The organism is Limnohabitans sp. TEGF004, from assembly GCF_027924965.1.
GTDB lineage: Bacteria > Pseudomonadota > Gammaproteobacteria > Burkholderiales > Burkholderiaceae_C > Limnohabitans.
In genome coordinates this window covers 113,454-166,056 of sequence record NZ_AP027056.1, presented here as the reverse complement: position 1 = coordinate 166,056, position 52,603 = coordinate 113,454, and the positions used below count along the sequence as shown (strand labels likewise).

General features: G+C 55.6%; 66 protein-coding genes and 1 tRNA gene (2 of these 67 only partly in view). 19 read left to right on the top strand and 48 right to left on the bottom strand.

What is annotated here, in order from left to right; genetic code table 11:
• From LINBF2_RS00890 to LINBF2_RS00870, 5 genes are all read left to right on the top strand, one after another.
• A protein-coding gene (locus tag LINBF2_RS00890; RefSeq protein ID WP_281889685.1) for a DUF3108 domain-containing protein crosses the window boundary here: on the top strand, positions 1-724 show its 3' portion. It extends 389 nt beyond the left edge of the window; the window shows 724 of its 1,113 coding nt (coding positions 390-1,113); its start codon lies beyond the left edge, outside the window; the stop codon is at positions 722-724.
• A 59-nt stretch (positions 725-783) separates the two neighbouring features.
• The gene (locus LINBF2_RS00885) at positions 784-1,065 is read left to right on the top strand and encodes a DUF3567 domain-containing protein (protein ID WP_104796754.1); all 282 of its coding nucleotides are present in this window, start codon (positions 784-786) and stop codon (positions 1,063-1,065) included.
• Between the two features lie 72 nt (positions 1,066-1,137).
• Complete coding sequence (gene purU, locus LINBF2_RS00880) at positions 1,138-1,983, top strand: formyltetrahydrofolate deformylase (protein ID WP_281889684.1); 846 nt, start codon at positions 1,138-1,140, stop codon at positions 1,981-1,983.
• A 15-nt stretch (positions 1,984-1,998) separates the two neighbouring features.
• Entirely contained in the window at positions 1,999-2,877 is an 879-nt protein-coding gene (locus LINBF2_RS00875; RefSeq protein ID WP_104796756.1) for a LysR substrate-binding domain-containing protein, read from the top strand.
• A 68-nt stretch (positions 2,878-2,945) separates the two neighbouring features.
• Positions 2,946-4,448: an FAD-linked oxidase C-terminal domain-containing protein gene (locus LINBF2_RS00870; RefSeq protein ID WP_104796757.1), complete on the top strand. Its 1,503-nt coding sequence runs from the start codon at positions 2,946-2,948 to the stop codon at positions 4,446-4,448.
• On the opposite strand, the gene LINBF2_RS00865 is transcribed toward LINBF2_RS00870, so the two are convergent.
• Entirely contained in the window at positions 4,420-5,028 is a 609-nt protein-coding gene (locus tag LINBF2_RS00865; protein WP_281889683.1) for a GNAT family protein, read from the bottom strand. The two genes, LINBF2_RS00870 and LINBF2_RS00865, sit on opposite strands and share 29 nt — an antisense overlap.
• A gap of 22 nt (positions 5,029-5,050) precedes the next feature.
• A complete protein-coding gene (locus LINBF2_RS00860; RefSeq protein ID WP_281889682.1) occupies positions 5,051-5,764 on the bottom strand; it encodes a YggS family pyridoxal phosphate-dependent enzyme in 714 nt (237 codons plus the stop codon).
• A 45-nt stretch (positions 5,765-5,809) separates the two neighbouring features.
• Here LINBF2_RS00860 and LINBF2_RS00855 point away from each other — a divergent pair, with 45 nt between their 5' ends.
• Together LINBF2_RS00855 and LINBF2_RS00850 are read left to right on the top strand one after the other, a co-directional pair.
• The gene (locus LINBF2_RS00855) at positions 5,810-6,817 is read left to right on the top strand and encodes a type IV pilus twitching motility protein PilT (RefSeq protein WP_281891255.1); all 1,008 of its coding nucleotides are present in this window, start codon (positions 5,810-5,812) and stop codon (positions 6,815-6,817) included.
• An 86-nt stretch (positions 6,818-6,903) separates the two neighbouring features.
• Entirely contained in the window at positions 6,904-7,818 is a 915-nt protein-coding gene (locus LINBF2_RS00850; RefSeq protein ID WP_281889681.1) for an NAD(P)-dependent oxidoreductase, read from the top strand.
• A 57-nt stretch (positions 7,819-7,875) separates the two neighbouring features.
• On the opposite strand, the gene LINBF2_RS00845 is transcribed toward LINBF2_RS00850, so the two are convergent.
• From LINBF2_RS00845 to LINBF2_RS00835, 3 genes are read right to left on the bottom strand one after another with little or no spacing between them, the layout of a single operon-like run.
• Positions 7,876-8,568, bottom strand: a complete 693-nt coding sequence (locus LINBF2_RS00845) for a BON domain-containing protein (RefSeq protein ID WP_281889680.1) — start codon at positions 8,566-8,568, stop codon at positions 7,876-7,878.
• Entirely contained in the window at positions 8,565-9,164 is a 600-nt protein-coding gene (locus LINBF2_RS00840; RefSeq protein ID WP_104796761.1) for a phosphoheptose isomerase, read from the bottom strand. Before LINBF2_RS00840 ends, LINBF2_RS00845 begins: the two co-directional genes overlap by 4 nt.
• Before the next feature lie 16 nt (positions 9,165-9,180).
• Entirely contained in the window at positions 9,181-9,579 is a 399-nt protein-coding gene (locus LINBF2_RS00835) for a YraN family protein (protein WP_281889679.1), read from the bottom strand.
• A 12-nt stretch (positions 9,580-9,591) separates the two neighbouring features.
• Here LINBF2_RS00835 and rsmI point away from each other — a divergent pair, with 12 nt between their 5' ends.
• Positions 9,592-10,509, top strand: coding sequence for a 16S rRNA (cytidine(1402)-2'-O)-methyltransferase (gene rsmI / locus LINBF2_RS00830; protein ID WP_281889678.1), 918 nt, complete (start codon positions 9,592-9,594; stop codon positions 10,507-10,509).
• A gap of 4 nt (positions 10,510-10,513) precedes the next feature.
• On the opposite strand, the gene LINBF2_RS00825 is transcribed toward rsmI, so the two are convergent.
• A tRNA-Arg gene (locus LINBF2_RS00825) sits at positions 10,514-10,589 on the bottom strand.
• Positions 10,590-10,665: 76 nt separating this feature from the next.
• Here LINBF2_RS00825 and LINBF2_RS00820 point away from each other — a divergent pair.
• On the top strand, positions 10,666-11,172 hold the full coding sequence (locus LINBF2_RS00820) for a c-type cytochrome (protein WP_281889677.1): 507 nt from the start codon (positions 10,666-10,668) through the stop codon (positions 11,170-11,172).
• Positions 11,173-11,216: 44 nt separating this feature from the next.
• On the opposite strand, the gene LINBF2_RS00815 is transcribed toward LINBF2_RS00820, so the two are convergent.
• The 12 genes from LINBF2_RS00815 to LINBF2_RS00760 form a co-directional block, all read right to left on the bottom strand.
• The gene (locus tag LINBF2_RS00815; protein WP_281889676.1) at positions 11,217-11,756 is read right to left on the bottom strand and encodes a DUF2946 family protein; all 540 of its coding nucleotides are present in this window, start codon (positions 11,754-11,756) and stop codon (positions 11,217-11,219) included.
• Positions 11,749-12,729 (bottom strand): alpha/beta fold hydrolase, encoded by a 981-nt coding sequence (locus LINBF2_RS00810; protein WP_104796771.1) that lies wholly within the window; start codon positions 12,727-12,729, stop codon positions 11,749-11,751. The genes LINBF2_RS00815 and LINBF2_RS00810 overlap by 8 nt, the downstream gene beginning before the upstream one ends.
• Complete coding sequence (locus tag LINBF2_RS00805; RefSeq protein WP_104796772.1) at positions 12,726-13,175, bottom strand: nuclear transport factor 2 family protein; 450 nt, start codon at positions 13,173-13,175, stop codon at positions 12,726-12,728. The genes LINBF2_RS00810 and LINBF2_RS00805 overlap by 4 nt, the downstream gene beginning before the upstream one ends.
• Before the next feature lie 87 nt (positions 13,176-13,262).
• Positions 13,263-13,679, bottom strand: coding sequence for a F0F1 ATP synthase subunit epsilon (locus LINBF2_RS00800; RefSeq protein ID WP_104796773.1), 417 nt, complete (start codon positions 13,677-13,679; stop codon positions 13,263-13,265).
• Between the two features lie 8 nt (positions 13,680-13,687).
• Positions 13,688-15,091, bottom strand: a complete 1,404-nt coding sequence (gene atpD, locus LINBF2_RS00795) for a F0F1 ATP synthase subunit beta (RefSeq protein WP_104797138.1) — start codon at positions 15,089-15,091, stop codon at positions 13,688-13,690.
• A gap of 21 nt (positions 15,092-15,112) precedes the next feature.
• The gene (gene atpG, locus LINBF2_RS00790) at positions 15,113-15,979 is read right to left on the bottom strand and encodes a F0F1 ATP synthase subunit gamma (protein ID WP_104796774.1); all 867 of its coding nucleotides are present in this window, start codon (positions 15,977-15,979) and stop codon (positions 15,113-15,115) included.
• A gap of 26 nt (positions 15,980-16,005) precedes the next feature.
• The gene (atpA, locus tag LINBF2_RS00785; RefSeq protein WP_281889672.1) at positions 16,006-17,544 is read right to left on the bottom strand and encodes a F0F1 ATP synthase subunit alpha; all 1,539 of its coding nucleotides are present in this window, start codon (positions 17,542-17,544) and stop codon (positions 16,006-16,008) included.
• Positions 17,545-17,580: 36 nt separating this feature from the next.
• Positions 17,581-18,111, bottom strand: coding sequence for a F0F1 ATP synthase subunit delta (locus LINBF2_RS00780; RefSeq protein ID WP_281889670.1), 531 nt, complete (start codon positions 18,109-18,111; stop codon positions 17,581-17,583).
• 9 nt (positions 18,112-18,120) lie between these two features.
• Entirely contained in the window at positions 18,121-18,591 is a 471-nt protein-coding gene (locus tag LINBF2_RS00775; RefSeq protein WP_104796777.1) for a F0F1 ATP synthase subunit B, read from the bottom strand.
• A gap of 30 nt (positions 18,592-18,621) precedes the next feature.
• Positions 18,622-18,870: a F0F1 ATP synthase subunit C gene (gene atpE, locus LINBF2_RS00770; protein ID WP_100147432.1), complete on the bottom strand. Its 249-nt coding sequence runs from the start codon at positions 18,868-18,870 to the stop codon at positions 18,622-18,624.
• 61 nt (positions 18,871-18,931) lie between these two features.
• Positions 18,932-19,789 (bottom strand): F0F1 ATP synthase subunit A, encoded by an 858-nt coding sequence (gene atpB / locus LINBF2_RS00765; protein ID WP_104796778.1) that lies wholly within the window; start codon positions 19,787-19,789, stop codon positions 18,932-18,934.
• 14 nt (positions 19,790-19,803) lie between these two features.
• Entirely contained in the window at positions 19,804-20,226 is a 423-nt protein-coding gene (locus LINBF2_RS00760) for an ATP synthase subunit I (RefSeq protein WP_348773711.1), read from the bottom strand.
• Between the two features lie 163 nt (positions 20,227-20,389).
• Here LINBF2_RS00760 and LINBF2_RS00755 point away from each other — a divergent pair, with 163 nt between their 5' ends.
• The 3 genes from LINBF2_RS00755 to lipA are packed head-to-tail and all read left to right on the top strand — an operon-like array spanning position 20,390 to position 22,387.
• The gene (locus LINBF2_RS00755) at positions 20,390-20,683 is read left to right on the top strand and encodes a DUF493 family protein (protein ID WP_104796780.1); all 294 of its coding nucleotides are present in this window, start codon (positions 20,390-20,392) and stop codon (positions 20,681-20,683) included.
• 44 nt (positions 20,684-20,727) lie between these two features.
• Positions 20,728-21,357, top strand: coding sequence for a lipoyl(octanoyl) transferase LipB (gene lipB, locus LINBF2_RS00750; protein WP_281891254.1), 630 nt, complete (start codon positions 20,728-20,730; stop codon positions 21,355-21,357).
• A 31-nt stretch (positions 21,358-21,388) separates the two neighbouring features.
• Complete coding sequence (lipA, locus tag LINBF2_RS00745) at positions 21,389-22,387, top strand: lipoyl synthase (protein WP_281889666.1); 999 nt, start codon at positions 21,389-21,391, stop codon at positions 22,385-22,387.
• Here the strand turns inward: lipA and ptsP are convergent.
• From ptsP to LINBF2_RS00715, 6 genes are all read right to left on the bottom strand, one after another.
• Entirely contained in the window at positions 22,384-24,144 is a 1,761-nt protein-coding gene (ptsP, locus tag LINBF2_RS00740) for a phosphoenolpyruvate--protein phosphotransferase (RefSeq protein ID WP_281889664.1), read from the bottom strand. The genes lipA and ptsP overlap by 4 nt on opposite strands.
• Positions 24,145-24,150: 6 nt before the next feature.
• Positions 24,151-24,420: an HPr family phosphocarrier protein gene (locus LINBF2_RS00735; RefSeq protein ID WP_281889662.1), complete on the bottom strand. Its 270-nt coding sequence runs from the start codon at positions 24,418-24,420 to the stop codon at positions 24,151-24,153.
• Positions 24,389-24,835, bottom strand: coding sequence for a PTS fructose transporter subunit IIA (locus tag LINBF2_RS00730; protein WP_104796784.1), 447 nt, complete (start codon positions 24,833-24,835; stop codon positions 24,389-24,391). Before LINBF2_RS00730 ends, LINBF2_RS00735 begins: the two co-directional genes overlap by 32 nt.
• A 28-nt stretch (positions 24,836-24,863) precedes the next feature.
• Positions 24,864-26,102, bottom strand: a complete 1,239-nt coding sequence (locus LINBF2_RS00725; protein WP_104796785.1) for an MFS transporter — start codon at positions 26,100-26,102, stop codon at positions 24,864-24,866.
• Positions 26,099-26,623 (bottom strand): hypothetical protein, encoded by a 525-nt coding sequence (locus tag LINBF2_RS00720; RefSeq protein WP_281889658.1) that lies wholly within the window; start codon positions 26,621-26,623, stop codon positions 26,099-26,101. The genes LINBF2_RS00725 and LINBF2_RS00720 overlap by 4 nt, the downstream gene beginning before the upstream one ends.
• Before the next feature lie 116 nt (positions 26,624-26,739).
• Complete coding sequence (locus LINBF2_RS00715) at positions 26,740-27,192, bottom strand: cytochrome c (RefSeq protein ID WP_104796787.1); 453 nt, start codon at positions 27,190-27,192, stop codon at positions 26,740-26,742.
• Between LINBF2_RS00715 and LINBF2_RS00710 the strand changes: the two genes are divergently transcribed.
• Positions 27,180-27,971 carry a cytochrome b/b6 domain-containing protein gene (locus tag LINBF2_RS00710; protein WP_281889656.1) on the top strand — a complete coding sequence of 264 codons (792 nt, stop codon included), beginning with the start codon at positions 27,180-27,182 and terminating at the stop codon, positions 27,969-27,971. The genes LINBF2_RS00715 and LINBF2_RS00710 overlap by 13 nt on opposite strands.
• A gap of 60 nt (positions 27,972-28,031) precedes the next feature.
• Here LINBF2_RS00710 and LINBF2_RS00705 read toward each other — a convergent pair whose 3' ends face one another.
• The 21 genes from LINBF2_RS00705 to LINBF2_RS00605 form a co-directional block, all read right to left on the bottom strand.
• Positions 28,032-28,538 carry a peroxiredoxin gene (locus LINBF2_RS00705; protein WP_104796789.1) on the bottom strand — a complete coding sequence of 169 codons (507 nt, stop codon included), beginning with the start codon at positions 28,536-28,538 and terminating at the stop codon, positions 28,032-28,034.
• Positions 28,539-28,629: 91 nt separating this feature from the next.
• Positions 28,630-28,899 (bottom strand): 30S ribosomal protein S17, encoded by a 270-nt coding sequence (rpsQ, locus tag LINBF2_RS00700; RefSeq protein WP_104796790.1) that lies wholly within the window; start codon positions 28,897-28,899, stop codon positions 28,630-28,632.
• A gap of 9 nt (positions 28,900-28,908) precedes the next feature.
• A complete protein-coding gene (gene rpmC, locus LINBF2_RS00695) occupies positions 28,909-29,103 on the bottom strand; it encodes a 50S ribosomal protein L29 (protein WP_100147416.1) in 195 nt (64 codons plus the stop codon).
• A 17-nt stretch (positions 29,104-29,120) separates the two neighbouring features.
• Complete coding sequence (gene rplP, locus LINBF2_RS00690; protein ID WP_100133884.1) at positions 29,121-29,537, bottom strand: 50S ribosomal protein L16; 417 nt, start codon at positions 29,535-29,537, stop codon at positions 29,121-29,123.
• Positions 29,538-29,539: 2 nt separating this feature from the next.
• Entirely contained in the window at positions 29,540-30,424 is an 885-nt protein-coding gene (gene rpsC / locus LINBF2_RS00685) for a 30S ribosomal protein S3 (RefSeq protein WP_281889651.1), read from the bottom strand.
• Between the two features lie 15 nt (positions 30,425-30,439).
• Positions 30,440-30,769, bottom strand: a complete 330-nt coding sequence (rplV, locus tag LINBF2_RS00680; RefSeq protein WP_100133886.1) for a 50S ribosomal protein L22 — start codon at positions 30,767-30,769, stop codon at positions 30,440-30,442.
• 9 nt (positions 30,770-30,778) lie between these two features.
• Positions 30,779-31,057, bottom strand: a complete 279-nt coding sequence (gene rpsS / locus LINBF2_RS00675; protein ID WP_104796792.1) for a 30S ribosomal protein S19 — start codon at positions 31,055-31,057, stop codon at positions 30,779-30,781.
• A 10-nt stretch (positions 31,058-31,067) separates the two neighbouring features.
• Positions 31,068-31,892 (bottom strand): 50S ribosomal protein L2, encoded by an 825-nt coding sequence (gene rplB, locus LINBF2_RS00670; protein WP_104796793.1) that lies wholly within the window; start codon positions 31,890-31,892, stop codon positions 31,068-31,070.
• 2 nt (positions 31,893-31,894) lie between these two features.
• Positions 31,895-32,221 (bottom strand): 50S ribosomal protein L23, encoded by a 327-nt coding sequence (gene rplW, locus LINBF2_RS00665; RefSeq protein ID WP_104796794.1) that lies wholly within the window; start codon positions 32,219-32,221, stop codon positions 31,895-31,897.
• Entirely contained in the window at positions 32,218-32,838 is a 621-nt protein-coding gene (gene rplD / locus LINBF2_RS00660; protein WP_104796795.1) for a 50S ribosomal protein L4, read from the bottom strand. The genes rplW and rplD overlap by 4 nt, the downstream gene beginning before the upstream one ends.
• Positions 32,838-33,503: a 50S ribosomal protein L3 gene (gene rplC / locus LINBF2_RS00655; RefSeq protein ID WP_281889648.1), complete on the bottom strand. Its 666-nt coding sequence runs from the start codon at positions 33,501-33,503 to the stop codon at positions 32,838-32,840. Before rplC ends, rplD begins: the two co-directional genes overlap by 1 nt.
• Before the next feature lie 184 nt (positions 33,504-33,687).
• Complete coding sequence (rpsJ, locus tag LINBF2_RS00650) at positions 33,688-34,002, bottom strand: 30S ribosomal protein S10 (RefSeq protein ID WP_104796797.1); 315 nt, start codon at positions 34,000-34,002, stop codon at positions 33,688-33,690.
• A 13-nt stretch (positions 34,003-34,015) separates the two neighbouring features.
• Positions 34,016-35,206 (bottom strand): elongation factor Tu, encoded by a 1,191-nt coding sequence (gene tuf, locus LINBF2_RS00645; protein WP_104796798.1) that lies wholly within the window; start codon positions 35,204-35,206, stop codon positions 34,016-34,018.
• A 133-nt stretch (positions 35,207-35,339) separates the two neighbouring features.
• Positions 35,340-37,442, bottom strand: coding sequence for an elongation factor G (fusA, locus tag LINBF2_RS00640; protein ID WP_281889645.1), 2,103 nt, complete (start codon positions 37,440-37,442; stop codon positions 35,340-35,342).
• A gap of 15 nt (positions 37,443-37,457) precedes the next feature.
• Positions 37,458-37,928, bottom strand: a complete 471-nt coding sequence (rpsG, locus tag LINBF2_RS00635; RefSeq protein WP_104796800.1) for a 30S ribosomal protein S7 — start codon at positions 37,926-37,928, stop codon at positions 37,458-37,460.
• 147 nt (positions 37,929-38,075) lie between these two features.
• On the bottom strand, positions 38,076-38,453 hold the full coding sequence (rpsL, locus tag LINBF2_RS00630) for a 30S ribosomal protein S12 (protein WP_011466063.1): 378 nt from the start codon (positions 38,451-38,453) through the stop codon (positions 38,076-38,078).
• Positions 38,454-38,582: 129 nt separating this feature from the next.
• A complete protein-coding gene (locus tag LINBF2_RS00625; protein WP_281891253.1) occupies positions 38,583-39,707 on the bottom strand; it encodes a D-alanyl-D-alanine carboxypeptidase family protein in 1,125 nt (374 codons plus the stop codon).
• A 111-nt stretch (positions 39,708-39,818) separates the two neighbouring features.
• The gene (locus LINBF2_RS00620) at positions 39,819-40,442 is read right to left on the bottom strand and encodes an alpha/beta fold hydrolase (RefSeq protein WP_281889627.1); all 624 of its coding nucleotides are present in this window, start codon (positions 40,440-40,442) and stop codon (positions 39,819-39,821) included.
• A gap of 7 nt (positions 40,443-40,449) precedes the next feature.
• Positions 40,450-40,785 (bottom strand): (2Fe-2S) ferredoxin domain-containing protein, encoded by a 336-nt coding sequence (locus tag LINBF2_RS00615; RefSeq protein WP_281889625.1) that lies wholly within the window; start codon positions 40,783-40,785, stop codon positions 40,450-40,452.
• A gap of 9 nt (positions 40,786-40,794) precedes the next feature.
• Positions 40,795-41,892 (bottom strand): VanZ family protein, encoded by a 1,098-nt coding sequence (locus tag LINBF2_RS00610; protein ID WP_281889623.1) that lies wholly within the window; start codon positions 41,890-41,892, stop codon positions 40,795-40,797.
• Positions 41,893-41,907: 15 nt separating this feature from the next.
• Positions 41,908-42,339: a CopD family protein gene (locus LINBF2_RS00605; RefSeq protein WP_281889621.1), complete on the bottom strand. Its 432-nt coding sequence runs from the start codon at positions 42,337-42,339 to the stop codon at positions 41,908-41,910.
• A 212-nt stretch (positions 42,340-42,551) separates the two neighbouring features.
• Between LINBF2_RS00605 and hemB the strand changes: the two genes are divergently transcribed.
• A complete protein-coding gene (gene hemB / locus LINBF2_RS00600; protein ID WP_281889619.1) occupies positions 42,552-43,562 on the top strand; it encodes a porphobilinogen synthase in 1,011 nt (336 codons plus the stop codon).
• Positions 43,562-44,137: a hypothetical protein gene (locus tag LINBF2_RS00595; RefSeq protein ID WP_281889617.1), complete on the top strand. Its 576-nt coding sequence runs from the start codon at positions 43,562-43,564 to the stop codon at positions 44,135-44,137. Before hemB ends, LINBF2_RS00595 begins: the two co-directional genes overlap by 1 nt.
• A 2-nt stretch (positions 44,138-44,139) precedes the next feature.
• On the opposite strand, the gene LINBF2_RS00590 is transcribed toward LINBF2_RS00595, so the two are convergent.
• Positions 44,140-44,823 carry a dienelactone hydrolase family protein gene (locus LINBF2_RS00590; RefSeq protein ID WP_281889615.1) on the bottom strand — a complete coding sequence of 228 codons (684 nt, stop codon included), beginning with the start codon at positions 44,821-44,823 and terminating at the stop codon, positions 44,140-44,142.
• 116 nt (positions 44,824-44,939) lie between these two features.
• Between LINBF2_RS00590 and LINBF2_RS00585 the strand changes: the two genes are divergently transcribed.
• Positions 44,940-45,686 carry an SDR family oxidoreductase gene (locus tag LINBF2_RS00585; protein WP_281889614.1) on the top strand — a complete coding sequence of 249 codons (747 nt, stop codon included), beginning with the start codon at positions 44,940-44,942 and terminating at the stop codon, positions 45,684-45,686.
• 49 nt (positions 45,687-45,735) lie between these two features.
• Here LINBF2_RS00585 and LINBF2_RS00580 read toward each other — a convergent pair whose 3' ends face one another.
• A complete protein-coding gene (locus tag LINBF2_RS00580; RefSeq protein ID WP_281889612.1) occupies positions 45,736-46,686 on the bottom strand; it encodes a LysR family transcriptional regulator in 951 nt (316 codons plus the stop codon).
• Positions 46,687-46,792: 106 nt separating this feature from the next.
• On the opposite strand from LINBF2_RS00580, the gene LINBF2_RS00575 reads away from it, so the two are divergent.
• From LINBF2_RS00575 to LINBF2_RS00565, 3 genes are all read left to right on the top strand, one after another.
• The gene (locus tag LINBF2_RS00575; protein ID WP_281889610.1) at positions 46,793-48,304 is read left to right on the top strand and encodes a CoA-acylating methylmalonate-semialdehyde dehydrogenase; all 1,512 of its coding nucleotides are present in this window, start codon (positions 46,793-46,795) and stop codon (positions 48,302-48,304) included.
• Positions 48,305-48,413: 109 nt separating this feature from the next.
• Positions 48,414-50,135 (top strand): GMC family oxidoreductase N-terminal domain-containing protein, encoded by a 1,722-nt coding sequence (locus tag LINBF2_RS00570; protein WP_281889608.1) that lies wholly within the window; start codon positions 48,414-48,416, stop codon positions 50,133-50,135.
• Between the two features lie 224 nt (positions 50,136-50,359).
• On the top strand, positions 50,360-51,118 hold the full coding sequence (locus LINBF2_RS00565) for a TSUP family transporter (protein ID WP_281889606.1): 759 nt from the start codon (positions 50,360-50,362) through the stop codon (positions 51,116-51,118).
• Positions 51,119-51,152: 34 nt separating this feature from the next.
• Here the strand turns inward: LINBF2_RS00565 and mrdA are convergent, their stop codons facing one another.
• Positions 51,153-52,603: the 3' portion of a penicillin-binding protein 2 gene (gene mrdA, locus LINBF2_RS00560; protein ID WP_281889604.1), read on the bottom strand. It continues 649 nt past the right edge of the window; 1,451 of the gene's 2,100 nt are visible here — the last part of the coding sequence; the start codon falls outside the window, past its right edge — the gene reads right to left on this strand; it ends in the stop codon at positions 51,153-51,155.

Here is a 52,603-nt window from a genome sequence, read left to right as displayed (position 1 = left end):
GCCGCCTCCTCAGGCCTCTGGCCTTGACTTGCCGCCTCACAACCGCACCGGCAGCGATGGACTCACCCAAGCCACCGCGTTCAAAGCCCCCGAATCGGCTCTGCTGAAATACAAAGTGCAAGGCCAAGCCAAAGGTTTGAATTACTGGGCCTCGGCCGAACTCGCGTGGCAACAAGACGGCCAAAACTACGATTCGCGTTTGACCGTCAGCGCATTTTTGCTTGGCTCGCGCACCCAAGTCAGCAAGGGCACGTTAGGGCCCGAAGGCCTCATGCCCACACGCTTTGGCGACAAGGGTCGCAGCGAACTGGCTGCGCACTTTCAGCGCGACAAAGGCATCATCAGCTTCAGCGCCAATTCGCCCGATGCGCCGCTGCTCAAAGGCGCGCAAGACCGCTTGAGCGTGGTGATTCAAATCAGCACCCTATTGGCGGGCGACGCCACGCGTTTCCCGCTGGGCACGATGCTGTCGTTCCAAACTGTGTCGCAGCGCGAGGCGGAGGTCTGGCACTTCTTGGTGGAAAAAGAAGAATTGCTGCAATTGCCCTTTGGCGAGATCAACGCCATCAAGCTCAACCGCAAGCCACGTCGCGAGTTTGACCAGCACATTGAGCTTTGGTTTGCCCCCACATTGGGCTATTTGCCTGTGCGTTTGCGCATCACCAACGCCAACGGCGACTTTGTGGACCAACTTTTAAACACCGCCGAAAAACCCAGCCCTTGAATTTGGGCTTTTGAATCCGATATGCTTAGATGCAATTCGTTTTCAGCCGAAAGATTCCCATGGACATGCTCTACAACTCCGACACGTATTCCGTGATGCACCTGCACGTGCAAGACGACGCGTTGGTGCCTGTCCGCCCCGACGTGCCTGCCTTGGCCCGTCATGGCTTTGAGATCGTGGACAAACGTTCTGGCAAAGAGATTTACCTCGAAGGCTCGTGGGCCGAGCAATTTCAGGTGCATTTGCGTGCGTGGCAAGAAAACGCCCCCACCCAAGAAGAGGTGGAAGACACCTTGGCCGGCTACGCCGTGCTGGCCCAAAACCCAGTTGTGGTGCACTGAGCCTGCACACGCACGACACCTAGGGCGCTTCGGCGCCCTTTTTCATGTCCAGTCCTACCTACAATTGCGCACATGACTGCATACATCCTTAATTTGTCTTGCCCTGATCGCCAGGGCATCGTGCACGCCGTGTCTGGCTTTTTGCTGGAGCGCAAAGGCAACATCGAAGAGGCCGCTCAGTACAACGACCCCGACACGGGCTTGTTCTTCATGCGCGTGCAATTCGCCTGCGATGCCGTGGGCCAAGACGACTTGCGTGCACAGCTCGCCACCTTTGCTGACACCTTCGGCATGAAGTGGACGCTGCACGACACCACCCAACCTATGCGCACGGTGTTGATGGTCAGCAAAGAAGGCCATTGCCTGAACGACTTGTTGTTCCGCGTCAAAAGCGGCCTGCTGCCTTTGGACATTCGCGCCATCATCAGCAACCACCGCGAGTTCTACCAACTGGCGGCCAGCTACAACGTGCCGTTCCACCACATTCCCGTCACCGCAGCGACCAAGGCACAAGCCGAAGCCAAAGCATACGAAGTGATTGAAGCTGAAGGCGCAGAGCTGGTGGTGCTGGCCCGCTACATGCAAATTTTGAGCGACGACTTGTGCAAGAAATTGTCTGGTCGCGCCATCAACATTCACCACAGCTTCTTGCCCAGCTTCAAGGGTGCCAAGCCGTATTACCAAGCCCACGACCGTGGCGTCAAGCTCATTGGCGCTACCGCCCACTACGTGACCGCCGATTTGGACGAAGGCCCCATCATTGAGCAAGACGTGGCCCGCGTGGACCACAGCAAAACCGTGGAAGATTTCACCGCCCAAGGCCGTGACACAGAAAGCCAAGTGTTGGCCCGCGCTGTGAAATGGCACAGCGAACACCGCGTGCTGTTGAACGGCCACAAGACCGTCATCTTCAAATAAAGCGCCCGCTGCTTCATGAGCGCCAGCCGCATCCCGCCCATTCAGTGCTTGCTCACGTTTGAGGCGTTGGCGCGGTTGCGCTCGGTCACGCAAGCTGCTGAAGAGCAATGCGTGACACCCAGCGCGGTGAGCCACCGCGTGAAGCAGCTTGAGCAGTTGCTGGGCGTCAAGCTCTTCGGCCGCGCCGACTTTTCGCTCACCACCGAAGGCAGCGAGTACCTCGCCCATGTGCGCGAGGGCTTGGCGATTTTGGAACGCTTCCCCGGCAAAGACGGCAGCGCCACGCCTGGTAAACGCAAACTGCGCTTGGCCGTGACGCCCACCTTTGCCCGCTCCATCCTGATGCCGCGCCTGCGACAGTTTGCCGATGCCTACCCCGAGATCGACATCACCCTGCAAGTGAGCATCCCGCTGTTGGACGTGGTGGCCGAAGACGCCGACCTGACCATCCGCTTTGGCACTGGCCGTTATGCAGACGTAGAGCATGTGTGCATCATGAAAGACGATGTGACGCCCTTGGCCTCGCCCGCCTACATCCGCGAACACGGCCCGTTTGAGAACGCAGAGGACTTGGCCGATGCCACCTTGTTGCGCAGCCCCTTGGAGCCTTGGCGGACGTGGTTTGCCGCGCATGACCAAGACTGGCCTGAGCCGATTGATGGCAGCAGCTTCAACGACATTGGCCTGATGTGCGATGCCGCAGCTCAGGGCCTAGGCGTTGGCTTGGTTCGCTTGAAACTGGGCGCGCCTTGGCTTGAAAACGGCACGCTGGTGCGCATCTTCCCGCGCCAAGTGCCTAGCCCGCATGGGCATTACCTGTGTTGGCGCACGGGCGCGATGGACCGCTGGGAGTGCGCGGCCTTTGCGGATTGGCTGAAAAAAGCCGTCCCTTAAATTGGCTTCACGCGCGGGTGTAACTTTCTTCACACGTCTTTCTTGCGTTTTGCCTTAAAGTGAGGCGCATGAACGCACCACTCACCTCCGACCAGCAAAACACCCTTGCCCGCGCCGAGCGCCAAGCGCAAGTCGTGCAAGCCCTGCTGCAAGTGCTGCCACAGCACGCCCTGCTCTACACCCTTGAGGACACCGTGCCTTACGAGTGCGACGGCCTCACTGCTTACCGCGCCCGCCCCATGTGCGTGGCCTTGCCCGAGACAGTAGACCAAGTGCAAGCCGTGCTCAAGGCCTGTTACGCACTGGATGTGCCCGTTGTGGCCCGCGGAGCAGGTACAGGCCTGTCGGGCGGCGCGATGCCGCACACCATGGGTGTGACGCTGTCACTGGCCAAGTTCAACCAAATTCTCAACATTGACCCCATCGCTCGAACTGCAGTCGTGCAGTGCGGCGTGCGCAACCTCGCCATCAGCGAAGCGGTGTCGCAATACGGTCTGTACTACGCGCCCGATCCGTCGAGCCAAATTGCTTGCACCATCGGCGGCAACGTGGCCGAGAACTCGGGTGGCGTGCACTGTTTGAAATACGGACTCACCGTGCACAACGTGCTCAAGGTGAAGGGCTTCACCATTGAAGGCGAGCCGATTGAGTTTGGCAGCGATGCGCTCGACACACCGGGCCTCGACCTGTTGCCCGTGGTGGTAGGCAGCGAAGGTATGTTGGCGGTGACCACAGAAGTGACCGTCAAGCTCGTGCCCAAACCACAACTGGCTCGCTGCATCATGGCCAGCTTTGACGATGTGCGCAAAGCGGGCGACGCGGTGGCTGCAGTGATTGCCGCAGGCATCATCCCCGCAGGTTTAGAGATGATGGACGGCCCCATGACCGCCGCCGTGGAAGACTTTGTGCACGCCGACTACGACCTGAGCGCTGCGGCGATTTTGCTGTGCGAGAGCGATGGCACACCGGAAGAAGTGGAAGAAGAAATTGGCCGCATGAGCGAAGTGCTGCGCGGCTGTGGCGCAACCGCCATCACCGTGAGCCGTGACGAAGCGCAACGCATGAAGTTTTGGAGCGGCCGCAAAAACGCGTTCCCCGCCTCGGGTCGTATCAGCCCCGACTACATGTGCATGGACAGCACCATCCCGCGTAAGCGTTTGGCAGACATCCTGCAAGCCATTCAAGAGATGGAAAAGAAATACCAGCTGCGCTGCTTGAACGTGTTCCATGCCGGTGACGGCAACTTGCACCCGCTGATTCTGTTTGATGCAAACGACCCCGACCAAATGCACCGTTGTGAACAATTTGGCGCCGACATTTTGGAAACCAGTGTGGCCATGGGCGGCACGGTGACGGGCGAGCACGGCGTGGGCATCGAGAAGGTGAACAGCATGTGCGTGCAGTTCAGCGCCGAAGAAAACGAACAGATGTTTGGCGTGAAGCGCGCCTTTGACAGCAAGGGTTTACTCAACCCCGGCAAGGTCATCCCTACTCTGCACCGCTGTGCCGAATACGGCAAGATGTTGGTGCGTGCGGGGCAGATTAAGCATCCGGATTTGCCGCGCTTCTAAACTTAGCCAACTTGGCCTGCAAGTTGTTTTTCACTGCAGGCCATTCATTCGCGATGATGGAATAAACCACCGTGTCGCGAACTGAACCGTCCTTTAAGATTTGATGGCTTCTTAAGATGCCGTCTTGCTTGGCACCCAACCGCTCAATCGCACGGCGTGAGGCTTCGTTGAAAAAATGCGTGCGAAACTCCACCGCATTGGCCTGTTGCACTTCAAACCAATATTGCATCAGCAGGTACTTAGCTTCTGTGTTGATCGCCGTGCCTTGCTCGGATTTGGCATACCAGGTGTAGCCAATCAGTCCACGCTTGTGCGCTGGTTCTACATTGTAAAAACGCGTTGTACCAACGATCTGCTGAGTCTTTAGGTTTCGCACCGCAAAGGGCATGTCGCCATTGATCGAGGTCTTAATTGCCGTGTCAACGTATCTCGCCATTTCATCGGGCGACGGGACCGAGGCATACCAAAGTTGCCAAAGCTCACCATCTCGCACCGCGCTTTGGAGCGCATCGACATGAGAATGCATCAAGGGTTCTAACGCTACATAAGCCCCCTTAAGGCATGTTTCTGAAACTGTCATGCGCCCTCCTTGTTTAGAAGCCTCAAGCGTAAGTTCGCCCACCAAATATCGCCGTCCCCACCCGCACCATCGTGCTGCCCGCCTGCACGGCAGCTTCTAGGTCGCCCGTCATGCCCATCGACAAGGTGTCGAACTGGGGCAGGTTCAAAGCGGCTTTCACCTCGTCAAACAAGGCGCGTGCTTTGGCGTGCACAGCTACTTGCGCATCAAAGCCTTCCACGGGGTCTGGAATGGTCATAAGGCCACGCAACTCCAAGCGGGGCAGCTTGGCCACTTCGGCGGCCAGCGCCAGCACGTCGGCGGGGGCGATGCCTGATTTGGTTTCGCCACCGTCGATGTTGACTTGCAGGCACACGTTGAGCGGAGGTAAATGTGGGGGGCGTTGGTCTCTCAAACGCTGCGCAATTTTGAAGCGGTCTACCGTGTGCGCCCAGTCAAAGTGTTCAGCCACCAGTTTGGTTTTGTTGCTTTGAATGGGGCCAATGCAGTGCCACACCAAAGGGGGTGCGACACCTTGCAAAGCGGTGATTTTGTCTACCCCTTCTTGGATGTAGTTTTCCCCAAAATCGCGCTGACCACAGGCCGCCACTTGGCGCACATCGTCAGCGCTGAATGTTTTGGAAACTGCCAATAGTTGCACCGCATTCGCAGGACGGTTGCTCGCGACACAGGCCGCTGCAATGCGGGCTTGCACCGCTTGGAGTTTGTCGTGTAGCACGTGGTCTGGCGTATTCATCTTGGGTGCAACTTTAACAAGGAGAGCGGCATGCCTCACATAGCTCTGACTTTGAACCAACTCCTCGCCCAAGCGGTGGCGCTGCAAGCCTCTGATTTGCACTTGTCTGCGGGGCGTGCTCCGATGGTGCGTCAGCACGGTGTGTTGGTCACACTCGATGCGGCTACGCCAACACCCCATGCGCTAACCCACGATGCGCTGCGCATGATGCTGGCACCGTTGATGGACGAAGCCCAACACGCGCAATTCAACCAAGGCCATGAGGTAGATTTTGCGTTTGCCGTGCCAGAGCTGGGACGTTTTCGAGCCAACGCCTTCATGCAGCAGCACGGCTGCGGCGCGGTGATGCGGCACATCCCCAGCAGCACACCTACATTTGCTGCGCTGCACGTACCGCCCGCCATTCCTGAGCTACTCACACGCGTGGGCTTGCTACTGGTGACAGGGCCAACTGGCTCTGGCAAATCCACCACCTTGGCGGCCATGGTGCAACACCTGAACACGCACACCCAACAACACATCGTGACACTAGAAGATCCGATCGAGTTTGTACACACCAGCGACCAATGCCTGATTACCCAGCGCGAAATGGGCACACACAGCCAAAGCTTTGCGCACGCATTGCGCGCAGCCTTGCGCGAAGACCCCGATGTAATTTTGGTGGGCGAGCTGCGCGACCTAGAAACCATTCGCCTCGCCCTCACCGCCGCCGAAACCGGGCACTTGGTGTTGGCCAGCCTGCACACGCGCAGCGCTTGCGCAACGGTCGAGCGCATGGTGGATGTGTTTGACGCCCACGAGAAAGCATTGGTACGCACCCAACTCAGCGATGCCCTGGTTGGGGTAGTGTCGCAAACGCTATGCCCCACGCCAAGCGGCGATGGCCGCGTTGCGATATTTGAAACGATGGTCGCCACGCCCGCGATTCGCCATCTCATTCGCGAGGGCAAAACTGCGCAAATGCAAAGCGTGTTGCAAACAGGTGCCGCGCAAGGCATGCAAACCATGGCGCAAGCCATACAAGACGCACGCCGCCAAGGTCGAATTGCTTAGGCCCTCCCAGCGGTTCCCTGCGTGACACACCGAGCCGCGCCTAGCCCCTATGATTCAGCGCAGTTCAACCCTTTTCTGGAATAACCATGTCTAGCATCAACGCCAAAACTTACGAATCCGCCCCCTCTGCTCACGTTGCCTTCATCGGCATGGGTGTGATGGGCTACCCCATGGCTGGCCACTTGGCCACAGCAGGTCACGCGGTCACGGTGTACAACCGCTCGCCCGCCAAGGCCGAGGCTTGGGTCAATGAATTTGCAGCCAGCAAAGCACCTAAGAGCGCACTGACCCCACGCGAAGCCGCCAAAGGCGCCAGCATCGTGTTTTGCTGCGTGGGCAATGACGACGATTTGCGCTCGGTGGTGTTTGGCGCTGACGGCATGTTGGCGGGTATGGAGCCGGGCGCCGTATTGGTGGACCACACCACAGCCTCTGCTGACGTGGCACGCGAGATTTACATCGCCGCCAAGAATCTAGGCATTCACTTCATCGATGCACCTGTGTCCGGCGGCCAAGGCGGTGCGCAAAACGGTTTGCTGACCGTCATGTGTGGTGGCGATGCGCCTGTGTTTGAAAAGGTCAAGCCTGTGGCCATGGCCTTCTCTCGTGCGTTCACCCTGATGGGCGAGCCGGGCGCGGGCCAACTGACCAAGATGGTGAACCAAATCTGTATCGCAGGTTTAGTGCAAGGCTTGAGCGAAGCGATTGCCTTTGGCCAAAAAGCCGGCCTCGACATGAACCTCGTGCTCGACGTGATTGGCAAAGGCGCGGCGCAAAGCTGGCAACTGGACAACCGTGGCAAGACCATGGTGGCCGACAAATTTGATTTCGGCTTTGCCGTGGATTGGATGCGCAAAGATTTGGGGCTGGTGTTTGACGAAGCCAAGCGCAACGGCGCTGTGTTGCCAGTGACGCAGATGGTCGACCAGTTCTACGGCGACGTGCAAAAAATGGGTGGTAACCGTTGGGACACATCCAGCTTGATCAAGCGTTTGCGCTAAACCCGAGCGCCCACAAAAAAGCCCCGCATGCGGGGCTTTTTAATTTGCTGTGCGCAATTACTTGATTGGCGTCACAACCGGTTGCTGCGAAGCGTTGGATCTCGGTGCGTTCAGATCCACAGACTGCGAGTCACTGCGCTTGGGTTGCATGGCGCGCAATTCGTCTTCTGTGATGTACTCAAACACGCGCACCACACGTTTCACGCCACTGACGCCACGCACCACATCAGTCGCACGCTTGGCTTCGCGCTGGGTCACACGGCCCATCAAATAGATAGTGCCGCGCTCGCCCACCACTTTGTAGACGTTGGCAAACACGTCTTCGGTGTCCACCATGGAGGCCTTGACCTTCGCCACCAGCACAGCGTCGCTGGCGCGGTCACTCGTGCTGGAGGCAGGACCTACAACCAACTCATTCACAACCGAACGGACGTTCTCCACGCGGCCAATCAAGGATTCCACTTGGCGGCGCACCGTGTCTGTGGTCACTTCGCCGGTGATCAGCACTTGACGGTTGTAACTGGTGATGTTGATGTGCTCTTTGCTGCCAAAGTTTTCACGAATCGCTGTAGAGCTGCGTTGCTCGATGGTCTCGTCTTCTACTTGAATACCGGTGGTACGACGGTCGCTTGCCACCATGGCACCACCAATGACGCCACCAAACATCAAAGGTGCAGCACAAGAAGCGAGCCCCAGACACATCACCAATGTAGACAGCAACGAAGCTGTGGATTTGTTCAAAATTTTCATTCTTTACCTTCTGTGTCACCAAGCAATTGCGCGTCCACACCATCGCAAATGCAATGGATGGCCAGCAAGTGCACTTCTTGAATACGGGCGGTGCGGTCATGGGGCACACAAATGTGCACATCGGTTTCGCGCAAGGCTTGGCTCATCTTGCCGCCGCCTTTGCCGGTGAGTGCCACCACGGTCATATCGCGCTCATGCGCAGCTTGAATGGCTGCCAACACGTTGGGCGAGCTGCCGCTGGTGGTGATGGCCAACAACACGTCGCCCGACTGACCGAGGGCGCGCACTTGTTTAGAAAAGATTTGTTCGTAGCTGTAATCGTTGGCAATCGCCGTGATGATGGAGCTGTCGGTGGTCAGCGCAATCGCGCCCAGTTCTGGGCGCTCGCGCTCAAAACGGCCCACAAACTCGGCCGCAAAATGCTGCGCATCGGCGGCTGAGCCACCATTGCCACATGCCAGCACTTTGCCACCACTGGTGACACTGGCTAATACGGCGGACACTGCTGCTGCAATGGGTTTAGACAAGACTTGCGCGGCCTGATATTTCAGGTCGGCAGAGTCGATGAAGTGTTGTTCGATACGTTGCTCAAGCATGAGGGCAATGATACCTTTAAGCGTCAAAAGCAGCTTTGAACCACTGCAAGTCGTCGCCCTCGACGGCGATCACATCAAACCGACATGGGGGTGTCTGTCGCAGTTTCAACAGATAGTGACGCGCAGCAAACACAATGCGCCGCTGTTTGACAAAGGTGATGCTGGCCAAAGCCCCGCCATGTTGGGCGTTGCCGCGTTTTCGTACCTCGACAAAGACCAAGGTGCCATCGCTCTCCCGCATGACCAAATCTATTTCGCCACCACCCCGCCCGGGCGTTCGATAATTGCGTTGCATCAGTTGCAGCCCTTGGGTTTGTAAATGCTGCAACGCGCGGTCTTCGGCTGCATCTCCTTTTTGCTTGGTGGTTGGTTGCAGGGGCTTTTGTTCTTGCGCTTGGCCATTGGGTTTGTTCACAGCACCTCCTTGATGAACGTCAACTTCGATTCCGCCTTGACGGCCGCACACGCTGCCGCAGCCGCCCAAAACCACCCCACATGCACGCTGTATGTGGTGGCCACGCCCATTGGTAATTTGGCCGACATCAGCTTGCGTGCGTTGCATGTGCTGAGTCTTTGCGACACGTTGGCTTGTGAGGACACGCGCCACTCACAAACTTTGCTGCGCGCCTACGGCATCGACAAATCGTCCTCGCATTGGCTGGCCGTACATCAGCACAACGAAGCCGAAGCCGCTGAAGAAGTGATTCGGCGTTTGCAGGCTGGGCAGCGCGTGGCCTACGTGAGCGATGCGGGCACCCCAGCTGTGAGCGACCCCGGTGCGCGCTTGGCTTGGCAGGTGCAAAGTGCGGGCTTGCGTGTGATGCCATTGCCCGGCGCCAGCAGCGTGACCGCCTTACTGAGCGCTTGCGGCACGCCTGCACATGACTCGTCTGGTTTTGTGTTTGTGGGCTTCTTGCCATCCAAAGCCACCGAGCGCGGGCATGCCGTTGAGGTGCTGGCCGAAGAGCCTCGCACGCAAGTGCTGCTAGAAGCGCCGCATCGCATCGAAGCATTGGCCACTGCACTGGCGGTTTTGGGCGATCGCCCAGTGACTGTGGGTCGAGAGCTGACCAAGCAGTTTGAAGAGATTGCCACTGTGGCAGCACAAGATTTAGCGGCATGGCTGCAAGGCAACCCACAACGCACGCGTGGCGAATTTGCTTTGGTAGTGCATGCCCAAGCGCAAGAACGCTCAGCGGGCTCGGACAACGACCGGCTTCTGAAAATCTTGATGGAAGAGCTCCCCCTGAAAACAGCCGTGAAAGTAGCGGCAGAAATCAGCGGTGAAGCCAAAAACGCTTTGTATGACCGAGCGTTGGCGTTGAAACAGGCTTCGTCTGAGTAAAAGCTGGTGCGGCTGGCGGGGATCGAACCCACGACCCTTGGCTTCGGAGGCCAATACTCTATCCACTGAGCTACAGCCGCGCTTTTGTGACTTGGCATTGTAGGCGCCCCGCTATAATCTCTGTCAATTCTAGAGCCCCTCTTACAGGATTTAAAAATGAGCAACCAACACCACGAAGAAGACCACACAGGTCCTATCAAAACTCCTAAGCAGCTTTTGTTGGCTGTCTTGTATTCTTTTGTGCTGCCTGTGTTCATCATCATTGGCTTGGTGGCCTATGTGACTTCTGGCAACAAGCCACAAGCTGGCTCTTCCAACGAGCCAGAGGCAGTTGCAGCTCGTATTCAAAAAGTGGGCGCAGTTGAGATCAAAGATGCCAACCGCGCAGCGCGCAGTGGTGAGGACGTGTTCAAAGCCCAGTGCTCGGCTTGCCACGCTACGGGCGCAGCAGGTGCACCTAAGTTTGGCGACGCTGGTGCATGGGGTGCTCGCATCGGCAAAGGCTATGACGCCTTGTTGACTTCTGCGCTCAAGGGCAAGGGCGCTATGGGCCCTCAAGGCGGCGGTGATTTTGAAGATTTCGAAATTGGCCGTGGCGTGGTTTACATGGCCAATGCAGCTGGTGCGAAGTTCACAGAACCTAAGAAGCCCGAAGGCAAATAAGCTTTCGCTTCTTGTAAAAAACCGGCTCAAGTAAGCCGGTTTTTTTACGTCTTAACTTGGGCTACCGCACTTTGCTGTGGACTGCGTACATAGCCAAAGCGTTTGGGCAGTTCACGAGCCGGCACTGCCTGAGGCACCCATAAGCCAGCCTCGACTAAGTCGGCAGCTTGCACCACGTCTTGGGTGTGCAGCAAGCCAAAGCCTTGCTCGGTGTCAAGGTACACACGTCCATGTTCGTCCATGATGCAGCGCTGCATCCGCACAGGCATGCCCGTGTGCGCATGAATCGTACCGTCTGGCTGTAGACGCCAGACCCAAGGCGTGGCCTCTAGTTCTACATACACGCGCTGTGGGCCGTTTTGAAAATACCAATGCCCTTGCTTATCGCTAGCGTAGTTTCGGGCAATGAATGCGATGAGCTTTTCATGTTGCAGGCGCGAACCTTTGCTTTGGGTAAAGGTGCCTAAAGCTTGCGTTTGGTCATCGCGCATGTACCAGTCGCCGCGTGCATCTAGCCCCAACCAACCGTAGCAGTCTGGAACATTGGGCCATTTGGCCATGGCTTGTTGAACGAGGTCATCCATGCTGTGTCATCCATTCCGTCACGGCCCAAGGCATTTCTTTCAAATCACCGGGGAATTTACCTGAAGCAAAGCCGACATGCCCCCCAGCCTCTGGCTGCCAAAGGGTGACTTGATCGCTGACGTGACCCTGGGTGGGCAAGCAACTGGCTGGAATGAAGGGGTCGTTGCGAGCATTCAGCACCAACGCAGGAACTCGAACCCGTGTCAGCCCAGGTTTGGCACTGGCTCGGTCCCAATAGTCATCAGTGCCTCTGAACCCGTGCAGCGGCGCCGTGAACACATCGTCAAATGCGTAAAGGGTGTTTGCCGCCATTAACATTTGCGGATCAAACAGGCCAGGGAATTGTTCTAGTTTTTGCATGGCACGCGGCTTCATGGTGGCTAGAAACATGCGCGCATAAACAGCTTTGTTAAATCCAGTGTCAATGGCATGACCGCTTGCACATAAGTCGATGGGTGAGCACACGGACGCTATGCCATTCACAACCTGCGTTGCCGTGTGGCCCATTTCCCCCGCCCAGCGCATGAGCGCATTGCCGCCCAGAGAAATACCAACCGCAAAAATCGGACCTCGGTGGTGTTGGTGAAAGCGCTGAAGCATCCAGCCTATTTCTTCAAAATCACCGGAGTGGTAGGCACGCGGCGTCCAATTGATTTCACCACTGCATCCCCTGAAGTGCGGAACGGCCATGTGCCATCCTCGCGCCTGCGCTTCTTGCGCGAAAGCCTGGGCATAGTGGCTGCTCGATGAACCTTCTAGACCGTGAAAAAGCACCAGCAGTGGGGCATGTTCTGCCAGCACAGCGTCATCGCTGCGCCAGTCCACATCAACAAAGTCGCCGTCTGGCGTGTCCCATCGTTCACGCGCCCAGCACGGTTTTGCGCCTGTGTAACGACGCGCAAACTTGGCGGAATAAATCGTTTGTAGGTTTCCGCCAGGCAGCCACCAAGGCGCGTGGTAATCCCAAATCAATGTAAGACCTGTGGCGCTTCGTGTGCTTCTGCGTGTGTGGGCGCAGTGCCTGGGCTGGCGTGATGCGCCACCATGCGCCATCCCTGTGCCGTTCGCTGATACACGTTGGTCGCGACCACAACGGCCTCTTGTGTGCCATCTGTGGTGAGCAAGGCCACGCGCTCAATCACGTTGTGCATGGCACTGGTGAGCGACTCAACTTTGCAAATATGCTCAGGTCGTGCTGCAATGGTGCCGTTGGCAAACATGGCTTCAAACGCGGCACGGATGCTAGCGCTGCCAATCAAGCGTGGCCCGCCTGGGTGGACGCACACGATGTCGTCTTCGTCAGCCCAACAGCCCATGAGCTTTTCTATGTCACCTGTTTGCAAGGCTTCATAAAACTGGTTTTCGATGGCGTCTGCTGTGCCACCCACAGTGGCAGCTCGGAGTTTGGCTTTAGGCATGGTTCAAATTGTCCATGTTTTTAGAACAGGCAATAAAAAAGCCCCGACCGTGCGGCAGGGGCTTTTGGACGCTGACGCGCACAGCAATTACTTGTGAGCGCGGTAGCGGCGCAAGGCCGACAATTCAGCAGCCAGGATGGTCAGCTCTGAGCGAGCACGGGCCATATCAACATCTGATTTTGCGTTCTTAACGGCTTCTTCAGCTGCGAGTTTGGCTGCGTTTGCTTTTTCTTCGTCCATATCTTTGCCGCGCACAGCGGTGTCAGACATGACGGTGACGCAGTCAGGTTGCACTTCAAGAATGCCACCTGCTACGAAAACAAACTCTTCACCACCATCAGCTGTGTGAATGCGCACCGAACCGGGACGGATGCGTGAAATCAGCGGCGTGTGGCGCGGATAAATACCGAGCTCGCCCGCCTCGCCTGGCAAAGCCACAAAAGTGGCTTCGCCGGAGAAGATCAACTCTTCTGCGCTGACGACATCTACGTGGATGGTACTCATAGGATCTCTCAGATCTTTTTAGCTTTTTCGAACGCTTCGTCGATGGTACCGACCATGTAGAAGGCTTGCTCTGGCAAGTGGTCGCACTCGCCGTTCACAATCATCTTGAAACCACGGATGGTTTCGGCCAAGGTCACGTATTTACCGGGCGAACCAGTGAACACTTCAGCAACGTGGAAAGGCTGAGACAGGAAACGTTGGATCTTACGAGCGCGGGCCACAGCCAGCTTGTCGTCCGGAGCCAATTCGTCCATACCCAAAATCGCGATGATGTCACGCAACTCTTTGTAACGTTGCAAAGTGCCCTGCACAGCGCGCGCTGTTGAGTAGTGCTCTTCGCCCACAACCAATGGGTCCAATTGACGGCTGGTGGAGTCCAATGGATCCACAGCTGGGTAGATACCGAGCGAAGCGATGTCACGAGACAACACAACGGTGGAGTCCAAGTGAGCAAACGTTGTTGCTGGAGATGGGTCGGTCAAGTCATCGGCAGGCACGTAAACGGCTTGGATGGAAGTGATAGAACCCACTTTGGTAGAGGTAATACGCTCTTGCAAACGGCCCATTTCTTCGGCCAATGTAGGTTGGTAACCCACAGCAGAAGGCATACGACCCAACAAGGCGGACACTTCTGTACCGGCTAATGTGTAGCGATAGATGTTGTCTACGAAGAACAACACATCTTTGCCTTCGTCACGGAATGATTCCGCGATGGTCAAACCTGTCAACGCAACGCGCAAACGGTTGCCTGGAGGCTCGTTCATCTGACCGTAAACCATGGCAACTTTGGACTCGTTCAAGTCTTTCAAGTTCACCACGCCTGAGTCGGCCATCTCGTGATAGAAGTCGTTACCTTCACGGGTACGCTCACCCACACCAGCGAACACGGACAAGCCGCTGTGCGCTTTAGCGATGTTGTTGATGAGTTCCATCATGTTCACGGTTTTACCCACACCCGCGCCACCGAACAAGCCGACCTTACCGCCCTTGGCGAAAGGACAGACCAAGTCGATCACCTTGATGCCGGTCTCGAGCAATTCTTGCGAAGGGCTGAGTTCGTCATAGGCAGGAGCCTTGCGGTGAATAGTGGCGGTTTGTGTTTGGTCAACAGGACCACGTTCGTCGATGGGGTTACCCAACACGTCCATGATGCGGCCGAGAGTGGCTTTACCCACTGGCACGGTAATACCGGCGCCAGTGTTAGTCACCATCAAACCACGGCGCAGACCGTCTGAAGTTCCCAACGCGATGGTACGGACGATGCCGTCACCGAGCTGTTGCTGAACTTCCAGAGTCAGTGCTGTGCCTTCGAGCTTGAGCGCGTCGTAGACCTTGGGCATTTGGTCGCGTGGGAACTCGACGTCCACCACCGCGCCAATACATTGAACAATCTTGCCTTGGGCTTGAGCCATTTTTTGCTCCAAAAATTAAAATCAGACAGCAGCCGCACCTGCAACGATTTCCGAAAGTTCTTTCGTAATCGCCGCTTGACGCGTCTTGTTGTAAACCAGTTTGAGTTCGTTGATCACGTTCCCAGCGTTGTCGGTCGCAGACTTCATCGCAACCATACGGGCCGATTGCTCGGACGCCATACTTTCAGCCACGGCTTGATACACCATAGCTTCTACGTAGCGTAGCAACAATTCGTCGATGACGGTTTGTGCGTCAGGTTCGTAGATGTAGTCCCAAGTGCTGTGCACTTCGTGCGTTTTCAGCACTTCGGCCGACAAGGGCAGAAGTTGCTCAACCACAGACTCTTGCTTCATGGTGTTGATGAAACGTGTGTAGCACAGCTGGACCGAATTGATCTCGCCGTTGACATACGCATCCAACAACACCTTGACGGGGCCAATGAGTTTGTCGAGGTGAGGGGTGTCACCCAGCTGCGTCGCGTGCGACACAACTTTGACACCCGAACGACCCAAAAAGCCCAGACCCTTATTACCGATGGCCACGGCTTGCGCTTTGTGACCTTCGGTTTGCAAATCTTTCAGCTTGTTCGACAACATACGCAACACGTTGGTGTTGAGACCGCCGCACAAGCCTTTGTCTGTGGTCACCACGATAAAGCCCACGTCCTTAGCGTGGTTCACTTCCATGAAGGGGTGAACGTACTCAGGGTTGGCCTTGCCGAGGTTAGCCGCGACGTGACGAATCTTCTCGCTGTAAGGGCGAGCCGCACGCATGCGCTCTTGCGCCTTACGCATCTTAGACGCGGCGACCATTTCCATGGCTTTGGTGATCTTCTTGGTGTTTTCCACCGATTTGATCTTGCCGCGAATTTCCTTACCTGCTGCCATTTGAGGCTCCTTGTGTCAGGTAGGAATTAAGCGAAGGTTTTCTTGAACGCGTTCAAAGCTTCGGTCATTTCGGCTTCAGCCTCTTTGTCCATGGCTTTGTCGGCTTCAAGTTTGGCCAACAACTTAGCGTGCTTGTCTTTGAGGTAAGCATGCATTTCGTATTCAAAGTGCAGGACTTGCTTGACTTCGATGTCGTCCATGTAGCCTTTGTTCACAGCAAACAGGGTTGCACCCATGATGCTGATGGACTGTGGGCTGTACTGAGCTTGCTTGAGCAATTCAGTCACGCGAGCACCGCGGTCGAGCTGTTTACGTGTGGCTTCGTCGAGGTCAGAAGCGAACTGGGCAAACGCTGCCAATTCACGGTACTGAGCCAAGTCGGTACGGATACCACCGGACAAGTTCTTGATCAATTTCGTTTGCGCTGCACCACCCACGCGAGACACTGAAATACCAGCATTAATCGCAGGACGGATACCAGCGTTGAACAACGAGGTTTCCAAGAAGATTTGACCGTCAGTGATCGAAATCACGTTGGTTGGCACGAAAGCAGACACGTCACCGGCTTGGGTTTCAATGATTGGCAATGCAGTCAATGAACCAGTTTTGCCTTTGACAGCGCCTTTGGTGAAGGCTTCGACGTAGTCGGCATTCACGCGGGCAGCGCGCTCGAGCAAACGGCTGTGGAGATAGAACACGTCGCCAGGGTAAGCTTCGCGGCCTGGTGGGCGACGCAACAGCAAAGACACTTGACGGTAAGCCACAGCTTGCTTAGACAAATCGTCATACACGATCAAGGCGTCTTCGCCACGGTCGCGGAAGTATTCGCCCATCGTGCAACCTGAGTAGGCTGACACGTATTGCATCGCTGCAGATTCAGAAGCAGAAGCGGCCACAACGATGGTGTACTCCATCGCGCCAGCTTGCTCCAAAGCGCGAACCACGTTTTTGATCGACGAGGCTTTTTGGCCAATCGCGACGTAAACGCAGGTCATGTTTTGACCCTTTTGGTTGATGATGGCGTCGATCGCGACAGCCGTCTTACCAGTTTGGCGGTCACCAATGATCAATTCACGTTGACCACGGCCAACTGGCACCATGGAGTCAACAGACTTGAGACCGGTTTGCATCGGTTGGCTCACAGATTCGCGAGCGATAACGCCAGGTGCAACCTTTTCGATCACGTCGGTCATCTTGGCGTTGATTGGGCCTTTGCCGTCGATAGGCTGACCCAAAGCGTTCACCACGCGGCCAATGAGTTCAGGGCCGACTGGCACTTCCAAAATGCGACCTGTACATTTGACAACGTCACCTTCAGAGATGTGCTCGTACTCACCCAAGATCACGGCGCCGACCGAGTCGCGCTCGAGGTTCAGGGCCAGACCGAATGTATTGTTGGGGAATTCCAACATTTCGCCTTGCATCGCGTCTGACAGACCGTGCACGCGAACGATACCGTCAGTCACCGACAAAACGGTGCCTTGATTACGAACGTTGGCATCAGTGCCCAAACCTTCGATACGGCTCTTAATCAGCTCAGAGATTTCTGCTGGATTGAGTTGCATGACTCTTTCCTTCTTTCTTGTTAGGGCTAACAGGCATTAAGCCGTCAGCGCAACTTTCATTTGATCTAAACGGGCTTTGACAGAAGTGTCCAACACTTCGTCGCCCACCACCACGCGAATACCGCCAATCAGCTCAGGCTGCAAGGCCACAGAGACGTTGAGTTTGCGGCCAAAACGCTTTTCGAGAGCAGTCTTCACGTCAGCCAAAGCTGCTGCGTCGATGTCGAAAGCGCTGTACACAACAGCGTCTGCCGTACCGCTTTGCGCGTTGACATGGGCACGGAATTGCGTTGCCACTTCAGGCAATGCGCTCAAGCGACCGTTGTCAATCACGGCGCGCAAAAAGTTTTGCGCAGCAGTTGGCAATTTGGATTTGGCAACACCAACGATCAAGTCAAACACTTGGTTTGAAGTGACTTTGGGGCCTTCTGCAAATTGCAGCAATTGGGCGTTCCCAGCGATCGCTGCAAGCTCATCGAGCCATGCAGTGGTACCGCTCAGGTCTGCGGCCGAAGCCTTGAACAAAGCTTCTGCGTAAGGGCGGGCAATGGTGGCGAGTTCGGCCATGTTGTCCTCTTACAGCTCAGTCTTTAGACGACCCAACAAGTCGGCGTGAACGCTGGCATTGACTTCCTTGCGGAGAATCTGCTCGGCGCCTTTGACAGCCAATGCAGCCACTTGCTCGCGCAGGTGCTCACGGGCTTTCACGACTTCTTGCGCTGCTTCAGCGTGAGCAGCAGCCACAATCTTTTTCGCTTCATCCGAGGCGTGAGCCTTGGCTTCATCGATCAAGTGTTGGGCACGACGCTCTGCATCAGCCAACAAAGCGGTAGATTCGTTGCGGGTTTCAGCCAGCTTCAATTCCACTTCTTTGTGCGCGTTGGACAGTTCAATCTTGGCATGTTCGGCAGCAGCCAAACCATGGGCAATTTTTTCTGAACGTTCGTCGAGGGCGATTGCGATGGGTGGCCACACGAATTTCATCGTGAACCACACCAAGACCGCAAATACGATCATCTGGACGAACAGGGTTGCGTTGATACTCACGGCAACACCTTTCTTTTGGTAGTTGCTAGATTACTTCAGGACGAAGGGGTTCGCGAAAGCGAACATCATGGCGATACCAACGCCGATCAAGAAAGCAGCGTCGATCAGACCAGCCAACAAGAACATTTTGGTCTGCAATTCGTTCATCAATTCAGGCTGACGAGCAGCTGCTTCGAGGTATTTGCTACCCATGATGCCGATACCGATACAAGCACCGATAGCGCCCAAACCAATGATGAGGCCAGCTGCGAGTGCTACATAACCGAGGACGTGTTCCATTTTGTTGCTCCTAAAGAATGGATGAGAGAAAAGTTAAGAAAAAACCGAAAACGAGTGCGCTTTAGTGGGCATCATGCGCTTGACCCACATACACCAGCGTCAACATCATGAAGATGAAGGCTTGCAATGTGATGATCATGATGTGAAAGATGGCCCAGATTGAACCAGCAATGATGTGACCGATGGGCAGCAAGATGCCTGGTAATGTGGCAGCAGCGGCGCCACCCATCAAGGCGATCAACATGAACACCAATTCGCCTGCGTACATGTTACCGAACAGTCGCATGCCATGCGACACGGTCTTGGCCGCGAACTCGATCATTTGCATGATGAAGTTGACGGGCCACAAAAGAGGATGAGCACCGAAGGGAGCGCAGAACAACTCATGCACCCAGCCGCCGATACCTTTGATCTTGATGTTGTAGAACACACAGACCAACAAAACAGAAGTCGACAAGCCTAAAGTGGTGGACAAATCAGCCGAAGGCACGACACGCATGTAGGCATGGTGCGCATCGCCACCGTTCGCGCCGTAGATGATTTCCCAAATCTTGGGGAACAAATCAACAGGAAACAAGTCCATGGCGTTCATCAAGAAGATCCAGACAAACACCGTTAAAGCCAAAGGAGCCACCAACTTGCGACTCTCGGCACTGTGGATGATGCCCTTGGCTTGGCTATCCACCATCTCAACCAAGATTTCAACAGCCGCCTGAAAGCGGCCAGGTGCGTGAGCAGTAGCACCACGGGCGGCACGCCACAAGAAGAAGCTAGCAACCACACCCAACAACACAGACCAAAAAATTGAGTCAATGTTGTAAACGGAGAAGTCAATGACACCAGCCATCGGCTTGTTTTGCAGATGCGTCAGGTGGTGAACGATGTATTCACCAGCGGTCGGACCATGTTCAACAGACATTCGTTCGCTCTTCTTTAAGTTGGATCGACTGGATAAAACACTTTGCGAAAGCCAAGCGCTACCCAATACACCTTCATTGTCACGATCAGACCTGCCAACATGGCAGGCCAGCTCAAATCATTCACCAAACGCGGCGCCGCAAAAAGCATTGCCACCGTCAGGCCTATTTTGACCATCTCCCATAGGAAGAAGCCAAACACCGCAGCACTCACATTCACAGAAGCGATCCGACTGGTCAAGCCTCGTGCAAATAACGACGCGGGGACAATCACCGCCAAGGCACCATAAACCGCCGAATAAACCGCAGCCATCCGCCCCGACACAAACCATACAAGCACCGCCACCAGAAGCCCCAGCACAGCCTGGACTCCAACCACCCGCCATACCGACAGAAGGGGCTGTTGTTTGCGCAACTCGGCAGCTTGTTCAGCTGTCAACGGCTCAAACGTGTCTTGTACGTTTTCTTGATCTTCGGCTTGTATTCTGGTCATGTTTGTTTACGCCCAGGTTACATCCGCTTGCCCATATAGAACCACTAATTGTACGTGATAACACATACGCTTTCAGGCCTATCGCACCAAGAAGAGGATAATTTCGCTCATGACAAGTCCCAGCACACCCCAAGAAAACCCTCGCACAGACTCGCTGATTGAGTATCCAAGCCTATTTCCCATCAAAGTGATGGGCACCAAAGTCGACGGCTTCGTTCATGCTGTGACTTACATTGCAGAGCAATTTGACCCCACGTTTGACGCTAGCACCGTTGAGTTGCGTGAAAGCAAAGGGGGTAATTATTTAGGCGTCACCATCACCGTAACGGCGACCAGCCGTGAGCAACTCGATGAGTTGTACCGCACCCTCACCTCTCACCCGTTGGTGAAAGTGGTGCTGTGATCCAACAACTCGGCTTGGTGCCGTACCTGCCCACCTATCAGGCGATGCAGGACTTTACGGCAGCACGCACACCCGAGACACCCGACGAACTGTGGGTTTGCGAGCACCCACCCGTGTTCACGCAAGGCCTGGCCGGACATGAAGACCATTTGCTCGCACCGGGCGACATCCCTGTGGTGCCCACCAACCGCGGTGGTCAAGTGACATTTCACGGCCCGGGCCAAGTGGTGGCTTACCCGTTGATTGACCTCAAGCGCACGGGCTACTACGTCAAAGAATATGTGTACCGCATCGAAGAGGCTGTCATTCGCACATTGGCCCACTTCGGCGTGACGGGCCACCGCGTGTCTGGCGCTCCTGGCATTTATGTGCGCTTAGACGATCCACACAGCCACACCATGTTGGCACAGCGCACACAGAAAGACGCAAGCAAAGACCCAGACTTTGCAGGTCTTGGAAAAATTGCAGCACTGGGCATCAAGGTGAGCCGACATTGCACGTACCACGGCGTGGCATTGAATGTGGCCATGGATCTAAGTCCCTACCAACGCATCAACCCCTGCGGCTATCAAGGCTTGCAGACCGTCGACCTTTCTACAATCGGCGTATCGGTCAGCTGGCAAGAAGTCGCTGATGTTTTGAGCCAAAAGCTCGTTACCTATTTAGCGCCCTGAACCCAGGGCCTCCAACACAGGCTTGATTGCTATGTCCACCCCTGACAACAATGTCGTGCGCGAAGCGCAAACCGTCGAAAACTACAACGCATCAGCCAAGCAAAAAGCGGCCGCCAAACTCTCACGTATTCCCGTGAAAGTGGAACAAAGCGAAGTACTGAAAAAGCCCGATTGGATTCGCGTCAAAGCAGGCTCGCCCTCCACACGTTTTTATGAAATCAAAGACGTGCTGCGCGCCAACAAATTGGTGACCGTGTGCGAAGAAGCCAGCTGCCCCAACATCGGCGAATGCTTTGGCAAAGGCACAGCAACGTTCATGATCATGGGCGACAAGTGCACTCGTCGCTGCCCCTTCTGCGATGTGGGCCACGGCCGCCCTGACCCGCTCGACGTGAACGAGCCAGAGAACTTGGCCAAAACCATCGCCGACCTCAAACTGAAATACGTCGTCATCACCAGCGTGGACCGCGATGACTTGCGCGACGGCGGCAGCCAACACTTTGTGGACTGCATTCGCCGCACACGCGAGCTGTCACCGCAAACACAAATTGAAATCTTGGTGCCCGACTTCCGTGGCCGTGACGACCGCGCTTTGGAAATCCTCAAAGCCGCACCGCCAGACGTGATGAACCACAACATGGAAACCGTGCCACGCCTCTACAAAGAAGCGCGCCCCGGCAGCGACTACGCCTTCAGCTTGAACTTGCTCAAAAAATTCAAAGACTTGTTCCCCAACGTGCCCACCAAGAGTGGCTTGATGGTTGGCTTGGGCGAAACAGACGAAGAGATTTTGCAGGTGATGCAAGACATGCGCGACCACAACATCGACATGCTCACCATCGGCCAATACTTAGCGCCCAGCACCAGCCACATCCCCGTGCGCCGCTATGTGCACCCAGACACGTTCAAGATGTTTGAGCAGAAGGCTTACGAGATGGGCTTCAGCCATGCAGCCATCGGCGCGATGGTGCGTAGTAGCTATCACGCAGACCAGCAGGCCCACGCAGCCTCTGAAGCTGCTAAGGCTTAAAGCCCCATCAACTCGGCCGGTTCATCGCTGGCCAACACCTCTTGCGCCCACGCCTCTAAGCGTGAGGCATCCGCGCGAATCACTTCTTGTTTGACGGCCAAGATTTGCGTCGGGTGCATGGAGAAACTGCGCAACCCCAAGCCCAACAGCAGGCGTGTCATGGCAGGGTCGCCTGCCATTTCGCCGCACACACTCACGCCTTTACCTTGTGAACGGCTTTCGGCAATCGTATCGGCCAACAAGCGCAACACGGCAGGATGCAGCGGGTCATACAAATGCGCCACTAACTCGTCTGCGCGATCAATGGCCAAGGTGTATTGAATCAAGTCGTTGGTGCCAATCGACAAGTAGTCGAAATGGCGCAAGAACATCTTCACGCTCAGCGCCGCCGCAGGCACTTCAATCATGGCGCCCACTTTCACAGGGCCAAACACCTCACCCCGTGCGTCGAGTTGCTTGCGCGCTTTGTCGAGCAGCGCCAATGTTTGTTTGATCTCTCGCGCATGCGCCAGCATGGGAATGAGTAAGTGCACTTGGCCGTGCGCCGCTGCACGCAAGATGGCACGCAGTTGCGTCAAGAACATGGCAGGGTCAGCCAAGCTCCAACGAATCGCACGCAATCCCAAAGCTGGGTTGAGGTGCGTTTCATCTTTGATGGTGCGATCCAAAGGTTTGTCCGCGCCAATGTCCACCGTGCGAATGGTGACGGGCAAACCCTTCATGCCATCCACCGCACGTTTGTATGCTTGGTATTGCTCTTCTTCATCGGGCAGCGCACCTGCGCGACCCATGAACAAAAACTCGCTGCGGAACAAGCCCACGCCGACAGCACCCACATCCAATGCGGCGGGCGAATCTTCTGGCATCTCAATGTTGGCCAACAAGTCCACGCGCTGGCCATCAAGTGTGACAGCGGGCGTGTGACGCAAACGCAAAAGACGTTCACGCTCTAGGTCGGCTTGACGCTGCTTGAATCCGTACTCGGCCAAGATGATGGGCGAAGGATTGACGATGACCACGCCGGCATCACCGTCGATGATGATCCAGTCATCTTGACGCACCAACTGACTGGCCGTGCGCGCACCAACCACCGCAGGAATATCCAAGCTGCGAGCCACGATGGCCGTGTGTGATGTCTTGCCACCCACATCCGTGACAAAGCCCGTGAACACGCTCTGCTTGAACTGCAACATGTCAGCGGGCGACAAATCGTGCGCCACCAACACAAGGGGCACATCCATCTCATCATCGAGTTGCAGGTCTTGTTGGCGGGGCTGATTGCTGCGTTTGGTGGATGGGTGCGGCATGACATGTGTCACGCCTTTCATGTGGCGCAGCATGCGCTCGACCACTTGCTCTAAATCACCTTTGCGCTCGCGCAAATAGGCGTCATCCATTTCGTCAAATTGACGCGCCACCACATCCAGCTGCGAGGTCAACGCCCACTCGGCGTTGTACAAACGCTCTTTGATCCACCCCGTCACACCATCGGCCAGCATGGTGTCTTGCAACAACATCAAGTGCACTTCCAAGATGGCGGACAACTCTGGCGGCGAATCTTTTGGCAGGTTGTCATGCAAGCTTTGCAGCTCGGCAGACACCGCCTCGCGTGCTTGCGTCAAACGCTGGAGCTCCGAGCTCACTTGCTCTTGCTCAATGAAGTAATGCGCGACATCCACACGACTAGACGCCACCAACACAGCACGCCCAATGGCAATGCCGCGTGCGACTGCAAGACCGTGGATTGAAAACGTCATCGTGCGTTACTCGCCTTCACCAAATTTATCGGCAATCAAGGCCAACAAGCCATCCATGGCTTCTTGCTCTTGTGTGCCATCGGTTTCAAGTTCAACGTCGCTGCCAATGCCTGCCGCCAACATCATGACACCCATGATGCTTTTGGCATTCACACGGCGATCGCCTTTGCTGATCCACACCTCACATGGGAAGCTGCCGGCGAGCTTGGTGAGCTTGGCAGACGCACGTGCGTGCAGGCCTAATTTATTGCTGATGGTCGTTGTAGTTTTGATCATGGATTCGACGGTTTTGATTTTGAGGAGCGGTGATGGCAACTTGCATCACACCTTGCGTGCCGCCTGTCAGGGCGCGCGCCACCAGCGCATCAAGCGACTCATGGCGATAACACACCGATCTAAAGAGCATGGGTAAATTCACACCCGCAATGAGTTTGGCATTGCTGCCCAGCACTAGCTTTTGCGCCACATTGGCAGGCGTTGCACCAAAGATATCGGTCAACACCAACAAGCCGCTGTCCAAAGCAGAACCTGCCGCGTCTAAGGCCTGAGCCAAGGTGTCTTCTGGTTGCGCATGTGGCAAGACATCGAGAGCGATGACATCCGCTGAACACTCGGAATACACATGCATGGCACAGTCACGCAAGGCGCTGGCCAGCGGCGCATGGGCAATGATGAGGATGCGGTTATTCATAGAAAGGAAAAGTGCGTTGCGCAGATTATCAGCTGTCAGATTTGTGTTTTAAAAAATAGCCATAAGACGCAAGACAGCAGACAAAAAAGACGGCCATGGCCAACTGAAACGATTGCAGCTCTTGCCAGCCAGCGGCCTTGAAACCGTCAATCATCAGCCCCATGCCCCACTGCACCACAAATACACCTAAGAACAGCACCAAGTTGTAGGCTGACAACGCACGCCCCGCCAACGCGGAAGGGAACGCCATACCGACCGCAGGTTGTGCCAACGACACGAATGAGCTACTGATGCAAAACAGCGCCCAATGCAGGGCCCCAGCATCCGAACCTGCCAACACGATGTAGATCTGCACGCAAAAATTCAGCGGCACACCGTAGGTCATCAATTTGTTGGCATTCAAGCCGCGTGCGTACAACATGGGCGTGACCAAACCCCAGAGCCAAAATGTGACCAACATACACACGTTGATCCAGAACAAGCCCGTCGCCGCCTCAAGCGACGAATAACCCGCCACTTTGATCATCCAAGGTCCAGCCCACAGAGTTTGCATGGCAATCAAGCCACCGTAGTTGAAGAAGCCCATTGGTGTGAGGCTTCGAAAGTAGGGGTGTGCCCACACTTGCGCGTAGCTGGCCAAAATACCCACAGGTTTAGCTTGTGTCGGGAGTGAATCGGGCTGCTTTGCCACACGCCATTTGGGCACTTGCCACATCATCAGCCCCATGGAAAGAACGATCAACAAGGCCAGTCCAACAAACATCCAGCGCCAACCGATGACCGGCAGCAACCACTGAACGGGCAAGGTAGACGCCAACATGCCGAATGCACCTGTCATCAACATCCATGAATTAGCCCGCTGCTGTTTCTCCATCACCAACCAGCGGCGATAACCCGTGAGAGGCGCCATCAAACAAGCACTCACGCCCACACCAATGAGCACGCGCGCCAACAATAGCCCGCCAAAGTCAGTTGCCCACGAGAACGCCAAACACCCCAAGACAGCCACACCTAAAAAACTCAGCACGACTTTTTTGGGGCCATGTTGATCTAGCCAGTGGCCCATCGGCAATTGCGTGAGTGCGAAACCAAAAAAATAACCTCCAGCTAAAAGCCCAAGGTCACGCGCTTGCAAACCAAACTCGAGGGTCAAGGTCGGAGACAGCGTCGCCGTGATCGCCCGCAGCAAAGCAGACAGAAAGTAGGCCGATGCAAAAGCAACAAACACCCACACCGCCGCTCGGCGCGACAACACATCGTGGTTCATGGCAACTTGATTCCTGAAAAATATGTTTCTGCAGCCTCTGGCAAACCTTTGTCTTTGGTTTTGCCATACACCGCAGCTTGGTAAATTTTGTTGCCATAGGCAAACCAAACCCACTGCACTTGGTGCGCATCCGTCAGAACGTGCGTGCGTGCAGACAATCCATGATCACTCACCCCTTTGATCGCCCAGTTTTGTGATGTGGCGTCGCCAGGCTTGGCATTGGCTGCTGCCAAGCCCGCCAAACGCCAGGCTCGTATGGACTCTTCTGCACTCAAACCTTGCTGCGCGTTCATATGCCCAAAGGTGAATTGCATTTGGCTTGCTTCACATCCATACAAGGACAAGCTAGTTTCTACATCGTGATTGACAACTCGCAGAGCAACAGTTCGCGTGGCTTGGTCGGGCTTGCAAGGCATCAACACCATGACGTCGGATGCGTCCACACTGACTTGTCGCCAATTCAAGGCAGGCGAACAAGCGACTAGCGTCAGCGCCAGAATGAACCAAATGATTGAACGCATCACATACCGTTTCATACTCGCATTATCCAATCAAGCAAACGGGGCATGACGTCTAGTCCAAGCCCCGCTCAAATCAGCATAGATCTCTGGGACCTACTGACTATTAATTGCTTGGTTTATTTCGCTCTGAAGTCATCGTGACAGGCTTTGCATGTGCCGGCTGTTGCAGAGAAGGCTGTTTTAAATGCATCTTCTTTGCCAGTTTTAGCAGCGGCGGCTAATTTCGTAGATTCAGCTTGAAACTTTTCTGCGGCTTCTTTGAACTTGGCCGTTTGTTTCCAGATTTCAGGCTTTGCTTTGGTTTCACCCACGTCGGTGCCATCACCGAAAGCAGCCCAAGGCAACTTCGACATGCTGGCAACGATCTCAGCGTTTTCTGCTGCGGATTTTGCGTCGAACGGTACCTTACCTTGCGCCATGGCACCCAAGCGACTGAAATGGGCGGCTGTCACCGTCAGTGCGGCCTTTCGGTATTTCACAGCATCTTCTGGTTTTGCAAACTGTGCGGCGGCAGAGAAACTGATGCATGCGGCGCTGATGGCCAATAAGGTCAGAATTGTTTTTTTCATGGCAGTGTCCTTTAAGGTTGAGAATACGCTTTTCGCGGCTTGCAGTTTACGAACATTCAGCCAGCTTGTCTTTTGCTTCTTCGATTGGTCTATGTATGCCCAACACCGCCTCCCTTTACCGCGTTCGCGTTTGGGATTTACCCACACGGGTTTTTCATATTTTGTTAGCCGTATGTGTCTTGGGCTTGGTGGTCAGCGGTGAGGTAGGCGGTGACGCGATGCAGCTGCACTTCAAACTAGGCTATGCCGCGCTGACGCTGGTCTTATTTCGCTTTGTATGGGGGTTTGTAGGCGGCCATTGGTCTAGGTTTTTAAATTTTGTGCCCAGCTTGCCAAAGCTCTTGGCTTATGTGAATGCTTTGCGCTTAAAACAAGTTCCACACAGTACTGGTCACAACCCACTTGGCGCGCTGTCGGTGGTAGCCATGCTGGTTGCTTTACTCATCCAAGTGCTGAGCGGCTTCATGAGTGACGATGAAATTTCTAACTCAGGGCCATGGGCTGCCGTTGTGTCGTCGGACTGGGTCTCTCTTGCGACCGAATACCACAGTGATATCGGCAAGGTTCTCGTCATCCTTTTGGTGATCTTGCACGTAGGGACCGTGCTTTTTTACAAAAAACTCAAAAGGGAAGACTTGATCACGCCGATGCTGACCGGCGACAAAGTGTTAGCGACTGAAATTCATCCTTCGCGCGACACATGGACCTCGCGCCTTTTTGCTCTCAGCATTTTTGTGGGATGCCTGTATGTGGTCTATCGGTTGGTGAGCTTTGGTTAATTTATTGTGCAGCCCACAAAAAAGCCGCGCTGCTGCGCGGCTTTTTGATTACTCAAACGATTACGCCTTGGCTTGAGCCAACAAGGTAGCGGCATCACTCACTTCAAATTTACCTGGGCCTTCAACGTTCAAGCTCACCACTTTGCCGTCTTTCACGAGCATGGAATAACGATTGCTGCGTAAGCCCATACCTCGCGCCGTTAGGTCGAGTGTCAAACCGGTGGCTTGCGCGAAATCGGCGCTGCCGTCACCCAACATGCGGACTTTGCCGTCGGTGTGTTGGTCACGCGCCCAAGCGCCCATCACAAAAGCATCGTTCACACTGAGACACCAAATTTCGTCGACACCAGCAGCTTTGAACTGCTCATAGTGCTCAACATAGCCAGGTACATGCTTAGCAGAGCAAGTGGGTGTAAATGCGCCAGGCAAAGCAAATAATGCAATGGTCTTGCCTGCAGTAGCCTTAGCCACATCAACGGCGTTCGGGCCAATGCTGCAGCCTTCACCTTCAACCTCTGAATATTCCATCAGGGTGGTGTGTGGCAGGTCGTCTCCAACTTTAATCATGGTATCTCCAATATATTGACGTACAAAAACAAAAACGACCCACATTGTGGGTCGTTTTCTTTAGCCTTGCAGAGCCGAAGCCCTTTGGTATTTAAACCGCAGCAGCTTTCTCAACCAAACGGGTCGCCACCCAGTTTTTGGTTTTCGAAATTGGCTTGCTTTCAGTGATCTCGATCATGTCGCCCAAGTGGTATTCACCTGTTTCGTCATGCGCGTGATACTTGCTCGATTTAGCAACAATTTTGCCGTAGAGTGCGTGCTTCACACGACGCTCCACGAGCACTGTCACTGTTTTAGCGCGCTTGTCGCTAACCACCTTGCCAATCAAGGTGCGTTTGAGGGATTTCTTAGCGTCCGTCATGTTCACTCCTTACTTGGCGGCTTGCTTTTCAGCAAGAATGGTTTTTGCACGTGCAATGCTGCGACGTGTAGAACGCAGTTGTGACGTGTTGTTGAGTTGTTGCGTACCTTTTTGCATGCGCAAGCCAAAGTGAGCTTTTTGCAACTCTTTGACTTCAGCTTCGAGGCCGGCAACGTCTTTTTGGCGCAGTTCAGCAGCTTTCATTTCTTATTTCTCCTGAATTACTGGCCGATCATGCGAGCCACAAAAGTGGTACGCAAGGGCAACTTTGCAGCGGCCAGACGGAATGCTTCACGGGCCAACTCTTCAGGAACGCCTACGATTTCGTAGAGGACCTTGCCGGGTTGGATCTCTGCCACGTAGTACTCGGGGTTACCTTTACCGTTACCCATACGCACTTCAGCAGGCTTTTGGGAGATCGGCTTGTCAGGGAACACACGAATCCAGATACGGCCGCCACGTTTGACGTGACGGGAAATCGCACGACGTGCGGCTTCGATCTGGCGGGCCGTCAGACGGCCGCGATCGGTGGATTTCAGACCGAAGTCACCGAATGCAACGGTGTTACCACGTGTTGCGATGCCGGTGTTGCGGCCTTTTTGCTCTTTGCGGTATTTACGGCGTGCTGGTTGCAGCATGCTTATTCTCCTGTTCCGTCCGCAGCCGTGCCAGTGGATGCGGGCGCGGCAACCTTGCGGACGCGCTTGACGGCAGTTGTAGGGGCATCAGCGGCTTCAGCGGGTTTATCGCTGCCATCCGTTGGTGCGGCATTGGTACCTGCAGGGCGACGAGCGCCGCTGCGTGCGGGACGATCACCGGTAGGGCGAGCATCACGACGGGGACCGCGAGGACGACGCTCTTCTTCGCGTGGCTCAACGGCGGCCGGCAGGTCGTTACGACCCAAGGTATCGCCTTTGTAAACCCACACTTTGACACCGATGATGCCGTAAGTGGTTTTAGCTTCAGAAGTTGCGTAATCGATGTCTGCACGCAGAGTGTGAAGTGGCACGCGACCTTCACGGTACCACTCGGTACGTGCGATTTCGATGCCGTTCAAACGACCTGCCGACATGATCTTGATGCCTTGAGCACCCAGACGCATGGCGTTTTGCATGGCGCGCTTCATAGCGCGACGGAACATGATGCGTTTTTCGAGCTGTTGAGTGATGCTGTCAGCGATCAATTGAGCATCGATTTCAGGCTTGCGCACTTCTTCGATATTGACTGCGACTGGCACGCCCAAACGAGCTGCGAGTTCTTTCTTCAAGTTCTCGATGTCTTCGCCTTTTTTGCCGATCACCACGCCTGGACGAGCCGAGAAAATGGTGATGCGTGCGCTTTTAGCGGGACGCTCGATCAGAACGCGAGAAACAGAAGCGTTTTTCAGCTTGGCCTTGAGGTATTCGCGAACTTTGATGTCTTCAGCCAGCATGCCAGCGAAGTCTTTGTTGCTTGCGTACCAACGGCTAGCCCAGTTGCGGCTCACTGCAAGGCGAAAGCCTGTGGGGTGGATTTTTTGTCCCATATCTTCCTATACCTTTCAGTTACCGACTGTCACGTAAACGTGACAGGTAGGCTTGCTGATACTGTTACCGCGGCCTTTGGCGCGGGCAGTGAAACGCTTAAGCGTGGCGCCTTTTTCAACGTAGATGGTTTTCACCTTCAACTCGTCGATGTCTGCACCGTCGTTGTGTTCAGCGTTAGCAATCGCAGATTCCAAAACTTTCTTGACGATACCTGCAGCTTTTTTCTGCGTGAATGTCAGGATGTTCAGAGCCTGGTCAACTTTTTTGCCGCGGATCATGTCCGCGACCAAACGGCCTTTGTCGACCGACAAACGGACGCCCCTAAGGACTGCACGTGTTTCCATGGTCTTTCCTTATTTCTTCTGGACTTTTTTGTCCGCGGGGTGACCTTTGAAGGTACGAGTCAGAGCAAATTCGCCCAACTTGTGACCCACCATTTGGTCAGTGACGTACACGGGCACGTGTTGTTTGCCGTTGTGCACAGCGATGGTCAAGCCGATGAAATCGGGCAAGATCATGGAACGACGTGACCAAGTTTTCACTGGCTTTTTATCTTTAGTTGCGATGGCCTTGTCGACCTTGGCAACCAAATGATGGTCAACAAACGGACCCTTTTTGAGAGAGCGAGTCATTTGTTACCCCTTACTTTTTACGACGCGACACAATCATGACTTGTGTGCGTTTGTTGTTACGGGTACGGTAGCCTTTTGTCAGGTTACCCCATGGGTCAACTGCATGACGGCCTTCACCGGTGCGACCCTCGCCACCACCATGTGGGTGATCCACTGGGTTCATAGCGACGCCACGCACGGTTGGGCGAATACCCATCCAGCGCTTGACACCAGCTTTACCCAATTGACGGAGGCTGTGTTCTTCGTTTGCAACTTCACCAATGGTGGCGCGGCATTCGATATGGATCTTGCGAACTTCACCAGAGCGCATACGCACTTGAGCGTAAGTGCCTTCACGAGCCAACAAAGTGGCTGATGTGCCAGCTGAACGCGCGATTTGTGCACCAGCACCTGGCTTCAACTCGATACAGTGAATGGTTGAACCCACTGGAATGTTGCGAATTGGCAAGGTGTTACCTGCACGGATCGGGGCTTCCGAACCGCTGAGCAACGATGCGCCAACTTCCAAGCCACGTGGTGCAATGATGTAGCGACGCTCGCCGTCTGCGTAACACACCAAAGCGATGTGTGCCGTACGGTTTGGATCGTATTCAATGCGTTCCACTTTCGCTGGGATAGCGTCTTTGTTACGCTTGAAATCTACAACGCGGTAGTGATGCTTGTGACCACCACCCTTATGACGGGTAGTGATGTGACCGTTGTTGTTACGGCCCGATTTTTGGTGCTGGGGTTCCAGCAACGGGGCGTAAGGTTCACCTTTGTGGAGGTGATCACGGGTAACTTTAACGACGCCACGTTGACCGGGCGACGTTGGTTTCATCTTGATGACTGCCATGATTAAGCGGCCTCCCCAGAGATGTTCAGTTCTTGACCTGGCTTCAGAGTCACATAAGCCTTGCGAACGTTGTCGCGACGACCCATAGACTTGCCAAAGCGCTTGGCCTTACCTTTTGTGTTAACCACGTTCACGCTTTGAACTTCAACCTTGAACATCAATTCCACAGCGGCTTTGATCTCAGGCTTTTCAGCGTTTTGCAGCACTTTGAAGGTGACGACGTTATGCTTTTCTGCAACCATGGTGGCCTTTTCGGACACGACGGGAGAGACCAACAATTGCATCAAACGACCTTCGTCGAATTTGGTTTGTTTGTGTCCGTGGCTCATGCGAACATCTCCTTGAGTTGGTCCATGGCACCCTTGGTCACGAGGACTTTACGGTAGTGCACCAATGACAATGGATCTGCGTAGCGAGGCTCAACCACCAACACGTTTGGCAAGTTGCGTGAAGCCAAGTACAAGTTGTCATCAACTTCCTCAGAGATCACTAACACTGATTCAAGGTTCATCGCCTTGAATTTAGCTGCCAACAATTTGGTTTTTGGAGCATCAACCTTCAAAGACTCAACCACAGCCAAACGACCTTCGCGGGCCAACTGGGACAAGATCGAAGCCATACCAGCGCGGTACATCTTCTTGTTGATCTTCTGTGTGAAGTTCTCGTTAGGCATGTTCGGAAAAATGCGACCGCCGCCACGCCACAGAGGCGAAGACGTCATACCAGCGCGAGCGCGGCCGGTGCCTTTTTGCTTGAACGGCTTCTTAGTCGAGTGCTTAACTTGCTCACGGTCTTTTTGGGCACGAGTGCCTTGACGCGCGTTAGCTTGGTAAGCCACCACGATCTGGTGAACCAGATCTTCGTTGTATTCACGACCGAACACGGTTTCTGGTGCGTCGTACTTAGACGCAGCTTGACCTTGGTCATTCAGGAGTTCGACTTGCATCAGTTCGCTCCTTTAGCTTTGACGGCGGGATGCACAGTCACGAAGCCACCGGCTGAACCAGGCACTGCGCCACGGATCAACAACAGTTGGCGAGCTTCGTCGATGCGAATCACGTCGAGGTTTTGAGTTGTCACGATGTCAGCGCCCAAATGGCCAGACATGCGCTTACCGGGGAACACGCGACCTGGGTCTTGTGCCATACCGATAGAGCCAGGCACGTTGTGCGAACGGCTGTTACCGTGCGACGCGCGCTGTGACTTGAAGTGGTGACGCTTGATGGTGCCAGCAAAGCCTTTACCGATGGTTGTGCCTTGCACGTCCACCTTTTGGCCCACTGCAAACACATCAGTCACAGGCACAGTAGCGCCAGCGGCGTACTTAGCTGCGACATCAGCAGTCACGTGGAATTCTTTGATGATTTCACCGGCTTCGACGCCTGCTTTCGCAAGGTGTCCAGCCATTGGCTTGGTCACGCGCGATGCTTTGCGCGAACCGAATGTGACCTGCAAGGCCACATAGCCGTCGTTTTCCTGGGTTTTCACTTGGGTCACGCGGTTGTTGGACACATCCAACACCGTGACAGGGATCGAATCCCCATCATCAGTGAACAGACGCATCATGCCCACCTTGCGACCCAGCAATCCCAAACGGATGCTTTGACTCATTGTTTTCTCCAAAACTCTCACCGCAACCACTTCAATTGGCAGTTACGTTTTTGCGTGAAAGACGGTTGATAAATCCTCATGCAAATTGCACGAAGCCCGCGAGTATATCGCGAAAACCGCGCCAAGAGCAACTACTCGTTGGCGCGGGGGCTGGGATGGGCTTTTGACCCATCCCAAAGTCACATTACTGCAACTTAATTTCGACGTCCACGCCCGCTGGCAGGTCGAGTTTCATCAAGGCGTCAACTGTTTTATCAGTTGGGTCCACGATGTCCATCAAACGCTGGTGGGTACGGATTTCGAGCTGGTCACGGCTGGTCTTGTTGACGTGCGGTGAACGCAAGATGTCAAAACGCTTCATGCGTGTTGGCAAAGGCACTGGGCCTTTAACAATCGCGCCGGTACGCTTGGCAGTGTCAACGATCTCAGCAGCAGACTGGTCGATCAATTTGTAGTCAAACGCCTTCAGGCGGATGCGAATCTTTTGCTTGGCGGACATTTAAATTCCTAGCTTAGGCAATGATCTTAGCAACCACACCAGCGCCAACAGTCTTACCGCCTTCGCGGATGGCGAAGCGCAAGCCTTCTTCCATCGCAATGGGGTGGATCAACTTCACAGTGATCGACACGTTGTCACCTGGCATCACCATCTCTTTGCCTTCTGGCAACTCGATAGCACCTGTCACGTCAGTCGTACGGAAATAGAACTGGGGACGGTAGTTATTGAAGAATGGTGTGTGGCGGCCGCCTTCGTCTTTAGACAACACATAGATCTCAGCTGTGAAGTGCGTGTGTGGCTTGACTGAACCTGGCTTGCACAGCACTTGGCCGCGCTGCACGTCTTCGCGCTTTGTACCGCGCAACAAGATACCCACGTTGTCGCCAGCTTGACCTTGGTCCAGCAACTTGCGGAACATTTCCACGCCGGTACAAGTGGTCTTGACTGTGTCAACGATACCCACGATTTCGATTTCTTCGCCGACTTTGATGATGCCGCGCTCGATACGACCGGTCACCACAGTGCCGCGGCCAGAGATCGAGAACACGTCTTCCACTGGCATCAAGAAAGCACCGTCCACTGCGCGCTCAGGCGTAGGGATGTAGCTGTCCAAAGCAGCAGCCAATTTCAGGATAGCTTCTTCGCCCAATGGGCCTTTGTCGCCTTCGAGGGCCAGCTTGGCTGAACCCTGAATGATTGGGGTGTCGTCGCCTGGGAAGTCGTATTTTTCGAGAAGTTCGCGAACTTCCATTTCGACCAATTCCAACAACTCAGCGTCGTCCACCATGTCGCACTTGTTCAAGAACACGATGATGTAAGGCACGCCCACCTGACGAGCCAACAAGATGTGCTCGCGAGTTTGTGGCATTGGGCCGTCAGCAGCTGAACACACCAAAATAGCGCCGTCCATTTGAGCAGCGCCAGTGATCATGTTTTTCACATAGTCGGCGTGACCAGGGCAGTCCACGTGTGCGTAGTGACGTGTTTCAGTCTCGTACTCAACGTGAGCGGTGTTGATCGTGATACCGCGAGCTTTTTCTTCTGGAGCCGCGTCAATTTGGTCGTAAGCCTTCGCTTCGCCGCCAAACTTCAAAGACAGGATCGTGGTGATCGCAGCTGTCAAAGTTGTTTTGCCGTGGTCAACGTGACCAATGGTGCCCACGTTCACGTGCGGCTTGGTACGTTCAAATTTTCCTTTTGCCATTTCTTTTCTCCAAAGAGCAGTGCCCGTGTACAGGTTTTATGTCTGCACGATACTGCTGATTCGCCCCGCACGGGTGACAGGGCGGCGCATCGTCGCAGACAGGGGCCGCTTGACGCAGCCCCATGGGTTTTGTTTACTTAGCGCGTGAAGCAACAATGGCTTCAGCAACGTTGCGAGGGGCTTCAGCGTAGTGCTTGAATTCCATCGTGTAAGTTGCGCGGCCTTGTGACATCGAACGCAGGGTGGTTGAGTAGCCGAACATCTCAGACAACGGCACTTCAGCTTTAATCGCTTTACCACCACCGACCATGTCGTCCATACCTTGCACCATGCCGCGACGTGAGGACAAGTCGCCCATCACGCTACCAGCATAGTCTTCAGGTGTCTCAACTTCCACAGCCATCATGGGCTCCAGAATGACGGGCTGAGCTTTGCGGCAACCTTCTTTGAAACCAAAGATGGCAGCCATCTTGAAAGCCATTTCGTTCGAGTCCACATCGTGGTACGAACCGAAGTGCAAAGTCACCTTGACGTCAACAACTGGGTAACCAGCCAACACACCTTGGCTCAAAGCTTCGATCACGCCTTTTTCCACCGCGGGGATGTATTCGCGAGGAACCACACCACCCTTGATCGCGTCAACGAATTCAAAGCCTTTGCCAGCTTCTTGAGGCTCAACCTTGAGCACCACGTGACCGTATTGACCCTTACCACCGGATTGACGAACGAACTTGCCCTCGGCTTCTTCGACAGTCTTACGGATGGTTTCGCGGTAAGCCACTTGAGGCTTGCCCACGTTGGCCTCAACGCCGAATTCACGCTTCATGCGGTCGACAATAATTTCCAAGTGCAATTCACCCTGGCCACCAATGATGGTCTGGCCCGACTCTTCGTCGGTTTGCACGCGGAAAGAAGGATCTTCTGCAGCCAAACGTGACAAAGCCATACCCATTTTTTCTTGGTCAGCTTTGGTCTTTGGCTCAACAGCTTGGCGAATCACGGAGTCAGGGAACACCATGCGCTCCAAGGTGATCACAGCTGCTGGATCGCACAAGGTTTCGCCTGTGGTCACATCTTTCAAACCCACGCAAGCAGCGATGTCGCCCGCACGGATTTCATCAACTTCTTCACGGTTGTTGGCGTGCATTTGCACGATACGACCGATACGTTCTTTCTTGCCGCGCACGGGGTTGTACACGGTGTCACCCTTTTTCAGGACGCCCGAGTAAACGCGCACGAATGTCAACTGACCCACAAATGGATCGGTCATCAATTTAAATGCCAAGGCGGAGAACTTCTCGTTGTCATCCGCTTTACGGATCACTTCTTTTTCGTCTTCGTCAAAACCCTTGATGGCTTTCACGTCCAACGGAGAAGGCATCAATTCAAGTACTGCATCCAACATGCGTTGAACGCCTTTGTTCTTGAACGCTGTACCGCACAACATGGGTTGAATTTCGCTGTTGATGGTACGCACACGCAAGCCGTGTGTGATTTCTTCTTCAGTCAAGTCACCTTCTTCAAGGTACTTGTTCATCAACTCTTCAGAGGCTTCAGCAGCAGCTTCCACCATCTTCTCGCGCCACTCTTTGGCCAACTCCACCAAGTTGGCTGGGATCTCTTCAAAAGTGAACTTCATACCTTGAGACGCTTCGTCCCAAATGATGGCTTTCATTTTGCGGAGATCAACCACGCCGGTGAAGTTGTCTTCAGCGCCGATTGGGATCACGATTGGCACAGGATTGGCCTTCAAGCGCAATTTCATCTGGTCCACGACCTTGAAGAAGTTGGCACCCGTACGGTCCATCTTGTTTACAAAGGCCAAACGTGGCACTTTGTACTTGTTAGCCTGACGCCACACAGTTTCGGATTGGGGCTGAACGCCACCCACCGCGCAGTAAACCATGCAAGCACCGTCGAGCACGCGCATGGAACGCTCAACTTCAATCGTGAAGTCAACGTGACCAGGGGTGTCAATGATGTTGATGCGGTGATCTGGGAAAGAGCCATCCATGCCCTTCCAGAAACAAGTGGTGGCAGCAGAAGTGATCGTGATACCACGCTCTTGCTCTTGCTCCATCCAGTCCATAGTGGCGGCGCCATCATGGACTTCACCAATCTTGTGGTTCACACCGGTGTAATAAAGAATACGCTCTGTCGTGGTGGTTTTACCAGCGTCAATGTGCGCTGAAATACCAATGTTGCGATAGCGCTCAATGGGGGTATTGCGAGCCATGTTTTACCTTTGAATTTAGAAGCGGAAGTGGCTGAACGCCTTGTTGGCTTCGGCCATGCGGTGAACTTCGTCACGCTTTTTCATAGCACCGCCACGACCTTCAGACGCTTCCAACAACTCGTTGGCCAAGCGCAAAGCCATGGATTTTTCACCGCGCTTGCGAGCGGCCTCTTTCAACCAACGCATGGACAAAGCCAAGCGACGGACTGGACGAACTTCAACGGGCACTTGGTAGTTAGCACCACCCACGCGGCGGGATTTAACTTCCACCATGGGCTTGACGTTGTTGATGGCCACATTGAACAACTCGAGCGGATCTTTGCCCGACTTTTGTTCGATTTGCTCCAAGGCACCGTAAATGATGCGCTCGGCAACAGCTTTCTTGCCGCCTTCCATGATCACGTTCATGAATTTAGACAGCTCAACATTGCCGTACTTTGGATCCGGCAAGATTTCACGTTTAGGGACTTCGCGACGACGTGGCATATTTCACCTCTTAATTGCTTCAGTTGGCATCTTTTCAGACACCGCAAAAACCATCTTGGTTTTCACTTACTCGACCCACAGCGGGTCACTACGCTGATTCACCGCGCCACGCGGGAAACAGCACCTGTTTGATCAAAAGATCAGTGCTTACTTAGCCTTTGGCTTTTTAGCGCCGTACTTAGAACGCGATTGCTTACGGTCTTTGACGCCTTGCAAGTCGAGCGAACCGCGCACGATGTGGTAACGCACACCTGGCAAGTCTTTGACACGACCGCCGCGCACGAGCACAACGCTATGTTCTTGCAAGTTGTGGCCTTCACCACCGATGTACGAAATAACTTCGAAACCGTTGGTCAAGCGAACTTTGGCAACTTTACGCAGCGCAGAGTTTGGCTTCTTAGGCGTCGTGGTGTACACACGGGTGCACACGCCACGGCGTTGTGGAGAGTTTTGCATCGCAGGGCTTTTGGACTTGATCGTTTCGACCTCGCGCCCCTGACGCACCAATTGATTGATGGTTGGCATTGTTTGTAACGTCCCTAAACGTTGAAATAAAAAGAAAACGTGAATCCCTTCGGAATTTCCGAAAAGCCTTCTAGTGTATCAGCATCGAGAGAGGGAGGCAAATCTAGCCCGAAATGCCTCAAATAACGTTTACTTGACCCACAAACGCACTGTGTCCCATGCGCGGCCCACAAAGCCCGCTTGCTCCACGGTCTCGAGCACCAACAAAGGCACATCAACCAATGGTTTTTGGTCTAAGGTGACCTTCAAGGCCCCCACTGCTTGACCGCGGTTGAGCGGCGCCACCAAGGGCTCAGGGCGAGCCACTTGGGTTTGGATGCGGCCAGCAGCGCCTGCGGGCACAGCCACCACGATAGGGGCGAAGCGGCCCAGTTTGACTTGGCTGCCGCGGCCCTTCCAAACATTGGGCGTGACCACGGCTTGGTTGGCATCAAACAATTTGATGGCATCAAACGCGGTGTAACCCCAATTCAACAGCTTTTGTGACTCGGTGGCACGGGCGTTCTCGCTAGAAGCTCCCAACACAATCGACAGCAATCGGCGCTGGCCCACACCCGGCGCCTCACGCTTGGCAGTGGCGATCAAGCAAAAACCTGCGGCGTCGGTGTGGCCTGTTTTCAGGCCATCCACGCTGGGGTCACGAAATAGCAGCAAATTGCGGTTGTTTTCGTTGGCTGCAGGCGTGCCTGGGTAGCGGTATTTTTTGATCGCGTAGTAGCCCACGTAATCAGGAAAGTCTTGCATCAAGCGACCCGCCAAGATGCTCAGATCGCGCGCCGTGGTGGTATGGCCTGGCTCGGTCAAACCTTCTGGATTCTTGTAACCCGTGGACTTCATGCCCAGCACCTTGGCCTGGGCATTCATCATTTGCACAAAGTGCTCTGCCGTGCCGCCCACACCTTCGGCCAGCGCCATGGTGGCGTCGTTGCCAGACTGAACAATCATGCCTTTGATGAGGTCTTCCACTGGCACTTTCATCTTAGGGTCAATGAACATGCGAGAACCCGGCATTTTCCAAGCGCGCTCACTCACGCCAAAGGTTTGATGCAAGCTGATTTTTTTAGCCTTGAGTGCATCAAACACGATGTAAGCCGTCATCAACTTGGTCAACGACGCTTGCTCAATAGGCTTATCAGCATCCAGCTCCGCCAAGGTTTGCTGCGCGGTCAAATCCACCAACAAATACGCACGCGCTGCAATTTCAGGCGGCTGTGGCACTTGGGCTTGCGCATGAAAGACGCAAGTCAAACCCATCAAAAAACCAATGAAAGTGGTGCTCAGAAGTCGTGTCATGGTTGTCTTCAAAAAATAAGTCAAAGAATTGGGCGCGCTTCAAAGGGAAACGCCCGTCGACACTGACAAGGCTTAGCCCTGCAAATGGCGCACCACTAAATTCTTGAGAAGAGGCAATTGTCCATGAAAGAAATGGCCGCCACCTGGTACCACCGTCACAGGCAGGCTTTGTGGGCGCGCCCAGTCCATCACCGAGGCCAGCGACACCGTGTCGTCTTGCTCGCCATGCACGACCAACGTTTTGTCATGCAGCTCAGACGCAATCGGCGCCACCGTGAAACGCTGTGCTGCCGTGCCAACAAACACCACCTTCTCAATCGCACGATGCGTGTGCAGCTCGGCCAAAGCATGGCTGGCCACAAAAGAGCCAAACGAAAAGCCTGCAATCACCAACAGACCACTGGGCGCTACTTGTTCAACCACGCGCAAAAAGTCACGCGCTTCGCCAGCGCCTGTATCGTGCTCGCCCGCCGACGCGCCGACGCCGCGAAAATTAAAACGTACCACCGTCCAGCCGCATTGCACAAAGGCACGCGCCAGTGTTTGCACCACTTTGTTGTCCATGGTGCCGCCAAACAAAGGGTGCGGGTGCGCCACGATGGCCACACCACGCGACACGCCCTCGGGCTCGTCACGCAAAGCTTCAATGACGCCCGCTTCGCCTTCAAGGGTGATTTTTTGGGTTTGTGAATTCATGACTGCCTCAACGCCCCACGTGGGCGGGTACCACCAAGCGCTCAACCACTTGGCCGTTTTTCAAGTGGCTTTCCACAATCTCGTTCACATCGCTCTTATCCATCACCGTGTACCAAACGCCTTCGGGATACACCACCGCCACGGGGCCGCCTGCGCAGCGGTCTAAGCAGCCCGCCTTGTTCACCCGCACGCCGCCCGCGCCTGCGAGGCCTGCCGCTTTGACTTGGGCTTTGCAATGGTCAAACGTTTCTTGTGCGCCGTGGTTGGCACAGCAATCTTGGCCGTTCTCGCGCTGATTCAGGCAGAAAAAAATGTGATGTTTGTAGTACGAGTTTTGAGTCATGAAGAGATTTTAGTTTTGCGTGCTGCGCTCACGTGACAAACGCCCCAGCGCCAGCATCAACACGGCATAGGGCCACAGCCAGCCCAACCATTGCACCAGGCCATGAAAGCGAATGAATCGGCCCTGCTCCCAAGTTTGCAAGGTCTGTGCAAAGTACGCACTCTCGGGTGACTGGTTCAACACGCTTTGTTGCACCAACACCGCGAGCAACAAAAACGCCCAAGCAGTGCGGGCCGACAGCGGCAAGAACAACAAAGCCACCACACAACCAAAAACCAAGCCCAGCACCACAGGCAAGTCCAGCCAAGTCCACGCGTGCGCGGGGCCGTAGCTGAGTGCGGCTGACAAGGCACTCACGCCCAACGCCATGCCCAACACCACCAACACATACACCAAGCGCTGCCCCGCTTGGCGAATCACACCAAAGCCCAACAAGCACGGCACAAGCAAGCCCAACATCACGCACAACAGCTCAGCGCCTGGCAGCAAAGGCTCCAGCTCAAAGGCACGCAGCGGAATCCAATCTTCAAACGGCGTGGCTTCAAAAGCGCTGGTCAACGCATCTTCCACACGCTCCCAAACCTGCCCCAAACCCAGGGGCACAGCCACCGGAAACAACAAAGCGGCAGGCCACACCGCCATCAACACCAAGGCCATGTAGGCGTCACGCACAAACCAACGTTCGCGAAACTGGCTCCAGCGGCGCAGCAGTCCTAAATGCTCGAGCGAATTGGCCAACACCGCACCCATGAAAGCGCCCAAGGTGTTGAGCAAAAAATCTGGCAACGATGGCACGCGCGCTGGCAAGTAGCTTTGTAGGCCTTCCATCGTGAGCGACAGCACCGCAGCCGCCAACGTGGAGAGCAACACCTCGCGGGTTTGCCAGCCCATGCGCATGGCGCTCAAAGTTAAGAAAAAGCCCAGCGGGGCGTAACCCAAGACGTTGGCCACCACATCAAACCCCAACCAATACTTGGGCCAAGGTGCGGTGAGAAATGACCACGTCCAAATGCCTTGGTCACGCCAATGGTCAAACGGATACAGACTGGCGTAGACGATCAACGCCACGCAAATTTGCGACAGGGGCCAAGCGGACGTTTTACGCATGGGCCAGCGCGTGTTTTAGAAAGGTTTGACGACCACCAAGATCACGGCAATGGTCAGCAAGACCACCGGAATCTCGTTGAACCAGCGATACCAAACGTGGCCACGCGTGTTGGTGCGCGCTTCGAACTTGCGCAACAAGCGGCCGCAGCCGTGGTGGTAGCCCAATGCCAGCAACACGATGGTGAGCTTGGCATGCATCCAACCATTGCCCACGCCAACCAAGCCAATGCCGTAATACAGCCACAGCACCAAGCCTAAGGCCACCGCAGGCACCATCAACAAAGTCGTGAAGCGCATCAGCTTGCGCGCCATCAGTAGCAAGCGGGCTTCTTCAGCGTCGGACCCTTCAGGCACGGACGCCAAATTCACGAAGATGCGCGGCAGGTAAAACAAGCCCGCAAACCAGCTGGCCACGAAGATGATGTGAAAAGATTTGATCCAAAGCATGCAGCCAGTTTAGCCGCGCTCAAAAAAAGCCCGACACAAGGTCGGGCCAAATCGTCTAAGCGCTGTGACACGCCAGACGCCCGCCTAGGGAGGTAAAGCGGGGAGCAGCAAGCTGCCCGAAAGCAATCTAACAAACGCTTGGTTTGTCCTCAATGGGGCTACTACTGCCTCGTGCACCTAAGCGACATCTGCAAACAGGCACAATTTCACCCATGCAACACCCCTTCGCCTCTTTCCCAGCCAACCGCCCTCGCCGTTTGCGCCGTGACGATTTCACCCGCCGCTTGGTGCGCGAACACGCCTTGAGCGTGAACGACCTGATTTACCCCGTCTTTGTGCTCGAAGGCGAAAACCGCCGCGAAGCTGTGGGCTCTATGCCAGGCGTCGAGCGCTTGAGCTTGGACTTGCTGCTGCCCGTGGCCGAGCAATGCGTGAAGCTGGGCATTCCCGTGATGGCACTGTTCCCCGTTATCAGTGCACACCTCAAAACACCCGATGGCGTTGAGGCCACAAACCCCGACGGCCTTGTGCCGCATGTGGTGCGCGAGCTGAAAAAGAATTTCCCAGAATTGGGCGTAATGACCGACGTGGCGCTCGACCCCTTCACCAGCCATGGCCAGGACGGCTTACTGGATGACACCGGCTACATCTTGAACGACGTCACCACGGAGATGCTGGTCAAGCAGGCTCTGGCCCAAGCTGACGCAGGCGTAGACATCGTGGCGCCCAGCGACATGATGGACGGCAGGATTGGTGCAATTCGCCAAGCCCTCGAAGCACGCGGTCACATCCACACCCGCATCATGGCCTACAGCGCCAAATACGCCAGCGCGTTTTACGGCCCTTTCCGCGATGCTGTGGGCTCTGCCTCTAATTTGGGCAAGGCCGACAAAAAGGTCTACCAAATGGACCCCGGCAACACCGACGAAGCCCTGCGCGAAGTGGCGCTGGACATCGCCGAAGGCGCGGACATGGTGATGGTCAAACCCGGCATGCCCTACCTCGACGTAGTGCGCCGCGTCAAAGACGAATTCAAGGTTCCGACTTTCGCTTACCAAGTGAGTGGCGAATACGCCATGCTCAAGGCGGCAGCCATCAACGGCTGGCTCGACCACGATGCGGTGATGATGGAAAGCTTGTTGGCCTTCAAGCGCGCAGGCGCAGATGGTGTGCTCACCTACTTTGCCATTGATGCCGCGAAAAAACTGCACGGGTTGTCTTGATGCACTTGCCTGAAGTTCGCTGGTCGCACATTGCCATCGCGGTGATTTCGGGCATTTTGTTTAGCCTGTCATTTAGGCTGAACCAGTTTTTTGACGCACAGTTTGTTTACTCGGCTGGCATCAGTTTGTTGTTTCTGCCAGCAGGCGTGAAGCTCTTGGCAGTGCTGGTGGGGCGCTTGCCTGCCATCGTAGGGCTCTTGGTGGTTGGCATTTATCTAGGTGCAGGAATTTGGCCTGACAAACCCATGTCTTCCGTCGTTTATTTTGCCGTGGTGAGCCTGATGACCTACCCCATTGCCGCCTTTGGGTTGATGCGTTTACTTCACATTCAAGACGACCTAACCAATCTGCGCTACCACCACATCGTGTGGCTGTCACTCACGGCCAGCGTGCTCAACGGCGTGGTGCACAACCTGCTGTACCTCACCCAAGACGTGACCGCCAGAGAAGAGCTGTGGCGCAAAAGCGCAGCCATGGCGTTGGGTGATTTCATGGGCTGCTTTGTGATGGTGGCCTTGTTTCACACCACCATGGGCGTGCTGCGCAGCGCACGCAGCCACACACCAACGAACTGAACTTAGCCCACGTGCTTGGCAAAAAACGCCAAGGTTCGCGACAGCGCCAGTTTGGCTGAGGCCTCTTGGTACGCGCCCCGATGGTCACAGTTAAAACCGTGATTGGCGGGGTACACATGCACCTCCACCTCAGGGTGCGCACGGCTGAACTTCTCCACCGTGTCTAGCTGAATCCAATGGTCTTCTTCGGCATAGTGCGCCAAGACGGGGCAATTGGGATGACGCGCAATTTCTTCGTCTGTGGTGGAGCCGCCGCCGTAATAAGGCACAGCAGCGCTCAGGCCCTTCACCAAAGCGGCCGCGCGCCATGACAACAAACCGCCCCAGCAATAACCCACGATGCCCACTTTGCCGCCGCTGGTCTTGGCCGCGTAATCCACCGCCGCTTGAATGTCGGCCATGACACCGGGCGATGGCAAAGCTTCGATCGCGGTCTTCAATGCCATGCCAGCTTGCATGTCGTCAGGCGTGTAGCCCAACTCCACACCATGCTTGGCACGGTGGAAGGTGGCAGGCGCAACTGCCAAATAGCCTTGAGCTGCATAACCATCCGCCACTTCCCGGATGTGCGCGTTGACACCAAAAATCTCTTGCACCACCACGATGGCACCTTTCGGTGCGCCTTTGGGCTGGGCCACATAAGCAGGAAATTCAAAACCATCTGCGGCGTGAAGTCGAACGGTCATAGCAAGCACCTCTTAAATTTTTCAAAAGTCAGTATCAAACAGGTTACTCGTTTTTCAAACACTTCGATGTATCGTGCCGCTCATCCGTTCGTCAAACACGCACACAGGAGACAGACATGAAACCCGTCCTCTTAATCACTGGCGCCAGCCGAGGCATTGGCGCCGCCACTGCCGTTTTAGCAGCGCAGCAAGGCTGGGCCGTGGCCGTGAATTACGCCACTAACGCTGCGGCTGCCGAACGCGTGGTGAAACAGATTCAAGACGCAGGCGGCAGCGCCATCGCGGTGCAGGCCGATGTGGGCGACGAAGCGCACATCTTGCGCATGTTTGCCGAAGTCGATGCCAAGCTGGGTCGCATCTCAGGCCTCGTCAACAACGCGGGCGTGGTGGATGTGACCGCCAAAGTGCAAGACCAAAGCTGGGCGCGGTGGGAACGCATGATGCGCATCAACGTGCTGGGCTCGTTCGCCTGCGCGCGCGAAGCTGTCAAGCGCATGAGCACGGCACACGGTGGCTCGGGCGGCAGCATCGTCAACGTGTCAAGCGCCGCCGCACGCTTGGGTGCGCCCGGCCAATACGTGGACTACGCCGCGGCCAAAAGCGCCATTGACGCTTTCACCATCGGCCTTGCCAAAGAAGTGGCGACTGAAGGCATTCGTGTCAATGCGGTGCGCCCCGGCCTGATTGACACCGACATCCACGCCTCGGGCGGTTTGCCCAACCGCGTGCGCGACTTGGCACACTTGGTACCCATGCAGCGCGGCGGAACGTCCGAAGAAGTGGCACAAGCGATTGTGTGGCTGCTCAGCGATGCGGCGAGTTACACCACCATGAGCTTGATGGAAATTTCGGGTGGGCGTTAAGCCAAAAAACACACGTTGAGCTTGGGCGAGTGCCGTCACGCACGTTGGTTTAAGCCGCAAAACCTCCGGCCAAGGCCTTTCGCAAATAATCCACAAACGCCGTCACCGCTCTCGGCACATGGGGTGAATACGGGCGAATGGCGTACAGCTGCTCGGCAAACGCGCCCACGGGTTGCCAGTCTGGCAACACCTGCACCAGCTTGCCTTGCTGCAAAGCAGCTTGCGCGCTGAAGTCGGGCAGCAACGCAATGCCCAACCCCGTCAACGCAGCCTCCCTTAAAGCTTCGCTGTTATTCGCAGCCAGCTGCCCCGTCACCGGTACGGTGATGCGTTCATCATTCGCTTTGTCTTTTGCTTTGGGCTTCACACGCGCCAACGTCCACGTGGGCGTGTCTTGCGCGCGCAGGTAATGCAAGCAGTTGTGCGCTTGCAAATCAGCTGGCGTTTGCGGTGTGCCCGCACGGCGCAAATACGTTTTACTGGCCACCAACACTGAATGCGTGCTGCACAAGGTCCACGCCACGTGGGTATCCGGCGGACGGGCCGTATGACGAATGGCCAAGTCAAAACCTTCGGTAGCCAAGCTGCTGAGTCGGTCAGACATGTCTAGCTCGATGCGCACCTCTGGATATTCGCGTAAAAAGTCTGCCAAACGCGGGGCTAACTGTTGACGCGCAAAAGCCACAGGGGCGGTGACGCGCAACAGGCCGCTGGGCACACCCGCCAAGTCGCGCACTTGGGCAAAGCTGTGTTCGATTTGTTCAAACGAGGCTCGCGTGTCGTCCACCAATCGCTGCCCGGCTTCCGTCAAACGCACGCTGCGGGTGGTGCGCTGCACCAGCGGCACACGCGCTGCACGTTCGAGTTCAGCAATGCGCTGGCTCATGGCGGCCTTACTCACGCCTAGGCGTGCAGCCGCAGCGGTGTAGCTGCCTTGTTGAGCCAGCACACTCAGCCAATGCAGGTGGTGCCAGAGTTCGCTGATTTTTTGATCGTTCATGGTTTGATTGTTCACTATTTTGAACAATCAATTCAGGGTTTGATGCTTGTTTCATGCATTCGCCCTGCCTACACTGCGTCATCTTTTTCACACCACGAGAGACACCATGACACAAGCCCACATCGCGCATTACATCAACGGCGCCGTTGCTAACGGCAGCGGTACACGCACCCAACCCGTGTACAACCCAGCCACAGGCGCCGTCACAGGCAATGTGAGCTTGGCCAATGTAGCCGATGTCAACGCGGCTGTGGCCGCCGCCCAAAAGGCCTTCCCCGCTTGGGCCGACACGCCGCCCCTGCGCCGTGCCCGCGTGATGTTCAAGTTCTTGGAGCTGCTCAATGCCAACAAAGACAAGCTGGCCCACATGATCACCGCCGAGCACGGCAAAGTGTTCACCGACGCCCAAGGCGAAGTCAGCCGCGGCATCGACATCGTCGAGTTCGCCACCGGCATTCCTCAATTGCTCAAGGGCGACTTCACTGAGCAAGTGTCCACAGGCATCGACAACTGGACCATGCGCCAACCCCTCGGCGTGGTGGCAGGCGTGACGCCCTTCAACTTCCCCGTCATGGTGCCCGCATGGATGTTCCCTGTGGCCATTGCTGCTGGCAACACGTTTGTGTTGAAGCCCAGCCCGATTGACCCAACACCCGCCCTCTTCATGGCTGAGTTGCTCAAACAAGCTGGCTTGCCAGACGGCGTGTTCAACGTGGTGCAAGGCGACAAAGAAGCGGTTGATGCGTTGTTGGTGCACCCCGATGTGAAAGCGGTGAGCTTTGTGGGCTCGACCCCCATCGCCAACTACATCTACGAAACCGGTGCACACCACGGCAAGCGCGTGCAAGCCTTGGGCGGCGCGAAGAACCACATGGTGGTCATGCCCGACGCCGACATTGACCAAGCGGTAGACGCCTTGATTGGCGCGGCTTACGGCTCAGCCGGTGAGCGCTGCATGGCCATCAGCGTGGCCGTATTGGTCGGCGATGTGGCAGACCGTTTGATGCCCAAGCTGATTGAACGCACCAAGGCTTTGAAAGTGCTCAACGGCGAAAACCTCGCCGCCGAAATGGGCCCCATCGTCACCGACGTGGCGCACAAGCGCATCACCGGCTACATCGAGCAAGGCGTGAAAGAAGGCGCACGCTTGTTGGTCGACGGTCGCAACTTTGACAGCGCCGCTGCTGGCGATGGTTGCAAAAACGGTTTCTGGATGGGCGGCACCTTGTTTGACAACGTCACACCCGACATGCGCATCTACAAAGAAGAAATCTTTGGCCCAGTGCTCAGCTGCATGCGCGTCGCCGACTTGGCCCAAGCTGTGGATTTGATCAACGCCCATGAGTTTGGCAACGGCGTGAGCTGCTTCACCCGCGACGGGAACGTGGCCCGCGAATTTGCACGCCACATCCAAGTGGGCATGGTCGGCATCAACGTGCCAATCCCCGTGCCCATGGCGTGGCACGGTTTTGGCGGCTGGAAGAAGAGCTTGTTTGGCGACATGCACGCCTACGGTGAAGAGGGCGTGCGTTTCTACACCAAGCAAAAGAGCGTCATGCAACGTTGGCCTGAGAGCATTGGTAAGGGCGCTGAGTTCGTCATGCCTACATCGAAGTAACTTTGTTGCTCTTTGCGGAGGTTGGCGCCCGCGCGCGTGCATGGGCGCTGTGACGCACACAAGCAAGCTACCATCCGTGCACACAACAACAAAGAGTTGAGACATCTGCATGAGTGATTCCCAGTTTGACTACATCATCGTCGGCGCCGGCACCGCAGGCTGCTTGCTCGCCAACCGCCTGAGCGCCAATGCCAGCAAACGCGTCCTGCTCATCGAAGCAGGCCGCAAAGACGATTACCACTGGATTCACATCCCTGTCGGCTACCTGCACTGCATTGGCAACCCACGCACCGATTGGCTCTACAACACAGCACCTGACGCAGGCCTGAATGGCCGTAGCTTGCGCTACCCGCGCGGCAAGGTGTTGGGCGGCTGCTCCAGCATCAACGGCATGATTTACATGCGCGGCCAAGCACGCGACTACGACCAATGGGCCGACATCACGGGTGATGCGCGCTGGCGCTGGGACAACGCGCTGCCCTATTTCAAACTCCACGAAGACCACCACGCAGGCGCGAATGCATCGCACGGCGCTAAGGGCAACAAAAGCGAAGTGCTGCTGGCAGACAACACCGTGTACGGCGAAACCTTGCGCCATCACATTGCAGGTGGCGAATGGCGCGTGGAAAAACAACGCTTGCGCTGGGACGTGCTCGACGCATTTGCACAAGCCGCCGTCGAAGCCGGCATTCCCGCCACCGACGACTTCAACCGTGGCAGCAATGAAGGCGTGGGTTACTTTGAGGTCAATCAGAAAAGCGGCTGGCGCTGGAACACAGCCAAGGCCTTCATTCGCCCCACATGCTACGCACGTCCTAACTTTGAACTGTGGTCATCCGCCCAAGTGTCAAGGCTGGTCATGAGCACCGATGCCGATGGCACACAACGTTGCACCGGTGTTGACGTGTGGACAGGGCAAGACTACGTGACTGTCACTGCCAAGCAGTCTGTTGTCTTGAGCGCAGGCGCCATTGGCACGCCGCAAATTTTGCAGCTCTCTGGCCTAGGTCCTGCCGAGCTGCTCAAGCAACACGGTATTGAACCCGTCATTGACCTGCCAGGCGTAGGTGCCAACTTGCAAGACCATTTGCAAATTCGCTCGGTCTTCAAAGTGCAAGGCGTGGACACCCTCAACACCTTGGCCAGCAGTTGGTGGGGCAAAGCCAAGATTGGTTTGGAATACGCCTTCAAGCGCAGCGGCCCCATGAGCATGGCCCCGTCGCAGCTCGGCGCATTCACACGCAGCAGCCCAGACCAACCCTACCCCAACATCGAATACCACGTGCAACCGCTCAGCTTGGATGCGTTTGGCGAGCCGCTGCACAGCTTCCCCGCCTTCACTGCCAGCGTGTGCAACTTGAACCCCACCAGCCGCGGCTCCGTGAACATCACCAGCGCTAGCTTTGCCGATGCGCCCAAGATTGCACCCAACTACCTGAGCACCGAAGCCGACCGCAAAGTAGCGGCCGATTCCCTGCGCGTGACACGCCGCATCGCTGCCCAACCGGCCCTCGCGAAATACAAGCCAGAGGAATACAAACCCGGCGTGCAATACCAAACCGACGAAGACCTGGCGCGTTTAGCTGGCGACATTGCCACCACCATCTTTCACCCAGTGGGTACCGCGCGCATGGGCCGCATCGACGACCCGCTGGCCGTGGTGGACCCCGAGTTGCGCGTGCGCGATGGGCGCGGCGGCGTGGTGCGTGGCTTGCGCGTGGTGGATGCGAGCGTGATGCCCACCATCACCAGCGGCAACACCAACAGCCCCACCTTGATGATGGCTGAAAAGGCCGCGCAATGGCTGGCGCACGAGGCCGAACAAGCCTGATCCTCATACGCCTCGGGTTAGCCCGCAAGGGAAAATCCTAGGCAAAACAAGACCAAGTGGCGCTTACAGTTACTGCACTCGAAACAGCGTAAGCGCTGTATCACGAGGGTCTGAGGAGACAAACACAACAGACGCTTCCTAAGGGGCGTCACTCTGAAAAGGCACCGGTCACCCCGGTGCCTTTTGCTTTTTTAAGGGTTGGTATTTCAGACCACAATCCCTGCATGGAACTTTTCTTCACCACCTTCGCCTCCGCTTTGGCTGGCTTTGTGGACTCGATCGTGGGCGGCGGCGGCCTCATCTTGCTGCCAGCCTTGTTTGCTGTTTACCCCAACACCGCACCCGCCACGCTGTTTGGCACCAACAAAAGCGCCTCGGTCTGGGGCACAGCCTTTGCCACTTGGCAGTACAGCCGCCGCGTGCAGGTGCGTTGGTTGGCATTGCTGCCTGCCGCAGCTGTCACCATGTTGGCGGCGTTTTTAGGCGCTTGGTTGGTCACGCTGGTGTCAGCTGAATTTTTGCGGCGCTTGCTGCCCGCCGTCTTGTTGGTCGTGCTCATCTACACCTTGATGCGCAAAGACATGGGGCGTCACCATTCGCCTCGCTTTCATGGCAGGGCGGAGTTGCTGGCCACCTCCACCATCGGTTTGACGATCGGGTTTTACGACGGATTTTTTGGCCCTGGCACCGGCAGCTTCTTTGTGTTTTTGTTGGTGCGCTGGTTGGGCTATGACTTTTTGAATGCGTCTGTCGCCGCCAAACTCTTGAACCTTTCTAGCAATATCGCGGCCTTGGTGTTGTTCACTTACAAAGGCCATGTGTGGTGGCACATGGCACTGCCGTTGGCCATGGCCAATGTGGCCGGCAGTTTGTTGGGCACACGTATGGCGTTACAACACGGCGCAGGATTTGTACGCGGCATGTTCATCGTGGTGGTAAGTGCGCTGATTTGTAAAACTAGCTACGACGCGTTTTTGCGCTAATCAGCCACAGCGCTAGACAGCGCCTGACGCAGGATCAGCGTGCGCCGCTGGCCGCTGGTTTTTGAGCCACGACAGGCGCGGCAGCGGAAGCAGGCTTGCCCGCAGCAGAGGCGGCTTTGGCTGCCGCAGATGCGGCTTTTGCCGCTGCGGAGGCCGCCATCACAGGCTCTTCCACAGCCAGTTCAGCTGCTTTCGGCGGCCAAGGCACGCTGGCCACTGGGCGCGACTTGCCAATCGGACGTGTGGCTTGGCCCTTTTGCACTGCCTCAATGTCCTCTTGCGAGGGGTACTGCCCCATGATGACAAAGTCAAACACACGGCGCGCAATCGGTGCGGCGTTTTGTGCGCCAAAGCCCGCGTTTTCCACCACCATGGCCAACGCCACTTTGGGATCATCCGCAGGCGCAAATGCGACGAACAAAGCGTGGTCACGCATGCGCTCATCAATCGTGGCTGCGTTGTATTTTTCGTTTTGCTTGACCGTGAACACCTGCGCGGTGCCGGTCTTGCCTGCACTCACATACTGCGCGCCCACAAAGCTGGTGGCTGATGTGCCTTCGACGTTCACGCCAATCATGCCTTTTTTGATGACTTCCAAATTCTCGGGCAGCAAAGCAAGCTGGCCCACCGGCTCTTTGGCCACCAAGGTGGAAGATTTGGTTTCCACGTCCACCACTTCGCGCACCAAATGCGGCTTCATCTTCAAGCCGTTATTAGCCACCGTGCCCATCGCATGCGCAATTTGCAACATGGTGAAGTTGTTGTAACCCTGACCAATGCCCAAAGAAATGGTTTCGCCTGAATACCAACGTTGCTGCTCTGGCTTCTTGTAGGTGTTGCGCTTCCACTCGGTCGAGGGCAACACGCCACGCGACTCACCCAAGATGTCGATGCCCGTGATCTGACCGAAACCCAAGGGCTTCATTTGGTCGTGCATCAAGTCCACGCCCATGTCACGCGCCAGTGTGTAGTAGTAGGTGTCGCACGACTCGACGATGGACTTGTACATGTCCACCGCACCATGGCCACCTTCTTTGTCGTCCCGGAAACGGTGGTTACCAAACATGAAATAGCCGGGGTCGGAAATCAGTGTCTTCTCCGCACGCTTGCCGGTTTGCAACGCGGCCAAAGCCATGAAGGGCTTGTAGGTAGAGCCAGGCGGGTAGGTGCCGCGCAAGGCGCGATTCAACAAAGGCTTGTCGATGGACTCATTGAGCGCAGCCCAGTTTTCAGAGTCAATGCCGTCCACAAACAAGTTGGGATCGAACGTAGGTTTGCTGACAAACGCCAACACTTCGCCCGTCTTCGGGTCAAGTGCCACCAAGGCGCCACGACGTTTGCCGTACAGGTCTTCCACCAGCTTTTGCAGCTTGATGTCGATGGACAACACCACGCTGTTGCCAGGCACCGCTTGGCTGCTGTTGAGGCGGCGCACTGCGCGTCCCCCGGCCGATGTTTCCATCTCCTGCACGCCGGTTGTGCCGT

What these genes read in the sequence shown, in the direction of transcription:
- LINBF2_RS00885 (WP_104796754.1), top strand. Translation starts at nt 784, where the DNA reads ATGGACATGCTCTACAACTCCGACACGTATTCCGTGATGCACCTGCAC.
- purU (WP_281889684.1), top strand. Translation starts at nt 1,138, where the DNA reads ATGACTGCATACATCCTTAATTTGTCTTGCCCTGATCGCCAGGGCATC.
- LINBF2_RS00875 (WP_104796756.1), top strand. Translation starts at nt 1,999, where the DNA reads ATGAGCGCCAGCCGCATCCCGCCCATTCAGTGCTTGCTCACGTTTGAG.
- LINBF2_RS00870 (WP_104796757.1), top strand. Translation starts at nt 2,946, where the DNA reads ATGAACGCACCACTCACCTCCGACCAGCAAAACACCCTTGCCCGCGCC.
- LINBF2_RS00865 (WP_281889683.1), bottom strand. Translation starts at nt 5,028, where the DNA reads ATGACAGTTTCAGAAACATGCCTTAAGGGGGCTTATGTAGCGTTAGAA.
- LINBF2_RS00860 (WP_281889682.1), bottom strand. Translation starts at nt 5,764, where the DNA reads ATGAATACGCCAGACCACGTGCTACACGACAAACTCCAAGCGGTGCAA.
- LINBF2_RS00850 (WP_281889681.1), top strand. Translation starts at nt 6,904, where the DNA reads ATGTCTAGCATCAACGCCAAAACTTACGAATCCGCCCCCTCTGCTCAC.
- LINBF2_RS00845 (WP_281889680.1), bottom strand. Translation starts at nt 8,568, where the DNA reads ATGAAAATTTTGAACAAATCCACAGCTTCGTTGCTGTCTACATTGGTG.
- LINBF2_RS00840 (WP_104796761.1), bottom strand. Translation starts at nt 9,164, where the DNA reads ATGCTTGAGCAACGTATCGAACAACACTTCATCGACTCTGCCGACCTG.
- rsmI (WP_281889678.1), top strand. Translation starts at nt 9,592, where the DNA reads ATGAACGTCAACTTCGATTCCGCCTTGACGGCCGCACACGCTGCCGCA.
- LINBF2_RS00820 (WP_281889677.1), top strand. Translation starts at nt 10,666, where the DNA reads ATGAGCAACCAACACCACGAAGAAGACCACACAGGTCCTATCAAAACT.
- LINBF2_RS00815 (WP_281889676.1), bottom strand. Translation starts at nt 11,756, where the DNA reads ATGGATGACCTCGTTCAACAAGCCATGGCCAAATGGCCCAATGTTCCA.
- LINBF2_RS00805 (WP_104796772.1), bottom strand. Translation starts at nt 13,175, where the DNA reads ATGCCTAAAGCCAAACTCCGAGCTGCCACTGTGGGTGGCACAGCAGAC.
- LINBF2_RS00800 (WP_104796773.1), bottom strand. Translation starts at nt 13,679, where the DNA reads ATGAGTACCATCCACGTAGATGTCGTCAGCGCAGAAGAGTTGATCTTC.
- atpD (WP_104797138.1), bottom strand. Translation starts at nt 15,091, where the DNA reads ATGGCTCAAGCCCAAGGCAAGATTGTTCAATGTATTGGCGCGGTGGTG.
- atpG (WP_104796774.1), bottom strand. Translation starts at nt 15,979, where the DNA reads ATGGCAGCAGGTAAGGAAATTCGCGGCAAGATCAAATCGGTGGAAAAC.
- atpA (WP_281889672.1), bottom strand. Translation starts at nt 17,544, where the DNA reads ATGCAACTCAATCCAGCAGAAATCTCTGAGCTGATTAAGAGCCGTATC.
- LINBF2_RS00780 (WP_281889670.1), bottom strand. Translation starts at nt 18,111, where the DNA reads ATGGCCGAACTCGCCACCATTGCCCGCCCTTACGCAGAAGCTTTGTTC.
- atpE (WP_100147432.1), bottom strand. Translation starts at nt 18,870, where the DNA reads ATGGAACACGTCCTCGGTTATGTAGCACTCGCAGCTGGCCTCATCATT.
- atpB (WP_104796778.1), bottom strand. Translation starts at nt 19,789, where the DNA reads ATGTCTGTTGAACATGGTCCGACCGCTGGTGAATACATCGTTCACCAC.
- LINBF2_RS00755 (WP_104796780.1), top strand. Translation starts at nt 20,390, where the DNA reads ATGACAAGTCCCAGCACACCCCAAGAAAACCCTCGCACAGACTCGCTG.
- lipB (WP_281891254.1), top strand. Translation starts at nt 20,728, where the DNA reads ATGCAGGACTTTACGGCAGCACGCACACCCGAGACACCCGACGAACTG.
- lipA (WP_281889666.1), top strand. Translation starts at nt 21,389, where the DNA reads ATGTCCACCCCTGACAACAATGTCGTGCGCGAAGCGCAAACCGTCGAA.
- ptsP (WP_281889664.1), bottom strand. Translation starts at nt 24,144, where the DNA reads ATGACGTTTTCAATCCACGGTCTTGCAGTCGCACGCGGCATTGCCATT.
- LINBF2_RS00735 (WP_281889662.1), bottom strand. Translation starts at nt 24,420, where the DNA reads ATGATCAAAACTACAACGACCATCAGCAATAAATTAGGCCTGCACGCA.
- LINBF2_RS00730 (WP_104796784.1), bottom strand. Translation starts at nt 24,835, where the DNA reads ATGAATAACCGCATCCTCATCATTGCCCATGCGCCGCTGGCCAGCGCC.
- LINBF2_RS00725 (WP_104796785.1), bottom strand. Translation starts at nt 26,102, where the DNA reads ATGAACCACGATGTGTTGTCGCGCCGAGCGGCGGTGTGGGTGTTTGTT.
- LINBF2_RS00720 (WP_281889658.1), bottom strand. Translation starts at nt 26,623, where the DNA reads ATGCGTTCAATCATTTGGTTCATTCTGGCGCTGACGCTAGTCGCTTGT.
- LINBF2_RS00715 (WP_104796787.1), bottom strand. Translation starts at nt 27,192, where the DNA reads ATGAAAAAAACAATTCTGACCTTATTGGCCATCAGCGCCGCATGCATC.
- LINBF2_RS00705 (WP_104796789.1), bottom strand. Translation starts at nt 28,538, where the DNA reads ATGATTAAAGTTGGAGACGACCTGCCACACACCACCCTGATGGAATAT.
- rpsQ (WP_104796790.1), bottom strand. Translation starts at nt 28,899, where the DNA reads ATGACGGACGCTAAGAAATCCCTCAAACGCACCTTGATTGGCAAGGTG.
- rpmC (WP_100147416.1), bottom strand. Translation starts at nt 29,103, where the DNA reads ATGAAAGCTGCTGAACTGCGCCAAAAAGACGTTGCCGGCCTCGAAGCT.
- rplP (WP_100133884.1), bottom strand. Translation starts at nt 29,537, where the DNA reads ATGCTGCAACCAGCACGCCGTAAATACCGCAAAGAGCAAAAAGGCCGC.
- rpsC (WP_281889651.1), bottom strand. Translation starts at nt 30,424, where the DNA reads ATGGGACAAAAAATCCACCCCACAGGCTTTCGCCTTGCAGTGAGCCGC.
- rplV (WP_100133886.1), bottom strand. Translation starts at nt 30,769, where the DNA reads ATGGAAACACGTGCAGTCCTTAGGGGCGTCCGTTTGTCGGTCGACAAA.
- rpsS (WP_104796792.1), bottom strand. Translation starts at nt 31,057, where the DNA reads ATGACTCGCTCTCTCAAAAAGGGTCCGTTTGTTGACCATCATTTGGTT.
- rplB (WP_104796793.1), bottom strand. Translation starts at nt 31,892, where the DNA reads ATGGCAGTCATCAAGATGAAACCAACGTCGCCCGGTCAACGTGGCGTC.
- rplW (WP_104796794.1), bottom strand. Translation starts at nt 32,221, where the DNA reads ATGAGCCACGGACACAAACAAACCAAATTCGACGAAGGTCGTTTGATG.
- rplD (WP_104796795.1), bottom strand. Translation starts at nt 32,838, where the DNA reads ATGCAAGTCGAACTCCTGAATGACCAAGGTCAAGCTGCGTCTAAGTAC.
- rplC (WP_281889648.1), bottom strand. Translation starts at nt 33,503, where the DNA reads ATGAGTCAAAGCATCCGTTTGGGATTGCTGGGTCGCAAGGTGGGCATG.
- rpsJ (WP_104796797.1), bottom strand. Translation starts at nt 34,002, where the DNA reads ATGTCCGCCAAGCAAAAGATTCGCATCCGCCTGAAGGCGTTTGACTAC.
- tuf (WP_104796798.1), bottom strand. Translation starts at nt 35,206, where the DNA reads ATGGCAAAAGGAAAATTTGAACGTACCAAGCCGCACGTGAACGTGGGC.
- fusA (WP_281889645.1), bottom strand. Translation starts at nt 37,442, where the DNA reads ATGGCTCGCAATACCCCCATTGAGCGCTATCGCAACATTGGTATTTCA.
- rpsG (WP_104796800.1), bottom strand. Translation starts at nt 37,928, where the DNA reads ATGCCACGTCGTCGCGAAGTCCCTAAACGTGAAATCTTGCCGGATCCA.
- rpsL (WP_011466063.1), bottom strand. Translation starts at nt 38,453, where the DNA reads ATGCCAACCATCAATCAATTGGTGCGTCAGGGGCGCGAGGTCGAAACG.
- LINBF2_RS00625 (WP_281891253.1), bottom strand. Translation starts at nt 39,707, where the DNA reads ATGGGTTTGACTTGCGTCTTTCATGCGCAAGCCCAAGTGCCACAGCCG.
- LINBF2_RS00620 (WP_281889627.1), bottom strand. Translation starts at nt 40,442, where the DNA reads ATGAATTCACAAACCCAAAAAATCACCCTTGAAGGCGAAGCGGGCGTC.
- LINBF2_RS00615 (WP_281889625.1), bottom strand. Translation starts at nt 40,785, where the DNA reads ATGACTCAAAACTCGTACTACAAACATCACATTTTTTTCTGCCTGAAT.
- LINBF2_RS00610 (WP_281889623.1), bottom strand. Translation starts at nt 41,892, where the DNA reads ATGCGTAAAACGTCCGCTTGGCCCCTGTCGCAAATTTGCGTGGCGTTG.
- LINBF2_RS00605 (WP_281889621.1), bottom strand. Translation starts at nt 42,339, where the DNA reads ATGCTTTGGATCAAATCTTTTCACATCATCTTCGTGGCCAGCTGGTTT.
- hemB (WP_281889619.1), top strand. Translation starts at nt 42,552, where the DNA reads ATGCAACACCCCTTCGCCTCTTTCCCAGCCAACCGCCCTCGCCGTTTG.
- LINBF2_RS00595 (WP_281889617.1), top strand. Translation starts at nt 43,562, where the DNA reads ATGCACTTGCCTGAAGTTCGCTGGTCGCACATTGCCATCGCGGTGATT.
- LINBF2_RS00590 (WP_281889615.1), bottom strand. Translation starts at nt 44,823, where the DNA reads ATGACCGTTCGACTTCACGCCGCAGATGGTTTTGAATTTCCTGCTTAT.
- LINBF2_RS00585 (WP_281889614.1), top strand. Translation starts at nt 44,940, where the DNA reads ATGAAACCCGTCCTCTTAATCACTGGCGCCAGCCGAGGCATTGGCGCC.
- LINBF2_RS00580 (WP_281889612.1), bottom strand. Translation starts at nt 46,686, where the DNA reads ATGAACGATCAAAAAATCAGCGAACTCTGGCACCACCTGCATTGGCTG.
- LINBF2_RS00575 (WP_281889610.1), top strand. Translation starts at nt 46,793, where the DNA reads ATGACACAAGCCCACATCGCGCATTACATCAACGGCGCCGTTGCTAAC.
- LINBF2_RS00570 (WP_281889608.1), top strand. Translation starts at nt 48,414, where the DNA reads ATGAGTGATTCCCAGTTTGACTACATCATCGTCGGCGCCGGCACCGCA.
- LINBF2_RS00565 (WP_281889606.1), top strand. Translation starts at nt 50,360, where the DNA reads ATGGAACTTTTCTTCACCACCTTCGCCTCCGCTTTGGCTGGCTTTGTG.